Annotated in this window: 50 protein-coding genes; 13 read left to right on the top strand and 37 right to left on the bottom strand. The window is 63.7% G+C overall.

What is annotated here, in order from left to right; genetic code table 11:
• The first annotated feature begins 114 nt into the window (after nucleotides 1-114).
• The 5 genes from ACE03M_RS14570 to ACE03M_RS14550 all read left to right on the top strand — a co-directional run bounded on the left by ACE03M_RS14570 (nucleotide 115) and on the right by ACE03M_RS14550 (nucleotide 5,125).
• Nucleotides 115-828: an alpha/beta fold hydrolase gene (locus ACE03M_RS14570; RefSeq protein ID WP_485934892.1), complete on the top strand. Its 714-nt coding sequence runs from the start codon at nucleotides 115-117 to the stop codon at nucleotides 826-828.
• A gap of 380 nt (nucleotides 829-1,208) precedes the next feature.
• Complete coding sequence (locus tag ACE03M_RS14565) at nucleotides 1,209-2,519, top strand: quaternary amine ABC transporter ATP-binding protein (protein ID WP_485934730.1); 1,311 nt, start codon at nucleotides 1,209-1,211, stop codon at nucleotides 2,517-2,519.
• The gene (locus ACE03M_RS14560) at nucleotides 2,519-3,418 is read left to right on the top strand and encodes an ABC transporter permease (RefSeq protein WP_485934729.1); all 900 of its coding nucleotides are present in this window, start codon (nucleotides 2,519-2,521) and stop codon (nucleotides 3,416-3,418) included. Before ACE03M_RS14565 ends, ACE03M_RS14560 begins: the two co-directional genes overlap by 1 nt.
• A gap of 56 nt (nucleotides 3,419-3,474) precedes the next feature.
• Nucleotides 3,475-4,383 carry a glycine betaine ABC transporter substrate-binding protein gene (locus ACE03M_RS14555; RefSeq protein ID WP_143923899.1) on the top strand — a complete coding sequence of 303 codons (909 nt, stop codon included), beginning with the start codon at nucleotides 3,475-3,477 and terminating at the stop codon, nucleotides 4,381-4,383.
• Between the two features lie 181 nt (nucleotides 4,384-4,564).
• Nucleotides 4,565-5,125 (top strand): methylated-DNA--[protein]-cysteine S-methyltransferase, encoded by a 561-nt coding sequence (locus ACE03M_RS14550; RefSeq protein WP_485934727.1) that lies wholly within the window; start codon nucleotides 4,565-4,567, stop codon nucleotides 5,123-5,125.
• Nucleotides 5,126-5,131: 6 nt separating this feature from the next.
• Here ACE03M_RS14550 and ACE03M_RS14545 read toward each other — a convergent pair whose 3' ends face one another.
• The 17 genes from ACE03M_RS14545 to dcd form a co-directional block, all read right to left on the bottom strand.
• Nucleotides 5,132-6,451: a Dyp-type peroxidase gene (locus ACE03M_RS14545; protein ID WP_485934726.1), complete on the bottom strand. Its 1,320-nt coding sequence runs from the start codon at nucleotides 6,449-6,451 to the stop codon at nucleotides 5,132-5,134.
• Nucleotides 6,441-7,049, bottom strand: a complete 609-nt coding sequence (locus tag ACE03M_RS14540) for a copper chaperone PCu(A)C (RefSeq protein ID WP_485934725.1) — start codon at nucleotides 7,047-7,049, stop codon at nucleotides 6,441-6,443. The genes ACE03M_RS14545 and ACE03M_RS14540 overlap by 11 nt, the downstream gene beginning before the upstream one ends.
• 192 nt (nucleotides 7,050-7,241) lie before the next feature.
• Complete coding sequence (locus ACE03M_RS14535; protein ID WP_143923895.1) at nucleotides 7,242-7,889, bottom strand: hypothetical protein; 648 nt, start codon at nucleotides 7,887-7,889, stop codon at nucleotides 7,242-7,244.
• 172 nt (nucleotides 7,890-8,061) lie between these two features.
• Entirely contained in the window at nucleotides 8,062-8,688 is a 627-nt protein-coding gene (locus ACE03M_RS14530) for a hypothetical protein (protein WP_485934724.1), read from the bottom strand.
• A gap of 5 nt (nucleotides 8,689-8,693) precedes the next feature.
• Nucleotides 8,694-9,905, bottom strand: coding sequence for an N-acetylglucosamine-6-phosphate deacetylase (locus ACE03M_RS14525; RefSeq protein WP_485934722.1), 1,212 nt, complete (start codon nucleotides 9,903-9,905; stop codon nucleotides 8,694-8,696).
• Between the two features lie 17 nt (nucleotides 9,906-9,922).
• On the bottom strand, nucleotides 9,923-12,040 hold the full coding sequence (locus ACE03M_RS14520; RefSeq protein ID WP_143923892.1) for a S9 family peptidase: 2,118 nt from the start codon (nucleotides 12,038-12,040) through the stop codon (nucleotides 9,923-9,925).
• A 44-nt stretch (nucleotides 12,041-12,084) separates the two neighbouring features.
• Nucleotides 12,085-12,777 (bottom strand): hypothetical protein, encoded by a 693-nt coding sequence (locus ACE03M_RS14515; RefSeq protein ID WP_485934720.1) that lies wholly within the window; start codon nucleotides 12,775-12,777, stop codon nucleotides 12,085-12,087.
• Complete coding sequence (locus tag ACE03M_RS14510; protein ID WP_485934718.1) at nucleotides 12,777-14,279, bottom strand: ATP-binding protein; 1,503 nt, start codon at nucleotides 14,277-14,279, stop codon at nucleotides 12,777-12,779. Before ACE03M_RS14510 ends, ACE03M_RS14515 begins: the two co-directional genes overlap by 1 nt.
• The gene (locus ACE03M_RS14505; RefSeq protein ID WP_143923889.1) at nucleotides 14,276-15,028 is read right to left on the bottom strand and encodes a response regulator transcription factor; all 753 of its coding nucleotides are present in this window, start codon (nucleotides 15,026-15,028) and stop codon (nucleotides 14,276-14,278) included. Before ACE03M_RS14505 ends, ACE03M_RS14510 begins: the two co-directional genes overlap by 4 nt.
• Nucleotides 15,018-15,413 (bottom strand): monovalent cation/H(+) antiporter subunit G, encoded by a 396-nt coding sequence (mnhG, locus tag ACE03M_RS14500; RefSeq protein ID WP_143923888.1) that lies wholly within the window; start codon nucleotides 15,411-15,413, stop codon nucleotides 15,018-15,020. The genes ACE03M_RS14505 and mnhG overlap by 11 nt, the downstream gene beginning before the upstream one ends.
• Nucleotides 15,410-16,078 (bottom strand): MrpF/PhaF family protein, encoded by a 669-nt coding sequence (locus tag ACE03M_RS14495; protein ID WP_485934716.1) that lies wholly within the window; start codon nucleotides 16,076-16,078, stop codon nucleotides 15,410-15,412. The genes mnhG and ACE03M_RS14495 overlap by 4 nt, the downstream gene beginning before the upstream one ends.
• A complete protein-coding gene (locus ACE03M_RS14490; RefSeq protein WP_485934714.1) occupies nucleotides 16,075-16,644 on the bottom strand; it encodes a Na+/H+ antiporter subunit E in 570 nt (189 codons plus the stop codon). The genes ACE03M_RS14495 and ACE03M_RS14490 overlap by 4 nt, the downstream gene beginning before the upstream one ends.
• A gap of 17 nt (nucleotides 16,645-16,661) precedes the next feature.
• Complete coding sequence (locus ACE03M_RS14485) at nucleotides 16,662-18,245, bottom strand: Na+/H+ antiporter subunit D (RefSeq protein ID WP_143923885.1); 1,584 nt, start codon at nucleotides 18,243-18,245, stop codon at nucleotides 16,662-16,664.
• Entirely contained in the window at nucleotides 18,242-18,841 is a 600-nt protein-coding gene (locus tag ACE03M_RS14480) for a Na(+)/H(+) antiporter subunit C (protein ID WP_143923884.1), read from the bottom strand. The genes ACE03M_RS14485 and ACE03M_RS14480 overlap by 4 nt, the downstream gene beginning before the upstream one ends.
• Nucleotides 18,838-21,882: a Na+/H+ antiporter subunit A gene (locus ACE03M_RS14475; RefSeq protein ID WP_143923883.1), complete on the bottom strand. Its 3,045-nt coding sequence runs from the start codon at nucleotides 21,880-21,882 to the stop codon at nucleotides 18,838-18,840. The genes ACE03M_RS14480 and ACE03M_RS14475 overlap by 4 nt, the downstream gene beginning before the upstream one ends.
• Before the next feature lie 312 nt (nucleotides 21,883-22,194).
• Nucleotides 22,195-23,196, bottom strand: coding sequence for a hypothetical protein (locus tag ACE03M_RS14470; protein WP_485934711.1), 1,002 nt, complete (start codon nucleotides 23,194-23,196; stop codon nucleotides 22,195-22,197).
• Nucleotides 23,193-23,771, bottom strand: coding sequence for a dCTP deaminase (dcd, locus tag ACE03M_RS14465; RefSeq protein ID WP_485934710.1), 579 nt, complete (start codon nucleotides 23,769-23,771; stop codon nucleotides 23,193-23,195). Before dcd ends, ACE03M_RS14470 begins: the two co-directional genes overlap by 4 nt.
• Before the next feature lie 288 nt (nucleotides 23,772-24,059).
• Between dcd and ACE03M_RS14460 the strand changes: the two genes are divergently transcribed.
• The 3 genes from ACE03M_RS14460 (at nucleotide 24,060) to ACE03M_RS14450 (ending at nucleotide 27,568) form a co-directional block, all read left to right on the top strand.
• The gene (locus tag ACE03M_RS14460; protein WP_485934708.1) at nucleotides 24,060-25,430 is read left to right on the top strand and encodes an LPXTG cell wall anchor domain-containing protein; all 1,371 of its coding nucleotides are present in this window, start codon (nucleotides 24,060-24,062) and stop codon (nucleotides 25,428-25,430) included.
• Nucleotides 25,431-25,526: 96 nt separating this feature from the next.
• Complete coding sequence (locus ACE03M_RS14455; protein WP_485934706.1) at nucleotides 25,527-26,489, top strand: ABC transporter; 963 nt, start codon at nucleotides 25,527-25,529, stop codon at nucleotides 26,487-26,489.
• A 119-nt stretch (nucleotides 26,490-26,608) separates the two neighbouring features.
• Entirely contained in the window at nucleotides 26,609-27,568 is a 960-nt protein-coding gene (locus ACE03M_RS14450; RefSeq protein WP_485934705.1) for a hypothetical protein, read from the top strand.
• Between the two features lie 86 nt (nucleotides 27,569-27,654).
• Here the strand turns inward: ACE03M_RS14450 and ACE03M_RS14445 are convergent, their stop codons facing one another.
• The 3 genes from ACE03M_RS14445 to mmsB form a co-directional block, all read right to left on the bottom strand.
• On the bottom strand, nucleotides 27,655-29,598 hold the full coding sequence (locus tag ACE03M_RS14445) for an NHL domain-containing thioredoxin family protein (protein WP_485934704.1): 1,944 nt from the start codon (nucleotides 29,596-29,598) through the stop codon (nucleotides 27,655-27,657).
• A 120-nt stretch (nucleotides 29,599-29,718) separates the two neighbouring features.
• Complete coding sequence (locus tag ACE03M_RS14440; protein WP_485934703.1) at nucleotides 29,719-30,495, bottom strand: YggS family pyridoxal phosphate-dependent enzyme; 777 nt, start codon at nucleotides 30,493-30,495, stop codon at nucleotides 29,719-29,721.
• Nucleotides 30,496-30,786: 291 nt separating this feature from the next.
• Entirely contained in the window at nucleotides 30,787-31,743 is a 957-nt protein-coding gene (gene mmsB, locus ACE03M_RS14435; protein ID WP_395949948.1) for a 3-hydroxyisobutyrate dehydrogenase, read from the bottom strand.
• 90 nt (nucleotides 31,744-31,833) lie between these two features.
• On the opposite strand from mmsB, the gene ACE03M_RS14430 reads away from it, so the two are divergent.
• Entirely contained in the window at nucleotides 31,834-32,709 is an 876-nt protein-coding gene (locus ACE03M_RS14430) for a LysR family transcriptional regulator (RefSeq protein WP_143923874.1), read from the top strand.
• A 102-nt stretch (nucleotides 32,710-32,811) separates the two neighbouring features.
• Here ACE03M_RS14430 and ACE03M_RS14425 read toward each other — a convergent pair whose 3' ends face one another.
• From ACE03M_RS14425 to rpmB, 7 genes are all read right to left on the bottom strand, one after another.
• Nucleotides 32,812-33,558 carry a 3-hydroxybutyrate dehydrogenase gene (locus ACE03M_RS14425; RefSeq protein ID WP_143923873.1) on the bottom strand — a complete coding sequence of 249 codons (747 nt, stop codon included), beginning with the start codon at nucleotides 33,556-33,558 and terminating at the stop codon, nucleotides 32,812-32,814.
• Nucleotides 33,559-33,744: 186 nt separating this feature from the next.
• Nucleotides 33,745-35,097, bottom strand: coding sequence for an MFS transporter (locus ACE03M_RS14420; RefSeq protein ID WP_143923872.1), 1,353 nt, complete (start codon nucleotides 35,095-35,097; stop codon nucleotides 33,745-33,747).
• A 279-nt stretch (nucleotides 35,098-35,376) separates the two neighbouring features.
• Complete coding sequence (locus tag ACE03M_RS14415; protein ID WP_485934701.1) at nucleotides 35,377-37,455, bottom strand: bifunctional copper resistance protein CopD/cytochrome c oxidase assembly protein; 2,079 nt, start codon at nucleotides 37,453-37,455, stop codon at nucleotides 35,377-35,379.
• Nucleotides 37,456-37,611: 156 nt separating this feature from the next.
• The gene (locus ACE03M_RS14410) at nucleotides 37,612-37,899 is read right to left on the bottom strand and encodes an HU family DNA-binding protein (RefSeq protein ID WP_009882243.1); all 288 of its coding nucleotides are present in this window, start codon (nucleotides 37,897-37,899) and stop codon (nucleotides 37,612-37,614) included.
• A 69-nt stretch (nucleotides 37,900-37,968) separates the two neighbouring features.
• Nucleotides 37,969-38,274, bottom strand: a complete 306-nt coding sequence (gene rpsN, locus ACE03M_RS14405) for a 30S ribosomal protein S14 (RefSeq protein WP_009882241.1) — start codon at nucleotides 38,272-38,274, stop codon at nucleotides 37,969-37,971.
• A 6-nt stretch (nucleotides 38,275-38,280) separates the two neighbouring features.
• Complete coding sequence (gene rpmG / locus ACE03M_RS14400) at nucleotides 38,281-38,448, bottom strand: 50S ribosomal protein L33 (protein ID WP_143923870.1); 168 nt, start codon at nucleotides 38,446-38,448, stop codon at nucleotides 38,281-38,283.
• On the bottom strand, nucleotides 38,448-38,684 hold the full coding sequence (gene rpmB, locus ACE03M_RS14395; RefSeq protein WP_143923869.1) for a 50S ribosomal protein L28: 237 nt from the start codon (nucleotides 38,682-38,684) through the stop codon (nucleotides 38,448-38,450). The genes rpmG and rpmB overlap by 1 nt, the downstream gene beginning before the upstream one ends.
• Nucleotides 38,685-39,296: 612 nt before the next feature.
• Here rpmB and ACE03M_RS14390 point away from each other — a divergent pair.
• Complete coding sequence (locus tag ACE03M_RS14390) at nucleotides 39,297-40,280, top strand: protein kinase (protein ID WP_485934700.1); 984 nt, start codon at nucleotides 39,297-39,299, stop codon at nucleotides 40,278-40,280.
• A gap of 193 nt (nucleotides 40,281-40,473) precedes the next feature.
• Here the strand turns inward: ACE03M_RS14390 and ACE03M_RS14385 are convergent, their stop codons facing one another.
• The 6 genes from ACE03M_RS14385 to ACE03M_RS14360 form a co-directional block, all read right to left on the bottom strand.
• Nucleotides 40,474-41,958 (bottom strand): dihydrolipoamide acetyltransferase family protein, encoded by a 1,485-nt coding sequence (locus ACE03M_RS14385; protein ID WP_485934698.1) that lies wholly within the window; start codon nucleotides 41,956-41,958, stop codon nucleotides 40,474-40,476.
• A gap of 16 nt (nucleotides 41,959-41,974) precedes the next feature.
• Nucleotides 41,975-42,952 (bottom strand): alpha-ketoacid dehydrogenase subunit beta, encoded by a 978-nt coding sequence (locus ACE03M_RS14380; RefSeq protein WP_485934696.1) that lies wholly within the window; start codon nucleotides 42,950-42,952, stop codon nucleotides 41,975-41,977.
• Nucleotides 42,952-44,106 (bottom strand): pyruvate dehydrogenase (acetyl-transferring) E1 component subunit alpha, encoded by a 1,155-nt coding sequence (pdhA, locus tag ACE03M_RS14375; protein WP_198395733.1) that lies wholly within the window; start codon nucleotides 44,104-44,106, stop codon nucleotides 42,952-42,954. The genes ACE03M_RS14380 and pdhA overlap by 1 nt, the downstream gene beginning before the upstream one ends.
• A 411-nt stretch (nucleotides 44,107-44,517) precedes the next feature.
• Nucleotides 44,518-46,029, bottom strand: a complete 1,512-nt coding sequence (locus ACE03M_RS14370; protein ID WP_485934694.1) for a hypothetical protein — start codon at nucleotides 46,027-46,029, stop codon at nucleotides 44,518-44,520.
• Nucleotides 46,026-46,625, bottom strand: a complete 600-nt coding sequence (locus tag ACE03M_RS14365) for a hypothetical protein (RefSeq protein ID WP_485934692.1) — start codon at nucleotides 46,623-46,625, stop codon at nucleotides 46,026-46,028. Before ACE03M_RS14365 ends, ACE03M_RS14370 begins: the two co-directional genes overlap by 4 nt.
• Nucleotides 46,626-46,786: 161 nt before the next feature.
• Nucleotides 46,787-47,032 (bottom strand): hypothetical protein, encoded by a 246-nt coding sequence (locus ACE03M_RS14360; RefSeq protein WP_143923862.1) that lies wholly within the window; start codon nucleotides 47,030-47,032, stop codon nucleotides 46,787-46,789.
• A 237-nt stretch (nucleotides 47,033-47,269) separates the two neighbouring features.
• Here ACE03M_RS14360 and purB point away from each other — a divergent pair, with 237 nt between their 5' ends.
• Complete coding sequence (gene purB, locus ACE03M_RS14355; protein WP_485934690.1) at nucleotides 47,270-48,703, top strand: adenylosuccinate lyase; 1,434 nt, start codon at nucleotides 47,270-47,272, stop codon at nucleotides 48,701-48,703.
• 69 nt (nucleotides 48,704-48,772) lie between these two features.
• Nucleotides 48,773-49,705, top strand: a complete 933-nt coding sequence (locus ACE03M_RS14350) for an alpha/beta hydrolase family protein (protein WP_485934689.1) — start codon at nucleotides 48,773-48,775, stop codon at nucleotides 49,703-49,705.
• A 2-nt stretch (nucleotides 49,706-49,707) separates the two neighbouring features.
• Here ACE03M_RS14350 and ACE03M_RS14345 read toward each other — a convergent pair whose 3' ends face one another.
• From ACE03M_RS14345 to ACE03M_RS14335, 3 genes are all read right to left on the bottom strand, one after another.
• Nucleotides 49,708-51,117, bottom strand: a complete 1,410-nt coding sequence (locus ACE03M_RS14345; protein ID WP_485934687.1) for an MFS transporter — start codon at nucleotides 51,115-51,117, stop codon at nucleotides 49,708-49,710.
• A gap of 125 nt (nucleotides 51,118-51,242) precedes the next feature.
• Nucleotides 51,243-52,589 carry a D-arabinono-1,4-lactone oxidase gene (locus ACE03M_RS14340; protein WP_485934686.1) on the bottom strand — a complete coding sequence of 449 codons (1,347 nt, stop codon included), beginning with the start codon at nucleotides 52,587-52,589 and terminating at the stop codon, nucleotides 51,243-51,245.
• Nucleotides 52,590-52,600: 11 nt separating this feature from the next.
• Nucleotides 52,601-53,911, bottom strand: a complete 1,311-nt coding sequence (locus tag ACE03M_RS14335; RefSeq protein WP_485934684.1) for an amino acid deaminase/aldolase — start codon at nucleotides 53,909-53,911, stop codon at nucleotides 52,601-52,603.
• Between the two features lie 69 nt (nucleotides 53,912-53,980).
• On the opposite strand from ACE03M_RS14335, the gene ACE03M_RS14330 reads away from it, so the two are divergent.
• Nucleotides 53,981-55,570, top strand: coding sequence for a succinic semialdehyde dehydrogenase (locus ACE03M_RS14330; RefSeq protein ID WP_485934682.1), 1,590 nt, complete (start codon nucleotides 53,981-53,983; stop codon nucleotides 55,568-55,570).
• A gap of 36 nt (nucleotides 55,571-55,606) precedes the next feature.
• On the opposite strand, the gene ACE03M_RS14325 is transcribed toward ACE03M_RS14330, so the two are convergent.
• A complete protein-coding gene (locus tag ACE03M_RS14325) occupies nucleotides 55,607-57,580 on the bottom strand; it encodes a penicillin-binding transpeptidase domain-containing protein (protein ID WP_485934680.1) in 1,974 nt (657 codons plus the stop codon).
• Nucleotides 57,581-57,671: the final 91 nt, after the last annotated feature.

The raw sequence follows: 57,671 nt of genomic DNA, 5'->3' as shown, positions 1-57,671 counted from the left end.
GCCGGCGCACCAGCGAAGAGGAACACCACGTGGAGACCAGGGACCAGATGACCATCACCGCTCGAGACGGATTTCCGCTCGCGATCCAGGTCAGGCCCACCCGAGGCACCTGCCCTGCTCCTTCTCCAAGGGCAATCGAACTCTCACGCATGGTGGGACGAACTGCGTTCGGACTTCGAACCCCAGTTTCGCACCGTCACCTTCGACTACCGCGGCACCGGCGGCAGCCGCGGTGAACTGAGTGAACTCTCGACTGCAAGCTTCGCCGCCGACGCCGCCGAGGTTCTCGACCATGTGGGCGTCACTCGTGCTGCCGTCTACGGGACGTCGATGGGTGGGCGAGTCGCTCAGATGCTGGCTGTGGACTTCCCTGATCGCATCGACGCTCTGGTTCTGGGGTGCACGACACCCGGAGGGCCCAATTCCGTCAGACGGCCCCGAGAAGTGGGCCAGAACCTGGCACGTCTGCGCGGTCGTGAACACACCCAGTACCTGTTCTCACTGTTCTACACCCCGAACTGGACAGCGGCCCCGAGGTACAGCAAACTCCTCGGCGATGACACGATGACCGCCCAGGAGTCTGCGGCACATCTGCGCATCAGTGCCCGTCACAATGCGTGGGAGCGCCTGCCGGAGATCGCTGCACCGACGCTCATCGTCCACGGCGACGAGGACCTCATGAACCCCGTGGCCAACGCCCACCTGCTGCATGAGCGCATACCGAACTCCCGTATCCGCATCACCCCTGGAGGTCGGCATGGCTTCTTCGAAGAGTTCGCCGAGGTGGTCACTGCGGAGATCATCGGGTTCCTGAGCGCTGGTTCTTGAACTCCTCTCTCTGAATAGTCGCTGACTCAAGGCCGTATCTCCTCCGAGAGCGGACAACCTCGTTCACCATCAAAAATCCGCATTGTGTAACAAATCGAATAAGGCTATACCTATATGCCTCAAGAGCGGTTTGTAACAATCAAGTAACGCATTGGTCTACATAACCCCAGGTCAGAGCGGCCGTCAAGTTCGCCGCTCCGTGTTCTATCGACAAAACTACTACCGAAAATCCTGAACAAAACTACAATAGGGAGTGAGATATCCGTGTGCGGTGAGGCGAGTGAGCGATCGACCCAGTTCGGATCGACCACCACCGCATCGCAAAACGGGGGTGAAGCCTCTCGTTCTTGCGGAAGTTCAAGAATGTAAGGAGGAATCACGTGAGCGTAGTCAAAGCGTCAAACGTGTACAAGGTCTTCGGCAAGCGTCAGAAGGAAGTCGTCAAGCGTCTTCAAGAAGGTGCAGATCGCGACGAACTCACAAAGCTCGGCACAGCGGCGGTCATCGATGCCAGCTTTGAGGTCGAAGCGGGTGAGATCTTCGTCGTCATGGGACTCTCCGGTTCCGGCAAGTCCACTCTTATCCGCACACTCAACGGGCTGTGGGCTCCGACCACGGGGTCAGTCGAAGTCCTGGGCACAGACATCGCCAAGATCGATGCGGCAGCTTTGCGCAAGGTACGCAGCGAACACATCTCAATGGTCTTCCAACACTTCGCGCTGCTCCCGCACCGGACGGTTCGCGACAACGCCTCCTATGCACTTGAGATCCGAGGGACGGAGAAGGCCAAGCGCGACGAAGTCGCGGACCGTTGGCTTAAAGCCGTCGGCCTCGAAGGCTGGGGAGACAAGTACCCCGAGCAGCTCTCCGGCGGCATGCAGCAGCGTGTGGGTCTGGCACGAGCACTCGCTGCCGAAACCGACATCCTGCTCATGGACGAGGCGTTTTCTGCACTGGATCCGCTCATCCGGCGCGAGATGCAGGAGCAGCTCGTGGAGCTGCAGGGCGAGCTCAAGAAGACCATCATCTTCATCACCCACGATCTCAACGAGGCAATGTTCCTCGGTGATCGGATCGCAGTCATGCGCAACGGGCGCATCGTCCAAGTCGGCACACCAGAAGAGATCCTCACCGATCCCGCCAATGACTACGTCGCACAGTTCGTCCACGACGTCGATCGTGCCCGTGTCCTGACAGCGAGCAACGTGATGGAAAAGGCACGACAGGTCGTGACCAACCAGAACGGACCTCGTGTCGCTCTGCGCAACATGCGTGAGAGCAATGCTTCGGCGATCTACGTCACCGACCGCCACCGCAGATTCCTCGGTGTCGTCAGCGATCGTGACTGCATCGACCATCTCCGCAATGGCGGGAACACCCTGGACGAGATCATCCAACCGATGACGACATCAGCATCACCCGAGGATCTGCTCATCGAGCTGTTCCTCCCGTCATCGGAGACCCCTCTTCCTGTACCAGTGACGAATGACGAAGGGCATCTCGTCGGGGTCGTCCCTCGAGCGACCCTGCTCGCCGCTCTGGGCAGCCAGAACGGGGACGGAGAGCAGACCCACGATGACGCCAACCTGGAGTGGACTGCACCAGTGGACACCGGACTCATCGACCAGATCCTCGCCGAGACGGATGATGCGTCAGAAACCGAAGCGGCAAGTGGGAGGGGCGATCTCTAATGGAGAACATCAGAATCCCAGTAGGAGTCTGGGTCGACACTGTCTTCGACTGGCTCAAAGACAACGTCGCCTGGTTCTTTGACTTCATCACCTTCCTCTTCACCTTCCTCATCGATTCACTCACCAATGTGCTGGTTGATCTGCATCCTCTCGTCATCATGATTCTGCTCGCGCTCATCGGCTGGGTCCTGCGGTCCTGGCAGATGGCGCTGGGGACGCTGATCACGTTGTTCTTCATCGTGACGATGGATCAGTGGGTGCCCTCGATGCAGACACTGGCACTGGTCATCATTGCCGCGGTCATCGCAGTCATCATCGCAATCCCGGTCGGCATCCTGGCGGCCAGGAACGATACGGCCTCTGCCATGATCCGACCCGTGCTCGACTTCATGCAGACCATGCCCGCATTCGTCTACCTCATTCCCGCTGTCACCTTCTTCAGCATCGGTGTGGTGCCCGGCCTTGTTTCGACGGTCATCTTCGCCTTGCCTCCAGGTGTGAGATTCACCGAACTCGGAATTCGCGGAGTCGACTCGGAGACGGTCGAAGCCGGTCAGTCCTTCGGTGCAACACCGGGGCAGATCCTCAGGGGCGTCCAACTGCCGCTCGCTACGCCGACGATCATGGCCGGCATCAACCAGGTCATCATGCTTGCTCTGGCCATGGCCGTCATCGCCGGCTTCGTCGGGGCCGCCGGCTTGGGCAAGAACGTCGTCGAAGCGGTCGCCAGCCAGAACCTGCCACTCGGCGTCGAATCCGGACTCGGCGTGGTCATCATTGCGGTCTACCTCGACAGAGTGACAGCCGCCCTGGGCACTGCGAAGGACTTTCCGAACTCACTGATCGCTACATTCCGCAACCGGAGCGCAAAGAAGAAGGCCACTGCTGCACAGGCCTGACCATCCCCAGCCGTCACAGACACAACCTGTCGAATACAAGAGAAAAGGAACATACAATGAAGAATAGATTCCTCACCACGTTCATCGCCGGAGTCGCGGCCCTCGGCCTAGCCCTGACCGGCTGCTCGCAGGAAGCGGCTAAGGACGACGGCGGAAGCGGTGACAAGGGCGACATCAAACTCGGCTACGTCACCGGTTGGACCGATGGCCAGAGCGTCTCGCTGTTGCTCGAAGACCAGCTCGGAAAGCTCGGCTACAATGTCGAGACCGAAACCTTCAGCGACGCCGCAGTCCTCTACGCCGGCATCGCCAATGGCGACGTCGACATGTACCCTTCCTCGTGGCCCGAGGTCACGCACAAACAGTACATCGACAAATACGGCGACGATCTTTCTGATGTCGGTGCATACTACGACAACGCTGTGCTCACCATCGCGGTGCCGAAGTACATGAAGGACATCAACTCGATCGAGGATCTCAAAGGCAAGGGCAAGGACTTCGACGGAAAGATCATCGGCATCGAGCCCGGCGCCGGTCTGACCGCGGCCACGAAGAAGATGATCCCCGATTACGGTTTGGACAAGGAGTACGAGCTCGTCACCTCGTCGACAGCAGCCATGCTCACCGAGCTCGGCAATGCCACCGACGCCGAAGAGGACATCGTCGTCACACTGTGGCGCCCGTTCTGGGCGAATAACGCCTACCCGGTCAAGGACCTCGAGGATCCGAAGGGCGCGATGGGCGAGGCGGAGAAGCTGCACTTCACCGGCACCAAGTCATTCGCCGAAGACTTCCCAGAGGCCGCTGACTACATCGGCAAGATGAAGCTCGATGACAAGCAGTACGGTGACCTCGAGGATCTCGTCGTCAATGAGCACAAGGACGATGGCGAAGCAGCCATTGCCGAATGGCTGAAGAGCAACCCAGACGCCTACGAGGGCGAGATCGCCGACGAAGAGAAGTGATCCAAGTTCAGGGAATCAGATCATGATGCCCTGAACCCATTCGAAAGACCCTTCGGCTCGTTCACAAGAGCCGGAGGGTCTTTCGCAGATTGGTGAACGAACTCAGCGCCGTGACCTTCAACAGCGCCCTATGGCTCGGCCGTAATAGTGCGCTGGCTTTGCACCGACAGGGAGGAGATGTATGACGATGAGTTCGTACGAGTTCCATGCCGAGGATGATTCTTCTCAAGCTACGACGGGCACTCCCGTCGGCCCCATCACCGTCACCAGCAACGGGCGGTCCATCACCCGAGTCACTTGGCGAGAGTCGGACACAGAATCCGGTCAGCTCGACGACACCGGTCTGGGCACTGCTGGCCCCGACGCTGACCCTCTTCTCGTCGAAGCACTGCGACAGCTTCGCGCCTACTTCGACGGAACCTTGACCACCTTCGATCTGCCCCTGGACCTGGGGCAGATCTCGGCAACCGCGCGGACGGTGCTCACCACTCTCGACGAGACGGTTGGACCCGGCACCACCGTCACCTACGGCGAGCTTGCCCGGCGCAGCGGGACGGGAATCCCCGCACGGGCTATCGGCAGCATCATGGGCCTGAATCCACTCCCGCTGGTCATCGCCTGCCATCGAGTCGTGGCCAGCGATGGGCTGGGCGGCTACTCCGGCGGTCGTCGCGGCGAAGGGTTGGCCACCAAGCGTTGGCTGCTCGAGTTCGAAGATGCACTCCCCCGCCCGTTGTTCTGAACAGCTTCACCTCTCGAAGAGGCTCTGTCCGATGTACTCCCCCTCCTGGACGCCCGGCGGAATCGCCCACACCGTCGACCCGATCGGCGTGGTCCACTCATTGAGCAGATCCACCTCGGCGAGGCGGCGTTGGATCGGCAGGTACTGCCGGTCGATGTCGGCTTGGAACGATGCGAACAGCAGTCCGGCTTCCTCCCCCGCCCCCGTCTCGTAGTTGAACGTTCGCCGGTGGATCTGAGTCTCCGGGCCCAGCCCATCGCGAGCCCTGGCCACATGCGAAGCCGCCGAGATCTTCGTCAGGCCGCGCTTGTCGACCGCGGTGAAGTCGGGAGCATCGAACTCGTCAGTGCCCGACAGCGGTGCGCCTTGATCGAGGGTCCGTCCCGTCGCGAACTCGCGTGCCGGCCGGTCAGCCCTATCCCAGGTGTCCAAGTTCATCGCGATATCGCGCAGCACCAGGGTCGTTCCCCCGCGCATCCACTCAGGCAGATGTGCACCGAGGTTGTCCGGCGGTTCCCCGCGCGCGGAGTACACCGCATCTTCCCTGCCGGTGCCCTGTCCCCAGATGATGCGCGCGAAGTCTTCGGATCCGGGACCGGGGTTGGCTGTCCCATCTAACTGTCCGAAGAGGTTCCGTTGGGTCTTCCCCTCTGCTTTGCTGCCGTAGGAACGGCGGAACCCATCCCTCTGCCAGGCCACCTCGGCGAAGGTCCGGGAATCCTTCCACAGCATCCTTCGTGCATGTGCCAAGGCCAGCGGATCGTCACCGCAGATCTGCAGGAGCAGATCGCCTGTGCACAGGTCCGGTTCGAGATCATCGATCGGAAACTTCTCCAGTGGACCTAACCAGGTGGGCACGGAATTCTGCCCCGCCAGCGTCACAAGGCCGCGGCCGAATCCGAACGTGACCGTCAATCGCGCCGGATCGTGGGCGAGTTCGGGTTCGGAGTCGGCCAGTGGGGCGCCGCCCTGCGTCAGGGCGGCGGCATCTGCGGTGAGCAGTCGCAGCCAGCGGACCACCTCGGCGGCGTCGATTCCGGGTTTCAGCGTCAATGCGAGGAAGTGCGCGTGAGCCTGCGGAGGAGTCTCCACCCCGGACTGGTGAGGGGCGTAGAACGGTTCGGTGAGCGACCCGTTGGCTCCGCTGAGATCCCGGGACGGCGAGTCCTCGGCACGGCCGCCAGCACCGGATCGTCCCACACCGAAGCCTGCGACGGCGCCGACCACTCCCGTCCCTCCGGCGGCTGCCACCGATGCGATGAGGCGTCGGCGGCTGAACCCGTGAGAATCAGAAGAGGCATCTCTGGACTCGGGCTCAGTGGTCACCGTTGTCCCCGTGGTCCATCTCGTCGTGGTCCATGTCCGTACGGTCCATGTCATCGTGGTCGGCGCCGTCGCCTTCGCCATCGGCCTCGCCAGGGGCGTAGTTCTCCTGCGCACCCGAATAGTCCTTGGCGATGGCGGTCACCGGGAAGCTCTGCTGATCGGCGGTGACGAGCTCCAACGAGATCTCCTCGCCGGGTTTGATCGGCTTCGCCAACCCCATGACCATGATGTGATCGCCACCGGGCTTGAGGCTCAGGGACTTGCCCGCAGGGATCGTGAAGCCGCCTTTCTTCTCCTGCATCGACATTCCTCCCGAGTTGTCTTCGAGAGTCTCGTGGAGTTGGACCTGGTCGGCGTCATCGTACTTCGCGGAGACGAGGTTGATGTCTTTGTCGCTGTTGTTCTCGAGTTCTCCGAAGACAGCGGTCATGCCGTCGTCGGCGGCCTTGACCCAGGCGTTGTCGAGACTCAGGGAGTCGACGCTGATCTGGGAGCTGCTGGCTTCTTCGGGCTCGCTCGCCTGGCTCTGGTTGCAGGCACTGAGGCCGATCATGAAGGCAACGGCCATGGTGGCCATCAGGGTGGTGTTCTTTCGCATTTCGTCTGCACTTTCAGCTTGTCGGTGCAGCCGGGCACAGGTCGCGACTTGCGATCGGACGCCGACGCGATCGGGCGCAATCAGGCGCATGGACACGATCGGGCACACGGTACTGCTCGTCCGCGACGGTGCATGGCTGTCACCAATGATGTGTGAGTCGGCGGGGTCTCCGCCGATGGTGAGGTTCTGAGTTCAGACGAGAGCGGGCGGTCCGCGTCGGTAGTTCGGGCCGACGACGGCAGAGGTGATGGCCTGTGGCAGATGGAACTCGCCCTGGACGAATCGGGTCGGGAATTCGGCCAGTACACCGACCGCCTCGGCGAGTGACCGAAGTGCGGTGGCGACCGGTCCCAGCGCCAGCTGCAGGATGGTGAGGATGATGTCTTCGCCGCGCTTGAGGGCCACTGCGGTGACGATGACCGCGGCGATGTGAGCGAGCACCATGGGCAGGCTCGCGCTCGAGCCGTCACCGGCCATGTGCGACATCGGATGGGACATAGACCCAGCCTGGCCCACGTCGAGGGCACCGGTCCCGTGGTTCATGTGCTGGTGGCCCATGGCCATTCCGGTCGTCGTTGCACCGGTGGCAGCGGGTGCGGCGGTGAACCAACCCATCGACAGGTGCATGAGGATCTGGCCCAAGCCGAGCAGTGATCCCAATGCCAGATATCCGAGCCGACGACCAGCGAGGATCATTGCGGCCCATAAGGCGAAGACGAAGACGATCACGATGCCGACGACCGAGGTCGTGCCACCGGCGCCGACGTGCATAAGCACGGCCAGCAGAGTCGTCATGAGCGCGGCGAAGAGAGCACGAACCGACTTGTTCGATCCGGTCATGCCCCTCCTCTCCTTGGGTTGCTCGCACAGATGGCACCGTGGCTGAGCCTCAGAAGACTCAAATCTTCTACACAGTGTAGAACCAATATGGCCTACGGCGCCAGAGCGACCCTGTCACCACCGAAGAGGAGCAGGTCCTGAGCTGAGCTGCGTTGCTCGGTGCCGTCGGAATTCACATCCTCAGCCAGGTGTCAGCGGTCTTCTTGATCATGGCTCCGGCTTCTTTGGCCGAGTCCAGCCAGGTCACGGGTTGACCTTCGGGGTCGATCACCGCGTCGGAGAGGACGACGACGTCGAAGTTGCAGACGAGAGCGGCCATCGCGGAGGCACGAACCGATCCCGGCAGATCGCCGGCGCCGGTGTCGTCGGGAGCGTCTGCGTCATCCGCGCCATCCGTGCTGCCTGCACCATCCGGGGCCGCTGCGTCGACCGGGGCATCTGCCTCGTCGGGAGCATCTGCACCGTCCGGGGCATCTGCACCCTCGGAATTCGCGACTGTGCTCACGTCCCCACCGGCGATGACGATGCGGTCAATGCCCATGTCGTGGAGGCCGGGGGCCAGGTCTCGGATGCCGTCGAAGACGTCAGGCTTCTCCGAACGCAGCACGAGGTCTTCTTCGTCGGGCACGAAGATGGACAGTTCCTCATCGTCGACGTCGACGAGTTCGTCCTTCGTCGAGGCGAAGATGAGGACACCGCCGACGGTGCGAGTACGGCCGACGATGTCGACTAAGATCTCGGCGTTGTCGTCGGAGATGTAACTGGCGTCGTCGGTGTCGATGAGGAGCAGGGCATCCATGTCTCCTATCGTGCCATGTTCTCTGTTCGGATGCTCATGTCCGCGTTCAGCAGCAGGTGCTCGGAGGGCATTCCCACGCGCAGCAGACTGAGCTCGTCCTCGGCGATAACCCCCAGTGCCCGCAGCGGCACCAGGCTCGCGGCCCGGACCGCCTCAAGCGGGGTCATTCCCACCTCGGTAACGGCTCTCATCACCGCATCTTCCATGGTCAGAGTGGAGCCGGCAATGGACCCGGTCGAACCGTCCTCGCCCAGCAGTCGCGCCACGGAATCCTCCACCTGCACCGGCAGAGATCCGAGCATGTACCGCCCGTCGGCCATCCCTGTCGCAGCCATGGCATCGGTGATCAGCGCGATCCTGCCGGGCACCAGGCTCGTCAGCATCCTTGCAGGAGCGGTCGCCACGTGCACTCCGTCGTTGATGAGTTCGAGCGTGACGTGTCCTGCCTCGATCGCGGCGAGGATCGGACCGGGCGCCCGGTGGTGGATGCCGGACATCGCGTTGAACGTGTGGGTGAGGATGTTCGCGCCCGCGTCGAAGGCACGGCCCGCTTCCTCGTAGCCAGCTGCGGTGTGCCCGATGGCCACGCTCACCCCCGCCGAGGTGAACCGTGAGATCGCGTCGAGCGCACCAGGCAGTTCGGGGGCGATCGTGATCTGGGCCAGCGTTCCGTCTGCAGCCGTCAGGATCGATTCGACCGCCTCGGGGGTAGGGCACGTGAGAACTTCGGGTGCGTGGGCGCCCTTGAAGTCCGGGGACAGGAACGGACCTTCAGCATGCAATCCGAGTACGCCAGGCTTCTCCCTCACGAGCCTGGCTCCGGTCGTCAGGGAGTCGCAGAGACCCTCGATCGTGTCCGAGACGAAGGAGAGGGCGAGCGCCCGGGTTCCGTGCCGGCGGTGGACGGCGAGCACCTCGTCGAGTCCGTCATCCCCGTCCTCGGCGCTCGAGCCGCCGGCTCCATGGCAGTGGATGTCGACATAGCCGGGGACCAGGTACGCGCCTTCTGCATCGATGGTCCTCACTCTCGCCGAGGTGCTCAGGTCCTGCCAGCCCGAACCGCGGCCGCGTGCGATGACGACTCCCCCGGCCTCGGCAAGCCAGTCATCGGCCGTGTCCACGGTGAAACCAGCCGGATCGCCGTCGAGGATGATGGCATTGCGGATGATGGTGTCTGCGGGCGTCGTCGTGTTCGCCTGGTCGCTGTCTGTCGTCATCGGTCCGATTTCTGCCTTCACCCCAGAGTGCGGACGCGTTGGGCGTCGATGTCGAGGACGTGCCTGTCGAGGAACGCCAGGACCGTGCGGTACCAGACCTCGGCATTGCCGCGACCGGCCACCCAGTGTCCTTCGTCGGGGAAGTACAGAAAGCGATGCTGTGTCTGCCCCTCCGCGTCCAGCGGCGTCTTCGACCGGGACAGCAGGTCGTACCAGAGTTCCTGCCCCTGCCCGATGGGCACCCGGTAGTCCTTGTCACCGTGGATGACGAGCATCGGCACCTCGATCCGGTCGGCGAACAGGTGCGGCGAGTACGTCCCCGACTGCTTCCGCATGGCCACGTCCCAAGAGGCGTTGTCCGTGGTCCGTCCCATCGACGTCGTGTTCCACAGGGAGGCGTGCGTGATGATGCATCTGAACCGTTCGCTGGTGTGCCCGGCCACCCAGTTCGCCATGTACCCGCCGTAGGATCCGCCGGCCAGAGCGGTGCGCTCGGCATCGATGTCGGGGCGTTCTATGGCCGCATCCGTGAGCGCCAGGATATCTGTGAAGGGCGCCCCACCCAGTTCCTGCTGACCGCGGTCGATCATCGACTGGCCGTAGCCGGTGGAGATCGCCGGATCCGGCAGCAGCACCGCGTATCCGGCGGCCGCGAACGGTCCCGGGTTCCACCGATACGTCCAGGAGTTCCAGGACCCCCAGGGCCCGCCGTGCGCGAATACGACGAGTGGGAACGGACCTTCCCCGTCGGGCACAGCCAACCAGGCTCGCACCTCGGTGCCGTCGTCACCAACGGCGGCCACCTCGGTGAGGGTGCCTGCCCCGTCGATGACGTTCGCCGGGTTGGCGAGCTCGCTGATCTGACCCGAGATCAGGTCGATGGCGATGGGCAGTGGTGCGACATCGATCGCCGAGGCGGTCGCCACGACCGTGATTCCCTGCACCTGCAGTCCTGCAAAGGCATATTTCTGCCCCGGACCGCCCACCAGCCGCCGAGGCTGTTCGTCGTTGACATCACCGATGAAGACACTGCCGCGTCCGTGGTCGTCAGCAGTTGCCACGATCGTCGAATCGTCGGCCCAGACGGGTTCGAACCAGTGATCGGCTTCGGGCCAGACTGGCTCCACTGAGCCTGTGTCGAGGTTGAGGAGCATGAGCGTTGCGGACAGGTTCGTCTTCGACGTCCAGAACTGCTCGCGAGTGACCAGGGCGTGGGTTCCGTCGGGGCTGATCGCCTCGACGCCGAAACCGTGGTCGGCGGCGGCCTCGACCAGCAGGCGGGGTGCACTGTGTTTGTGCAGGTCGAGCTGCCAGATCTCGCTGGCCTCGAGCTGACCCGAGATCGGCTTCTCGACCTGGACGAGAACGAACTGTGCTTCCTCATCAACGGCCCAGTCGACGAGTCGTCCCGGCGGCAGAGGCAGGTAGCGAAAGGTGAGTCCGATGGAAGCGGCTGTGGTCGAGTCTTCGCTGCAGCTGGTGGCCTCGGCGGCCGGGGTGGTGGACGTGGCACCGTCAGACGTGGTGGTCTCGGATTCAGCAGCGCCCCGTGTGGCGTCGGGGGTGAGGTCATCGTCGAACTCGTCGGTGATCTCGGTCAGGTCTGCGACCGCGAGGGTCTCCTGTCCCGGGCCCAGGTCATGATCCCAATGGCGGATGGGGAAACCCGCGTGGAGGATTCCGCTGACCTTCGATTTCCTGCGTTCCTGACTGTATTCCTGGTGTTCGTCCTCGTTCGCGGCCCAGCTGTGGACGGGGAACTGCACGATCATGGAGTGGCCTTTGACCTCGATTCGGGAGAATCCGCCGTCGTGATCGGCGAGCTTGCGTGCTTCCCCGGTCTCCGGCAGGGCCCAGAGGCTGGGGCTTTCGGCATCTTTGCCGTCTTCGCCGGTGCGCTTGGCCGCGAAGTACACGGTGCCCGAGTCGCTGACGGCGGCCGGGCCGATGGACTGATCGCCGCGGGTGATTCGGCGCGGTCGTTCACCGCTGATATCTGCCAGGTGGGAGAGGTAGCTGTTGCCCTCGGCATTGAGGAAGGAATACTGGGCGATGACACGGCCGCTCTGGTTCGTCAGGAGACCTTGGAGTCGGCGGGCATCGAGGAGAGTAGTCACAGCGTCGTTGATCGTCATAGAACCATCCTAGGATCATCGCCGATGGTCGGGTCTGCAGATTTCTATTTGAATCTCGGCGCGGGAACCTTTTCGCCGTCGATGGTGACCGTGGGCAGCATCTGCTTGAACTCCTCTGCCGCGTCCGCGTCCGTTTCGAGAGCGCGCATCTCGACGCCGATGTCGACGAGGCGCCCATTTGTCTGGTATCCGATCCGGGTCCCGTACATGACTGTCGGCTCCTGGTTGATCGCGAAGATCTCCGTCGGGCCGAGCACACCTTGGTAGGACCAGTAGGATCCGGCCGCGAGGCTGCCCGTGCGCTGAGACAGCACCGAGGAGTCCGGCTCCGCGAACGTGTATTTCTTCTTCGCATCGACGATCGACTGTGGGGACTCGTCGTAGCCCTTGCTGCAGGTGATGAGGATCGTGTCGGCGTCGGCGACGGAGGTGCCGCGGGAGAAGGAGTGGAAATCGTCGTTGGCCGATCCCTGGGTCCAGTCATCTGTCATCGCGAGGCTGACGTCGACGGGGCATTCATCGCCGAGGTTGACCGAGACTTCCTCCATCCCCTCGGGGATTCCGTCGTCAGGGGGTGCCGTGGTGGGGTTCTCGCCGGCCTTCTCCTGCACTGCCACACGGACGGGACCGGAATCCCGTTCTGCGGTGCGGATCTGCAGAGCCGAGCAGCCGCTGAGGGCAAGGCTGAACAGTGCCGCTCCTGCCACGACTGTTCGCACCTTCGCAGCGTGGGCCATCACCGTTCTTCCCTCGACCGCAACTCACGGCGGCTCAGTGGCTGCTGTCCCGAATCAGGCTGCTGTGCTTGAGGCGGCTGCGCCGGAGGCTGCGGCGGTTGCTGCTGCCAGGCCTGCTGCGGTCCCGGCTGGCTGCCGAACTGCACCCCGGGTTGACTGCCGTAATACTGCTGCGGTCCAGGCTGACTTCCATAGGCCTGCTGCGGTCCTGATCGGCTCCCATCAGGCTGCTGCGGACCCGACTGCGGACCGCCGGTACCCTGTATCGGCCCCGACTGGGGTCCAGGTTGGGGCTCTGACTCCGGCGCTGCCTGTGGGTTCCCGGGTGAGCGGCCGACGCCTGGGCCGGGCTTGAACTGGGAGTGCTGACCAGAGTCCGGTGGGAAACCGCCGCTCAGGGATTCTCCGGTCGACCTGTGGACGAGGTTGCCGTCGACTCGCTCGAGGCGTCGCTTCGAGGTTCTTCGCGGTGTCCCCAGGATCCGTCCCTGAAGCTCCGCCTCGTTAGGCTGCCGGGGAGGCAGGAAGCCGGGAGTCTGCCCCGTGTCGGGAAGCTGCACCGGCTGGACCGGATGAGATCCGGCCGCGGCATGCCCGACCTGATCGGCCATCGGCGGCACCGTCACCTGCGCGGCGTCGCCGAGAACCGGCAACACCATACGCACCGAGGTGCCCACACCTTCTTGGCTGAACAGCTGCACCGAACCGCCGTGACGGGTCACAATCGCCCGTACCAGTGACAGTCCCATGCCGGAACCGGCCACTGCACGAACGCGCGAGCCACGTGAGAGTTCGTCCCACACCTGGTCCTGCTCGGTCAGCGGAATGCCGCTGCCGGTGTCGGCCACCTCGACGACGACCCAGCGGTGGCTGTCGATGATCTGCTCATTGGCACGCAGTTCGACGACTTCGGCCTGAGAGGAGTATTTGAGCGCATTGCCCAGCAGGTTGAGGATCGCTGTCAGCAGCAGATCTTCCTCACCGGCGACGTCGGGCAGACGCCAGGGGGCACGGGCGACCGTGGCCACGATCATGCGATCTTCGGCGCCTGGTGCTGTCGATGCATCTTCAACAGCCTGGTGGATGAGCCGATCGAGATCGACTCGGGCGTATTCGATGATGCGCGTCTCGACGTCGGCGAGTTTGCGCAGGTCGGCCAGGAGGCGAGCGACCCGGCGCGAGGAGATGTCGACCTGTTTGGCTGAGGATTCGACTTCGGTGATAGAGCCGCCCTCACGGACGACGTCGCGGATGCTCGCGGCCGAGGTGCGCAGCGCGGTCAGCGGATTCTTCAGCTCGTGATCCAGTCGGATGAGCATCCGGTTGCGTTTGGCCAGGGAGTCCTCACTCGCCGCTGTCTCGATCGACTCCTTCAGTGCTGTCTCACGTCTGCGCAGATACCTCCAGGCGAAGAAGGCGCCGACGGCCAAGCCTGCCAGCACGAGGAACAGCAGGAGCAGGAACAGCCAGATCTGGATCTCGAAGACCAGAAAGTTCGTCATGGGGACCTCTGACCATCTTCGCCTCGGACCTCACCGACGAATCTGTAGCCCCGCCCCTGAACGGTGGCGATCCACCGAGGTTCGGCGGCGTCCTCCCCGAGGACTCGGCGCAGTTCGGCCACACGGGAATCCACCGCACGTGTGCCCACGGCCTCTTCGAAGCCCCACAGGATCTCAAGCAGACGGGACCGTTCGATGAGTTCGTCCTTGTGGACCATGAGGTATTCCAGCAGGGTGAAGCCCTTGGGGGTGATGACGAGTTCACGATTGCCCATCCATGCGCGCCTGCCCACACGATCGACGCGCAGGCCGAAGCTCGAGACCAGCACGGGAGCAGTGGCCAGGGGCGGCCCGTCTGTACGGGTCCGACGCAGCACTGCGCGGATGCGCGCCACGAGCTCATGTGGGTCGAAGGGCTTGTTGAGGTAGTCGTCGGCTCCCTCTTCGAGTGCCATCGCCCGTTCGACGGCCTCTCCGACTTGGGTCAGCAGCAGAACCGGGACCCAGTTCTCCTCCTGGCGCAGTCGTCGCAGAACCTGTCTGCCATCGGCACCGGGCATGAGCACGTCGAGGACGCAGACATCGGGATTGTGCCGGTGGATCTCGTCGAGGGCCAACAGGCCATCGCTGGCGGCGAGCACCCGAAAGCCTGAGCGTTCGAGGAAGGGGACAACGGCGCCGAGGACATCGGGTTCGTCGTCGGCGACCAGCACCAAGGGCTGGGGATCGTGCTGAGTGTCAACCGTCATTGTGGTCCGTTCCGCTTCCTCTTCTGCGTTCCCACGCGGCTTCCCTGGCTTCTGCCCGATCGACCGCCTCGGCGAGCTCATCTCGGTACAGCATAGAACGACGCAGGTGCTTGGTGCGATAACCGGCGCGTCCGACCATGTGCGTGGCCACGGGAATCGTGACGAGCTGGAACGAGATGACGATCGCCAAGGTCGTCACCGTCGACCATGCCGGGTACTGGATCGCAATCGCGACAGCCACCGTCAGCAGCCCCAGGATCTGGGGCTTTGCACTCGCGTGCATGCGCGAGAGGAGATCGCCGAAGCGCAGCAGACCCAGCGCGGCAGCCAGCGACAGCACCCCACCGAGGAGGATGAGCACCGCAGAGATGATGTCGAGGATCATCGACGTCCCCCTTCGTCGTCATCCGGTTCAGGTCCGGTGCGCTCACCGTCGTCGGAGTCCTCGGGTCCCGAGTCGGGTCCCGTGCCCATACCCTCACCCTCAGCATCCGAGTCGGGATCGACGCTGGGTTCGGCGCTGGGGTCGGTTCCTTGGTAGAGTCCCACGGTCACAGGCTCTTCGTCTTCCTGCACGGTGATCGCATCGGGTCCGTCGGCGACATCGGAGATTCCGCGGGCCACGTCATCGGGCCACTCCTCACCGACTGGGGATTGTGCTTGCTGGCGGGCCCCGGTGTCACTGTGCCCCTCTGCGTCATCGGCTGATTCCTTGGGCATGTGCCAGTCCGAGCTGGAGAAGTCACTGAGTGAGCCCACCTCGGCGCCGGGGGTCATGGAATCGGACTTGGACACGTACCGGGAGACGCTGACGGAGCCCACGAATCCGAGCATCGCCAGCACGATGAGCACGGGCAGGAGATCCGTACGACCGGACAGGGCCATGAACCCGCCCAGACCGCACATGATAGAGGCCAGCACGACGTCGGTGGCGATCATGCGATCGAGGATCGAGGGTCCGCGAACGATGCGGTAGAGGGCGATGATCACCGATGTGGCCAGCAGCACCGAGGCTGCGACGATGAGGGTGTCGAGAACGATCTGGCTCATCGGGCACCTCCGCGTTCATCGGCCATCGGATCGGGGGTGACCTTCAGCGCAGCGAGGTCACGATGGGAGCCGAGGGCTTTGATGAGCAGCTCTTCGATATGGTAGACCAGCTCTTTGGCGGCGAGGACCTTCTCCTCGGAATCGCAGTCGAGGACGTGCAGATAGAGGACGCCCAGCGCCCGGTCGCTGTCGACGATGATCGATCCGGGGATGAGGCTGGCAGTGTCGGCTACGAGTGTCATCAGAAGGTCCGAACTCGTGCGCAGGTCGCAGGCGATGACCGATCCGGCGCCCACCGCGCGCGGCCGGAATGCGTACCAAGCCACCTCGACAGAGGCGATGATGAGCGAATAGAGGAACCACAGTCCGTAGCTGAGGGCGTGGATGATGTTGAACCTGCCGGAGAGCACCACCGGCGGCAGGTAGAACACGCGGGTCACGAGGAATGCGAGGATGATGCCCGTGATGATGTGCATGAGCGACACCGCATCCCAGAGCATCACCCACAGCAGGACGAGGAAGAACACCAGAACGAGCTGTTGGACGAAGCTCCTGCGCTTCGTCATCCGAGGCCGGTTGGGACTCACAGGCCATCACCCCCGAGCACATCGCTCACGTAGCCAACCGGCGTCTGCAGGTTCTCCGCAGCACGGTTCGCCATGCCCCACAGCGGGGCCGCGAAGACGGTGAGGACGATGGAGGCGATGACAACCACGGTGGTGGCGGCGAACATCGATCCCGGTACGCCGATCTGTGATTTCCAGGGCTTGCCCGCGAGCTTCGCCTTCTTGCGTTCGGCGAATTCTGTGACGAGCTCTTCGTTCGGCTCCTCCGCATCCGCAGGGTCTCGCCAGAAGGCCAGGTTGAAGGTACGCCCGATGACGTAGAGGGTCAGCAGGCTGGTCACCGTGCCGGCGACGATGAGGCTGACAGCGAGCCAGTCGTGGTCGGAGAAGCCGGCGGCGAAGAGAGCAACCTTGCCGATGAACCCGGAGAACGGCGGGATGCCGGAGAGGTTGAGGGCAGGGATGAAGAAGATGATCGACAGCGCCGGGGACAGCACCATGAGGCCACCCAGGGACCTGGTCGAGGTCGACCCACCTCGCATCTCCACCATTCCTATGGCCAGGAACAGCGCAGTCTGGACGATGATGTGGTGGACCGTGTAGTAGATAGCGGCAGAGAGGCCGACGGTGGTCCCCAGAGCCACACCGAAGAGCATGTAGCCGATGTGGGAGACGAGGGTGAAGGACACGATCCTCTTGATCTCCGACTGGGCGATCGCGCCTAAGATTCCGACCACCATCGTCAATGCTGCCGCTATCAGGAGAGGCACTCGCAGAGAGGACTCGGAGAACAGCAGCGTCTCGGTGCGGATGATCGCATAGATGCCGACCTTCGTCAGCAACCCCGCGAAAACAGCCGTGACCGGGGCCGGAGCGGTCGGATAGGAGTCGGGCAGCCAGAAGGACAGCGGGAAGATCGCGGCCTTGATGCCGAAGCCGAGGAGCAGGAGGACATGCAGGATCATCTGCACATCCGGCGGCAGTTCGCTCAGCCGCTCTGCCAACTGCGCCATGTTCACTGTTCCGGTCGCCGAGTAGATGACGCCGATCGCTGCCAGGAAGATGATCGAGGACACGAGCGAGACGACGACGTAGGTCACGCCCGCCCGGATCCGCTCGGCCGTGGCACCGAGTGTCAGCAGCACATAGGAGGCGACGAGGAACATCTCGAAGCCGACGTAGAGGTTGAAGAGGTCACCGGCGAGGAAGGCGTTGGCGACGCCCGCGCACAGCACCAGATAACTGGGGTTGAACACGGAGATCGGAGTCTCGTTCGAATCGTCGTTGGCGTCCTGGCTGAGCGCGTAGATGAGCACGCACAAGGTGACCAGGGAGGATACGACGAGCATGAGCGAGGAGAGCCTATCGGCGACGAGCACGATCCCTGCTGGCGGCTCCCACCCGCCGATCGCCACTACCTGCGGGCCGTGGGCGTCGACGCCGAAGAGCATGATGAGGGAGATGATCATGCCCGCGCTGAGGATCAGGATCGACACGATGTTCTGTGCCCGCGAGTGCTTCGACAGCACCAGCGCCAAGCCTGCACCGAGAAGGGGCAGGAGAACGGGCAGCGGCACAAGCACGGGGAGGAGATCCATCATTTCTTCTCCTCCGTCTCGGTTCCTTCGGAACCTCTGCCGTCCTGGTTCGCCGAGGTGGTCCCGGCCCTGCCCTTGCCCGCACCGTACTTCGCCCTGTCCGTGCTGACCTCGCCGACTTCACGTTCATGTGGCTTGCCGTCGTCGTCGAGGTCGATGGCGCCGGTGATCGGGCTTTCGGCCTCATCACCGAACTCGGTGTCGTCGTAGTCCGTGCTCGCTTCCGCCTCGGAGTCGATCATCTTCGTGATCGCCACCCGCAGGTCGGCGGTATCATCCTGCAGCGAATCGGCACGGACCAATCGCCAGGAGCGGTAGATCATGGCCAGCAGGAACGCTGTGACCGCGAACGTGATAACGATAGCCGTGAGGATGAGCGCCTGTGGCAGCGGATCCGACATGCCCTCCGTGGACAGGTTCTTCCCGTCAGTCAGCGGCGGGACTCCCCTGCCTGCGGTGAGGATGATGAGGACATTGACTCCGTTGCCCAGAAGGATGAAGCCCAGCAGCACGCGGGTCAGGGAGCGTTCGAGCATGAGGTAGATGCCACAGGCGAAGAGGAATCCCATGGCCAGCACCATGATGAAGGGCACAGTCATAGCCGTCCCCCTTCCGCGCCGTTGTCCACGTCGAGGTGGTTGACACGGTCGAGGATCGAGGAGACCGCGTCGTGCTCAGCCTCGGCGCTGAAGTTCTCCGAGAGGTTGTACGACTGGTTGAGTCGATTGGTCAACACCATCTCATCGCGCTCCTGGTGCAGGTCCACCTCGGCGCCCAAGGATCTGAGGATGTCGAGCATGAGGCCGACGACGATGAGGTAGACGCCGATGTCGAAGAACGTCGAGGTTCCGAACGACAGGTGCCCGAGCACCGGAATGTCGCCCTCGAGATAGACGGACTTGAACACGGTGTCGCCCCAGATCCACCCGCCGACGCCAGTGAGCACGGCCATGATCATTCCGGTTCCCAGCATGCCCGAGGGGGTGAAGCGGGCCGCCTCGGCGAGTTCGAATTTGCCTCCGGCGAGGTAGCGCACGACCAGTGCCAGACCGGCCACGAGACCTCCGGCGAAGCCGCCGCCGGGATCGTTGTGTCCGGCGAAGAGGAGGTAGAGGGAGAAGATGAGGACAGCGTGGAAGATCAGGCGGGCGGTCACCTCGAGGATGATGGATCGGTTGCGTGGGGCCAGTGTGCGTCCGGCAATGAGCCAGGAGACTCGCCGCTGTGTCACATCCTCGCGCTGAGTGTCGTGGAAGTTGCCGATCTCCTCGGCGACCGGCTGGAAGCGCACCCGCCCCTGCAGCTCGGTGCCGTCACGGCGGGAGACGAAACGGTGGAGGTGTCCTTCACGGCCGCGGACGAAGATCAGTCCGGCGATGCCGGTGCCGGCGGCGACGAGGACCGAGATCTCACCGAGGGTGTCCCAGACGCGGATGTCGACAAGAGTCACGTTGACGATGTTCTTGCCGTGGCCGAGTTCGTAGGCGAGCTGACCGAAGTCCACGGAGACTGGGTCGCTGATGCGCACACCGGCGGCGATGAGCACAACCACCATCATGGTCACGCCGACTGCGGCGCCGATGATGGCGCGCCAGGCCGGGGTGAAGCGTCCGGTGCTCTGACCGATCCGAGCCGGAAGGCGACGCAGGACGAGGACGAAGACGACGATGGTGATGGTCTCGACGAGTACCTGGGTCAGGGCCAGGTCCGGGGCTCCGACGAAGGCGAAGTAGGCGACCATCGCATAGCCCGAGATTCCGGTGACGACCACGGCGGTGAAACGCTTCTTAGCGCGGGTGGCTGCGACCGCGACGATGATGAGGACCGCTGCGACTATGAAGTCGAGCGGGGTGTCGAAGAGTTTGAAATCGATGTTCCAGGTGTCGTTCGAGATCACAGCCAGACCGATGCCTGCCACGAGGACGAGGTAGATCACGCTCTGGTAGAACGGCAGCGAACCGCGCTGGGTGCGTGAGGTGACCCACAGGGCCAGCCTCTCCATCCAGTTGATCAGCTTGCTGTAGAGGTCGTGGAAATCCAGCCCCGAAGGCAGCGTCGACTGGACCTTGGCAAACGAGTCGCGGAGGAAGAAGAGGCCCAGGCCGACAGCAATGGTGATCGCGGACAGGGCCAGCGCAGGTTCGAGCCCGTGCCATAGGGCCAGGTGGTAGTCGCCGTCGCCGGGGTCGATGACCGGCAGCATCGAGGTCCAGGCTCCGAAGTAGCCGTCGATGAGCCCGGCGGCCGGTCCCAACGCCACGGTGAGCACGGTGAGCATGACCGGGGAGATGATGAGCGTGATCTTCTCATCGCGGCGGGCGATGTCGTCGACGCCCGCTTTGCTCGAGAACGCGCCCCAGACGAATCGCGCCGAGTAGGCCACGGTGAGCATCGAGCCGATCATGACGCCGATCAGCGCAATGATCGATGCCTTGTCCCCAGAGCCCAGCAGAGTCGAATAGACCGCCTCCTTGGCCACAAATCCCAGCAGCGGCGGCAGGCCGGACATCGAAGCTGCGGCGATTGTGGCGCAGACGGCCACGACGGGGAAGGCCTTCCAGCCACCGGAGAGCTTCGTCAGGTCACGCGTTCCGGCACGGTGGTCGATGATGCCCACGCACAGGAACAGACAGGCCTTGAATAGGGCGTGTGCAATGAGCATCGCCAGCGCGGCCTTGGTGATGTCGGGTGTGCCGAAGGAGGCCATCGTCGTGAGGAACCCGAGCTGGGAGACCGTGCCGAAGGCGAGCAGAAGTTTGAGGTCGGTCTGCTTCAGGGCCTGCCAGCCGCCGATGAACATCGTGAGCAGTCCCAGGGTGAGCAGGGTCTCCGACCACCCCGGGAGTGCGTGGTAGCCCGGTGCCAGACGCAGGATGAGGTAGATCCCGGCCTTGACCATCGCCGCTGCGTGCAGGTAGGCGCTGACCGGGGTCGGTGCTGCCATGGCGCCGGGGAGCCAGAAGTGGAAGGGCAGCAGCGCGGATTTCGAGACCGCCCCGACGAGGATGAGGATCACGGCCGTGACGATGACGGGCCCGGTGTCCAGCCCGAGACTCGCGCGCTCCATGAGCGTCGAAATCTGACCTGTTCCGGTCGCGGCCATCAGCAGGATCATGCCCACGAGCATGGCAAGTCCGCCGGCCGTGGTGACGATGAGGGCCTGCAGCGCGGCCTGACGGGAGCGACGGCGGGATTGGCTGTGGCCGATGAGCAAGTAGGAGAAGACCGTGGTGCCTTCCCAGAACAGGTAGAGCATGAGGAGCTCATCGGCGATGACGAGTCCGTACATCATTCCGGCGAAGGCCATGAAGACTGCGGCGAACCGGGCCAGGCCGGGCTCATCGGGCGGGAAGTAGCGGGCACAGTAGACGAAGACGAGGGCACCGACGCCTGTGACCAGAAGACTCATGATCCAGGAGAGTTCGTCGAGGCGGAAGATCCCTTCGAGGCCGAGTGCCGGAAGCCAGTTCATGCTCTCGACCAAGGGCGAACCTGCAGACCCGAAGATGTCGGGGACCTTGGCCAGGCTGAAGATCAGCGCGGCGAACGGCACCAACGCAAGGAAGAAGAACCCGTTGCGACCGAGGCGCCTGACCAGTGGGTACGCAATGACAGCAGCCCCGAAAAAGGCTCCTGTCATGACTATCACCGGCGGACACCTCCGTCATTTATAAGATTTGCCAGAATGCAGTGCTCAACAGTATTTTCGCACGACACCCTACGTATCTCCCAATCAATGAGGCCGTTCGCGGCAGTCATTATGAACACATTCTGCTCAGCTTCCACGCCCATTCCACGCAGGTTCTGCGCGAATCCTGCTCGAATCAAACCGTTCACCGCCGGCGGAGTCGATTTTGCCGCGAACCGGGGGCCTAGTCAGCTTCGCAACGGCCTGGGGGCTAGTCAGCTTCGCAACGGCCTGGGGGCTGCGGGCTGGGAACTGGAACCTGCGTCAGCTGCGGAGCTGGCTGCTCGTGACGAGGAAGCCGGCCTCATCCAGGCCGGTGCCGTCACAGCCGATGAGCAGTTCTGCTCCGATGCTGTCGACGAGGCCGGCCACCTTGTTGCGCATTCGCCGGAAACGACGGGTCTGGCCCGGCTGGTAGCGCTTCGAGTCGGTATCCATCCAGTGCACGTGGTACTCGATCAGCGGCATCTGAAGATGCTTGCCGATGATCGGCGGCACCCAGTCAGATTCCGATACGCGAATCTCGATCATGCCGGCCTTCTCACTGATCTCCCCGAGAGGGACGAGGAGCGAATAGCCGTCGAGGATGACCGGCGCCGAGGGATCGAAGAGCGGATCGTCGATCGTGGCCTGGGCCAGGACAGCCTCGTCGGGTGTCGGCAGCGCCTGCTGGAAGGCATGCGGAGCGTGCTTGCGGACGAGCGACAGCGCCACGTCGGGCTCGAGCCAATAGGACGAGTAGAGGTAGAGGTCGATCTTCGCCTCCGGGTCGGGCACGATGACCCGAGTCGGCAGGCCCGCTTCGTCCGCCAGGCGGACACCGGTGTGCAAGCGTGATGCGACGCCCAGGATGAGGCTGAGCATCCGCTCCTCCTCCCGGTTGGGCAGCCCTTCCGGGAACGCCTCATGGAGTCCGTCCGCGTCGCTGAACCAGTCCGGCGGCGGGACCGGTTCGCGATCTCGGGGGCAGTCGATGACTACCGCGTGATGAGCCCAGTCGGGAACCTCGAGCGCGGCGATCGCGGCAGCATCGAGGTCGACTCCCTCACTCAGGCGTGAGTGTCGGCTCAGCTTCAGCTGACCTCTTTCATCCAGGCGGGGCGCGAGGTCGGGAAGCCTGTTGTGCACGAGCGCGAGCACATCGGAGACCTCGACCCCTTCGTCGAGGAGAAGCAGATGGAAGCCGCGCAGGTCCGCCGAGACATCCGTGTCGCTGACACGCTCGGCGGCCTCACGCTGCATCCGCAGCTCTCGGCGAGTGGTCACATGTCCCTCCGATAGAAGTTGAGGTGAGAACGGGAGGCCGTGGGGCCCTGCTGACCCTGATAGCGATTGCCGGTGACCTGCGAACCGTAGGGGTTGAGCGCAGCCGAGCTGAGGCGGAAGAAGCAGAGCTGACCGATCTTCATTCCCGGCCACAGGGTGATGGGCAGAGTTGCGACATTCGAAAGCTCGAGAGTCACATGACCGTTGAACCCGGGATCGATGAAGCCTGCCGTGGAGTGGGTCAGCAGCCCGAGGCGCCCCAGCGACGACTTGCCCTCCAGTCGCGCGGCCACATCGTCGGGCAGAGTGACGAGCTCGTGCGTTGAGGCGAGGACGAACTCGCCCGGGTGCAGCACGAACGGCTCCCCAGGTGTCGCCTCGACGAAGCGGGTGAGCTCGGGCTGATCGAGACTCGGGTCGATGACCGGGTATTTGTGGTTGTCGAACAGACGGAAGTAGCGATCCAGGCACACGTCAACGCTGGCCGGCTGGATCAGAGAAGGGTCATAGGGGTCGAGGGCGATGCGTCCGGAGTCGAGCTCGGCGCGAATGTCGCGATCGGAAAGGAGAGTCACGTAACCGATGGTAGTCGCCCAGGGCTCAGGAGTGCAGTGGGCAGCACTCACGCAAGGGGCGAAATTGCTCACAGACTCCGCGACACACCGGATTTTGGTAACGACTCCATAACGATCAGTGGTGTTTTTGCTGGTTTTCTCCCGTGTGTCTCCCCACAGCCGATCGTGAATGCCTTAGAGTTAGGAGCTGTACGAACCCGCGCACGATGGTGCCTTCCTCTTCTTAAGCCAAGGAATGCCGGGAGTCCATCGTCTTTCGTGGGTTGACAACGAACGAAAGGCATTACTGTGAAGACCTCGCGTCTTGTGCTTGCCCCCGCAGTAGCCGTTGCATTGACAGGTCTTGCTGGCGCTCCCGCGTTCGCAGCGACAGCGTCCGCTCCGGTGCCGGCAGGCCCGCTCTGTGCACATGAAGATGCACAGCAGTCAACCGACCCAGATTCCAAGGTTCCCGACAGCTCGGACCCGCAGGCGACACTGTCTGATGCGCAGGTCACCCGGGCCGATATCGCGGATCGCAAAAAGGGCATCGGATTCTCCGGTACCGGATTCACACCCGACAACAAGGCGACCGTCACAGTCGTCGGCACCGACGGGTCCAAATACTCGCCAGAGACCAAGCTGACCGTCGACGAGAAGGGCAAGGTGTCCGGCACCTACTTCTTCTCCGTCACAGATAACGCCAAGGTCCCCTCCGGCGAATACTCGCTCTACCTCACCGATGAGAAGACCGAGAAGGACTCCTCGAAGGTCTCCTTCGAGGTCGTAGCCAGTGACTCGGACATCGACGAGGACGCCAAGGGCTCCGATTGCTCACCTGCAACCGGAGCGGCCCCAGAGCCGTCCGAGACCGCGACCGATGAGCCATCCGAGACATCGACTCCGACCGAGACCAAGTCTGAAGAGCCGAGCGAAGAGCCCACGGAAACCAAGGAAGCCCAGCAGCCCGCTGCGCCTAAGCCGACCGAGACCGAGACGAAGACTCCGGAACCCACGGAGACCGAAACTCGGACTCCCGAGCCGACCGAGACGGAATCCGAAACTCCCGAGCCGACGGAGACCGACGCCAAGTCGGAGGCCCCTGCTCCCAACGAGGCCGAGTCTGAAGCTCCGAAGGCAGAACCGTCGGAGACGACCGCTCCGGCCAGCCCCGGCACCGAAGACGGTGAGAAGAAGGCCGCGGCAACCGCGACCCAGGCGCTCATCATCGATCCGACCGAGATCAGCTCCGAGGACTTCCTCAATGAGGGCATCAAGCTCGGCATCACCGGTGCACAGCCGGGTGAGAAGATCACGATCACGGTCGAGCATGCTCAGGGCAAGGTCGATCGCTACACGATGACCAAGGAAGCCGACTCCGAGGGCAAAGCGACCTTCGGCGTGCAGGCGAAGGTCAAGGCTGTGCTGGGAACGTACAACGTCACAGCCCAGGCCGACAGCTTCGACAAGGCACAGGGCGGCAGCTTCACCGTCGTCACCAACGGCACCTCGGTCGACGAGGGCGGGCAGAACGGCAGCGACAGCGGCAGTGACCTGCCCCGCACCGGTGCGGAGATGACCGGACTGGCGCTCGGAGTCGGACTCCTCGTCGTCGGTGCCGCAGCCGTCGTCATCACTCGTCGGCGGATGACCGCCTCCGACGATCCTGCGGAGTTCTAAGATCCGTTGAACAATGAATTGTCCCTAGCGGGGCTGCACCTCGGCAGACACCAGATCGATCTCGGTCGTCTCCGAGCAGGGACAATGCTCGGTCTCATGGGCAGCACGGACAGCACCACTGAGGTGGTGCTGTCCGTTGCTGCGCGCTCCGACGTCGCACCTCCGCCGCAGTTCCCGACCGGGCTCCGGTCGGGTCTCATACGTGTGCGCAGGTGGGTCAGAACATATCTTCGCGAAGCCAATGCCGGATCTGGGGAGGCGGCATTGGCTCTGGCGTGCACGGAGTTCGGGGTCAACCCTGATGTCCTGAGGCGCCGGTTGGGCGAACTTGATGCCGGTGAGCGTGCGAGACTCGGCCTGGCCGTGGCATGGGCGAGCGGCTTGCCGTGGCTGACCTTCATCGAGCCCTTCGCATCCGTCCCCGGACATGTGCGCGCCGGTCTGCGCGGTCGTCTGGCCGATCTGGCAGCAGCGCACGGCCGCGGGATCGTCTTCACCTCGAATACGCTGACCGACTTCACCGTCGCCGAGGCGGGGGTGGCCGATATCGAGAAAGGCGAGCTTGTCTCGTTCGGCACTGTGGAACAGGTCGTCACGGAGCCCAGGGGCTCCCTGCCGGCCGAACTCAGCAGGGTCAACGTCTACTCCGGGCTGGCGCGCAAGGGCTGGCTGTCGATCGGCCACTCTGCGGTGAAGGCTCGGACCGAACTCGACGGGAAGGTCTTCGTCACTCTCGGTTGGCGCAGTGCTCTCCTGTCATTGGACGAACACGACCCGGCGTTCACCTCGCCGACGGTGTTCGAAGCCGTCGTCATCGGACTGCGCGATCACGGTTCCTGCCTGCAGGCGAAGCTGTCGCCGGTGGACACCGAGATGGGACTCGCCCTCGATGTGGACCTGGCCGACCTTGCCGGCGTGTCCGGAAGCGAGAGCGGATTCGGCGTGCTCCACCCCAGCCTCGGCGACTCGATCGCTGCCCTGCGTGCCAACGTCAAGGTCGGCACCCACGTCTTCGTCGAGGTCGACACTCAGGCACTGCACGCGTACTCAGTGGAATAGACCCCACAGGCACGCGTCTGACTCCCCTTCCCGCGCGTCCTCGCCGTTCATAGAGCCGAGCGGCGGGCAATTGGCATTACACTGAAATTCCTTCATCCCCCACCGATTCAGGAGAAGCAATGCGAACGTCGCGCAAGCTTCTGATTTCGGCGCTCCTGGTCATCGTCCTCACCGTGGCAGCAGTTCCCCTCCTCAACCTGACTGTCTACACTCCTGCCCGCGCCGCTGAAGCCTATATTTCCGCGATCGAGGACGCCAACGCCGAGCGTGCGTTCTCCTATCTCGCCTCCCCCACCCCATCATCGACTCTGGCGCTCAATCATGATGTGCTCTCTGCCGCCCCTGACCTGCCGCGCGACGCTGAGGCGACGACGGTATCGATGGACGGCGACCATGCGAAGGTCTCGCTGAGCTATGTTCTGTCCTCGCAGACGCAGACCGTGGATCTGTCGATGGTGAAGCTGCCGGCCACTGCCGGACTGTTCGACCGGTGGGCGATCGAACAGGAGAAGTGGCCGACCCTCGACCTGCAAGTCGAAGGGTCGTCAACGGCCACGGTCAACGGCTACGGAGTCGCCGCCGGAGAGGTTCCCGTGCTGTTCCCGGCCACCTACCTCGTCGGCTTCGATGCGACCTACCTCAGGTCGAAACCCGAACGCGCCGAGGTGATCGCGCCGACCGACACCGCCCAGATCGCGCTCTCGCCCGAGCCCACGGCAAAGCTGGAGGAGTCTGTCGGTGAGCAGGTCAACGAGCATCTGGCGGAATGTGTGAAGTCGAAGACCCTCTACCCCTCAGACTGCGTGTTCGGCTATGAGACGGACAACGAGATCCTCGGCGATGTGAAGTGGTCGCTGGCTCGCGAACCAGAGGTCAGCCTGACCGCCTCGGGCAACGATCTCGAGCTCACCCCGTCCACGGTCGAGGTGCGCATCCAGGGACGCTATCGCGACATCGTCACGGCGGCCGAGCACGACTTCGACGAGACGCTCTCCTTCGACATGGGAGGCTCCGTCATCGTCAAGTCCTCGCAGGTCCGCTTCGATCCGCGCCGCCTCGGCGACGTGACCGTGAAATAATTCCTCCGACGCCGGCCGGCATCGGCTGCATGCCGCGCTTCGAGGGCAACGACGGCCGCCGACCTTCAGGCCCCGCGGCAGTCGAGTCAGGCCCCGCGGAGGTCAAGGGTGAGTTCGGCCGGAGCGGTGGCGACGAGGTCGACCGGAATGCCCCAGTCCTGCTGGTAGAGATGGCACGCGGCGTGCAGGGGGATCTCTCCGCCTGGTTCGCCGTCGCAGGCGGCGGCTCGTGCGGTCACGTGCAGGACCCCTGACTCGAGTTCGGGGTTGATGACGATGTCGCGCTTCAGTCCTTCTGCGCCACCGTCCCCGGAGACGATCAGCTCTGGTGGTGTCGACGAAACCTGCAGATACGTGGGGTCTCCCCACCGGTCATCAAGTTTCTGACCTGCTGGAACAGTGAAGCTCACGGACACTGCCACTGGGCCCGATGAGATCTCGGTTGAGGGGCGCTTGCTGGTCAGCGCACCCTCGTCGACTCGCTGGGCGTCCTTGGGCAGCTTCACTCTGGTCAGGGCGTGCGAGGCTGATTCGACGACGAGGAGTTCGGCCGGCGCGGAGCTGGCAGCTTCGAGGACGAAGATGTCGGATGGTTCGCGCAGGCCGCGGGCCAGGGTCGAGACCTCGTTCGTGGTGAAGTCATAGCGGCGGATCGCCCCGTTGTAGGTGTCGGCGATCGCGATCGATCCGTCCGGCAGGCTCCGCACTCCCAGAGGGTGCTGCAGTCTGGCCACTGCGGCGGGACCGTCACGGAAGCCGAAGTCGAAGAGTCCTTCACCGATGAGCGTGGTCACGGCTCCGGTGTTCGGGTCGAGACGTCGGACCGCCGAGGTCTCCGAGTCGGCGATGAGCACGTCGCCATCGGAGGTGAGATCGAGGCCCGATGTCTGCGCGAACCATGCGCTGTCCGCATCACCGTCGGCCAGGCCTTCGTTCATGGTGCCCGAGAGCAGTCGGATCGACCCGGCTTCGGGGTTGAACAACCAGATGGTGTGATTGCCCGCCATCGCCACAACAACCTCGGCGGTGGCAGGGACGTAGAGGACATCCCACGGTGAGGACAGCTTCACGTCGAGGGCGGGGCCGTCGTAGCGGCCGAGTTCGCCGTGGGTGCCGACCACGTTGTCGATCGCGCCGACCATGTGCTGTGCTCCGGTGCCGGCGATCGTCGTCACGGTTTCGGTCTCGAGGTTGATGCCGCGCAGGGTGTGGTTGACGGTGTCGGCGATGACGAGATGGTATCCGGCCTTCGCTGCCACGTCCCCGGGAAGGACGGTGATACCGCCGGGTTCGCTGAAGGACGCCTGGGAGAAATCGCCGTCGTCCGCGCCGCGTTCGCCGGTGCCGATGCGCCGGATGATGTCCTGGCCCGAAGCATCGTATTCGACGAGGCTGTGGTGGCCCGAATCAGCGACGAGGAGGTTGCCCGATGGCAGTGCGGTGACCTTGCCGGGGTAGAACAGCTCGGTCTCCGGTGCTGGCGGCGGCACGTAAGGTCCGTCGCCGGAGTGCAGTGTGCCCTTCGCCGAGTGCTCCTCGATGAGTCCTTCGATGATCTCACCGAGGCCGGCGCCGTGACCTTCGCCCGACAGGGTCGCGACCAGGTAGCCCTCTGGGTCGATGACGGCCAGCGTCGGCCAGGCACGGGCGGTGTATGCCTGCCATGTGACGAGGTCGGGATCGTCGAGGACGAGGTGTTCGACCTGGTAGCGTTCGACCGCCTGGTCGACGGCCTCGACGGTGCGTTCGAACTCGAACTTCGGCGAGTGGACGCCGATGATGACGAGCTCTTGTGCGTACTTCTCCTCGAGCGGACGCAGCTCGTCGAGCACGTGGAGGCAGTTGATGCAGCAGAAGGTCCAGAAATCGAGCAGGATCACCTTGCCGCGCAGATCAGCCAGGCTCAGCTCCTTGCCGCCGGAGTTCATCCACCTGCGGCCGATGAGTTCAGGTGCACGCACCTTGACCTGGTGGGACGGCGCGGCGGCAGGCGCCGCGGACGCTTGGGAATCCTGCGGACTGGTGTTCATAGCTCTATCTTCACAGATTCGCCGCCGCGGCGGGAGGCCCGGTGTCATCATGTGACCAATGCCCCAGTCCTCAAACGTGACGGTCACCTGCGGGCGTCTCAGGTGTGGTCGCGGCTTGCCTCAGGAGTAGTCGCGGGAGCCGAACACACTGGAACCGACGCGGACCATGGTCGCGCCCTCGGCGATTGCGAGCTCAAAGTCGTTGCTCATGCCCATGGACAACTCAGTGGCGTCGGGCGACATGACTCCCGAGGCGAGGAGTTTCTCGCTGAGGTCTCGCAGGTCAGCATAGCTGGGACGGATCTCGTCCGGTGTGCGTCCGGGCAGACCGATCGTCATCAGACCGCGCAGCCTCATCCGTGTGTGAGCTTGCAGCGCCGCGATGAGCGCCTCGGTCTCCTCGGGCGCGATCCCGGACTTCGAGTCTTCCCGGGAGGTGTTGACCTGCACGAAGAAATCCACAGTCTGGTCGAGGGCTTCGAGACGGTTGTTGATCTTCGTCGCCAATTCCAGATTGTCGACGGATTGGATGCAGTGCGCATGGCGCAGGGTGTGATTGACCTTGTTCTTCTGCAGAGGGCCGATGAGATGGGCCTCGTGATCGAGATCAGCGAGGTCATCAGCCTTGCCGACCAGCTCCTGGACCTTGTTCTCCCCGATGAGGGTGAACCCATGTTCGAGGGCCACTCGGATCTTCGCGGCCGGTTGGGTCTTGGTCGCGAGCAGAACCTTCACATCAGCACTCGTCCGACCGCTAGCCTCGGCGGCGGTTGCCGCACGTGTGGCCACCTCATCGAGGTTGACTCTGATGGAGGCGATGGCCTCCGGAGAAAGCGCTTCTGGAGTGTTCTGGGGTTCGGACGTGTTCTGCGGTTCAGGAGTGTCTGGGGAACTCATGCTTCCAGTCTTACACGTACCCGCTGAAGTTGCAGGTCGCCGGCGAAGCGGCGCGGAAGCCGCGGTTCGTATGCGAAGCGGCACGGAAGCCGCGCTTCGTGGGCACGGTGCCCTGGTGCACGGCAAACGGTTGGTAAGTTCTCCACGAAACTCGTTCGTGGATCGAAGAGAACTTACCAACCGTTGGTGCCTGTCCGGAGGGTCGAGGCTGTCAGCTGCCACGCTCGTCACTGCGGTTAGTTGCAGCGGCGCTCATCGCAGGGGTGTTGCATCAGATCCGCCCGCTTGTCCTTATTCGGGCAGCCCCTCGGCCTTGGCGTCGATGTTCTTGATCAGCGCCGAGGTGTCGAGCCCTTCGAGGCCCGCGTCGACGAGCTTCTGCAGCTGAGCGTGGACGAGCTGCGCTGCAGGCAGGTCGAGGCCCTGAGTCTCCGCTCCTGCGAGGGCGAGGCCGACGTCTTTGTGCATGAGAGCCGTGGCGAATCCGGGCTTGAACGAGTTGTTCGAAGCCGCTGTCTCTGTCACGCCAGGAACTGGGTACCAGGTGCGCAGCGGCCAGGAATCTCCGGAGGAGACCGTCGCGATGTCATAGAAGACCTTGGGATCGAGACCGAAGCGATCAGCGAGCACGGCCCCTTCGACGACGCCTTGCAGGCTGATCGAGAGCATCATGTTGTTGACGATCTTGGCGGCCTGACCGGCTGCTTCGCCACCGGCGTGGAACATGTTGCCGGCCATGGGTTCGATGAACGTCTTCGCCTCGGCCACGTCCTCCTCGGTGCCGCCGAGCATGAACGTCAGCGTGCCTGCCTCGGCACCGGTGACGCCGCCGGACACGGGACCGTCGACGAACCGGAATCCGGCCTTGGCTGCTTCTGCATGCAGTGCGCGGGCGGAATCGAAGTCGATCGTCGAAGAGTCCACCAGGAGCGTCTTGGTATCTGCGTGGGCCAACACGCCGTCGGCCTCAAGGTAGACGGCACGGGCATGCTCCCCCTTGGGCAGCATCGTGAACACGATATCGGCTCCGGCAACAGCCTCGGCGATGGACTTCACAGGATTCACCCCGTGCTTGGCTGCCTCTTCGACGGCGATCTCGACGAGATCGAAGCCATTCACAGTGTGACCGGCCTTGACCAGGTTCGCTGTCATCGGACGACCCATGTTTCCCAGGCCGACCCATCCAATTGTCGACATAAAATGCCTCCTCGCATCATGTTCTTCAGGTGGTGCAGTGTTCCCACTCACATTACGCCAGTCACTCGGCCTGCACCTGTCGCGCAGAATCACATATTCCGCACCAGATATGTGCGTGCACGCAGATAGGATGGAACCACTATGGTTTCATATGCACCAGGCGGATCCGGTTCGCAGATCTCTCCCGAAGATCTGCTGACGTTGCTTGCCGTGGCACGACTGGGCAAGTTCACGGCCGCTGCGCACAGCCTGGGCCTCAACCACACGACGGTCTCCCGACGCATCGCGGCCCTGGAGAAGGCCTATGGCGAGCGGATGCTCGTTGCCTCACCTGACGGCTGGGAGCTCAGCGCTGCCGGACGTCACCTGCTTCCCGTGGCCGAGGACATCGAGTCCGCCCTGGGACGCATCGACTCCCACGCCAGCTCCACTCTGTCGGGGACGATCCGTTTGGCCTGCCCGCAGGCCTTTGCCCTCGAATTCGCGGTCCCGGCCCTGACCCAGCTGCAGCGCAGCCATCCCGGTCTGCAGTTCGAACTCATCACGGCCACGCAGCGGGCCCGGCAGTACCGCTCGGGTGTCGATATCGAGGTCGTCGTCGGCAGGCCGGACGCACCACGCAGCGTCGCAAAGCATATCCGCGACTATCGGCTCCAGCTCTACGCCTCCCGTGAGTACCTGGGGTCCCACACGATGCCGACGACGCTTGATGATCTTGCCGAGCACCGGCTCATCTACTACATCGAGAACTCGCTCCAGGTCGATGACCTCGACGAGGCTGGCAATGCGCTGCCGCGCGGCAAGGGGTTCTTCCGCTCCACCTCGGTGCATGCGCACGTGCTCGCCACATCGAACGGAGTCGGGATCGGGATCCTGCCCGACTTCCTCGCCGTGGGCAACAGCCGCCTCGTACAGGTGCTGCCCGAGGAATTCTCGAAGCCGGTCTCCTACTGGGCCTCGGTCCGCCACGAATCCCTGCGCAACGCAGGAGTCCGCAGCGTCCTCGAGGTCCTCTGAGTCCGACCCGGACCGTCTCTCCATCAGGCCTCAGCCGGTGCTGTACGTCTGACCTCAGCCGGTGCTGTACGTCTGACCACAGCCGGCGCGATACCTCAGGCCTCAGGCGGCGGACCAGCCGCCGTCGACACTGTGTGCGCTGCCGTTGATGACGGCGGCAGCATCGCTGGCCAGGAACAGTGCCAGAGCGGCGATATCGCCTGGTTCAGCAAGCTTCGGCACGGCAGAATGCCCGAGGAAGACCTGTTCGAGGACCTCGTCCTCGGTGATGCCGTTCGTCTTCGCCTGATCGGCGATCTGGCCCTTGACCATCGGTGTCATCACATAGCCGGGATTGATCGCGTTGCAGGTCACACCATGTGGACCCGCTTCCAATGCGGTCGTCTTCGTCAATCCCATGAGCCCGTGCTTGGCCGCCACATAGGCGGATTTGTTCGCCGAGGCGCGCAGCCCGTGGATCGAGGAGAGGTTGATGACCCTGCCCCATCCTTTGGCGTACATCGCGGGCAGCGCTGCCTTGGTCAGCACGAACGGCGCTTCGAGCATGAGCGTGTTGATGAGTCGCCATTCCTCGAGCGGGAATTCCGTGATCGGGTGGATCCGCTGGATGCCGGCGTTGTTGACGAGGATGTCGACGTCAAGGTCGACTCCATCCAGCGCCGAGGTGTCCGCGAGGTTGACCGTCCACGCCTCTCCTCCGATGTCGCTGGCTACGGCTTCCGCGGATTCCGCGTTGACGTCGGCGACGATGACGTGTGCTCCGGCTGCGGCGAACGCTTCGCTCATCGCCTTGCCGAGGCCGGAGGCTCCCCCAGTGACCAGGGCGCGCTTCTTGTTGAGATCGACCATTGCAGTCCCTTCGATCGTGTCGCAATTCGGCTGTTTTGTCGGTTGTGTTGTCGACTGTTGTGTGCTCCGCTGTCATGCATTCGGGCGGTGCCGACGATCATCGGCACCGCCCGAATACCGAACTCACTGTTGTGCGCTCGAGTTCACGAACTCACTGTTGTGCGCTCGAGTGCTGAGGTGTGAGTATCAGCGCTTCACCGCGTGACGACGATCCTTGTCCACCTGGTCCAGTGAACGCAGATCGATGCCCTTCGTCTCCTTTGTGAACAGAAGCGCGACCATCGAGATGATGGCGGCAACCAGGAGGTAGAACGCGATCGGCACCGAGGAGTCGAACTTCTGCAGCAGCGCAGTGGCGATGATCGGAGCGAACGATCCGGCCACGATCGCCGTGACCTGGTATCCGGTCGAGACACCCGAGTTGCGCATGCGGGTAGGGAACATCTCCGACATGATCGCCGGCTGACCGGCATACATCAGAGCATGGAAGATGAGCCCCAGCAGCAAGGCGAGGAAGATCATCGCACCGCTGCCGGTGTCGTACATCGGGAAGGCGAAGAAGCCCCACGAAGCGGTGAGCACGATTCCGATGCCGTAGGGCAGCTTGCGCCCGACCTTGTCCGCCAGCGCCCCGACGAAGGGCACGAGCACAGCGTGGATCGCGTGGGCGCCGAGAAGGAGCCCGAGGATCTCTGCAGATTCGATCTTGACCGCGATCGCCAGATAAGTGATCGAGAAGGTCACCACGAGATAGTAGTGGATGTTCTCGACGAAGCGCAGCCCCATCGCGGCGAAGACCTCACGCGGGTAGCGCTTGAAGACGGCCTTGATTCCGTAGTCCACGCCCTCTTCGATCTCCTCAGCCTGGACCTGTTCGAAGATCGGAGCATCGGAGACGCGGGTGCGGATGTAGTAGCCGATGAGCACGATGACGGCCGAGAGCCAGAAGGCCACCCGCCAGCCCCAGGACAGGAAGTCCTCGTCGTTCAGTGTCGCGGTGAGAACGAAGAGAACGCCGGTCGCGAGCAGGTTACCCAGCGGCACACCCGACTGAGGGAATGACGACCAGAAACCGCGCTCCTTGTTCGGCGCATGCTCAGCGACAAGGAGGACCGCTCCGCCCCATTCGCCACCGACGGCGAAGCCCTGGATGAGGCGCAGGAGGACGAGCAGGACGGGCGCGAGGTACCCGATCTGGTCGAAGGTCGGCAGACAACCCATGAGGAATGTGGCCGCGCCGACGAGGATGATGGACAGCTGCAGCAGCTTCTTGCGACCGTACTTGTCCCCGAAGTGGCCGAAGATGATGCCGCCGAAGGGTCGCGCGACGAACCCGACCGCATACGTTGCGAAACCTGCCAGGATCGCGTTCAGAGGGTCGTCTGTCGGCGGGAACAGAATGTGAAAGACCAGCGTGGCCGCAGTTCCGTAGAGAAAGAACTCGTACCACTCCACGACTGTGCCGGCCATCGAGGCGGCGACGACCTTGCGCAGCTGTGCGCGGACCGTCTTCCTCTCGGCATTATTCGAAGAACTCATGACTCTCCTTAATTTCCACGATCCGCATCACCATTGAATGCGCGAATCGACTTGCTGTGACGCCCCAGTCCGGTGAGATGTGTACCTACAAGCCCCTGCTATGCGGCTACAGGTCCACTCCCCTGACACGGACTGCGCTACGCCCGGTTGAATATGATCCTTGCAACAGTCTGCGCCATAAAGGCGCGCCGTGGGCGCTGGAGTGGCTCGAATTCGGGAATTTCTCCTACACATTCCCGCACACGAGGTGTGCAGTCATCTGCCGCACCCGGTGTGCAGTCATCTGCTTCTCAGACCACTGTTCGCGTCGCGCTGGGCCATGTTGGCGAGCATGTCGTTGTAGGCGCGAAGTTCCGCGTCGTCGGTGCGCGCTTCGCTGCGGTCGATGCGCCTAGCCTCTCGATCCGAGGACTTCGACCATTGGAAGGCAACCATAATTGCAATGAACAGGGTGGGGAATTCGCCGATGCCCCAGGCGATTCCTCCGCCCGTCTGTTGGTCTTCGATCGCCGAATAGCCCCAGTCGGCGCCGATATTGCCGAACCAGTCGCCCTCAATGAGGACTTCGGAGCTCATGATCGAGATCCCGAAGAACGCGTGGAAGGCCATCGTGATGAGCAGCATGAGCAGGCGCAGCGGATATCCCGGGCGCTCCACGCCGGGATCGATGCCGATGAGGGCCTGCGCGAACAGATAGCCCGCGCCGAGGAAGTGGATGATCATCAGCTCGTGGCCGAGGTGCCATTCGAGCGCGTACTTCATCACGCCTGAGTAGTAGAAGATGACGAGGGAGCCGGCGAAATTCACGCTGGCGAAGATCGGGTTTGCGAAGAAGCGCATATACGGGGTGTGAACGAGCCAGAGCACCCACTCGCGGATCCCGCGCGAACCGTCCGTGCGAGCTTTCGTTCCACGCATGAGCATCGTGATGGGTGCGCCGAGAACCATCGGCAGGGGCACGACCATGATCAGGAGCATGTGCTGGATCATGTGTCCGGAGAACTGGATCTCACCGTAGACCCTGGCTCCTCCGGAGGTGACGTAGACGAGGAAGATCATGCCGAGCAGCCAGCAGATCAGGCGATGGACCGGCCAGGAATCACCTCGGCGCCGGAGATTGACGAAGCCGACGATGTAAGCCGTCGCCAGACCGACGGCCACGACGACCCACAGGGGGTCCAGGGACCATTCGGTGAAGTATCGGGCAAAGCTCGGCGGAGGAGGAAGCGGCTCGCCGGTGAGGATCTCAGCCGGGGACGGGTCCCCCACCGGCTCCTGTGAAACAGGGGGTTGGGACCGCGACAGAGCGACCGCGAGACCCATCGTGGCGCCGAAGATGACGAACTCGACGATGATGAGCCGCCAGAACTCCCTGGTCGCCGAGGCTGTTGTGCCCAGACGGCGGATGACGAACTGACGGTGCCAGAACCCGACGAGACCGAGCAGGATCGTCGCGAAGGCCTTCGCAACGATCACCTGCCCGTAGGGAGTCATGACGTCAGCGAGGCTGTGGACGCGCAACAGCGAGTTCACCACACCGGAGAAGGCAACGAGGGCGAAGGCGATGAGTGCGAATGAGGAATAGCGTTCGATCGTGCTGCGCAGTTGGTTGGAGCGGGCAAGGTCCGAGCCCAAGAGGGCGATGACGAAAAGGCCGCCCAGCCAGATGGTGACGCCCAGCAGGTGCAGACCGATGCTGTTGACGGCTTGGGTGTGTCCGGAGGCTTCAGCGGAGTGTCCCATCAGCGCCAGCGGGATCATCACGCCGACGCCGAGCACGCCTGCCACCGCGATGCCGAGATAGCTGCGTGTGCCGAAGCACAGGGTCGACGCGACGGCGATGAGGACGACGATGAGCGTCCAGAGCTGACCGAAGGCGATCTGAGTCAGGAACACGCCGAGCTGATTGGAGAAGTCCAGATAGGCCTGTGCGCCGACAGTGTCGGCGAAGGTGAGGACAAGGACAGCCACAGCAGAGATCGTCCAGACCACCGATGCCACCTCGGCGATCTTCAGGGTCTTCTCCCAGAGCGCATTGAATGGGATCTCCTCGGTGGCGCCCGCCTTCGCGCCTGCAGGACTCGTCGTCCTGTTCCGGCTTCGCCCCTGGGTGCGGGGCAGGATGAGGAGGGCGAACATCAGTGCGCCCAGAGTCAGTGCCATCGAAATGTTGAAGACGAATTTCGCTGCCGGAAGACCGAATCGCACGTAGGGGCCGGGGTCGTTGAGGAGTGTTGCCTCCGCTGCTCCGGTGAAGAGCATCGCGGCCATACCCACACCGAGTCCGCCGATGACGACCAGGGGAACGGCCGCGCGAGACGTGAATCGGGTGACCGATGCGAAGACTTGAGTGCTCACTGGTGGCAGACCGCCGCTTCATTCATGATTCAAGAGTATCGCCGGAGTCTGAGACCGAGCCAACTGCGAGGCCCGGACGTGGTCGAGATCTCGGCGAGCAGACACGAAATGACCCGGACCAAAAGGCCCGGGTCATTCCACACTGATGCGCGAGGCTCAGTTAGGGCTGCCAGCGGCAGCTTTCAGCTTCGAACCAGCGGACAGCTTCACGGAGTAGCCGGCCTTGATCTGGATTTCTTCACCGGTCTGCGGGTTGCGTCCCTTGCGAGCGGCACGTTCGGTGCGCTCGACGGACAGCCATCCGGGGATGGTGAGCTTTTCGCCCTTGCCGACGACATCTGAGAAGACATCGAAGACACCGTCAAGAACGTCCGAGACCTGCTTCTGGGTCAGTCCGGAATTCTCTGCAACTTCTGCTACGAGCTCACTGCGGTTCTTAGCCATAAAAGTGTCCTCCTTAGGACAAGTCGGTCGGTTACCGGTCCGTTTTTCCGATAACGAACTTCCTCGAGATTACCAGCTTGACTTCGTGATGCCGGGCAACTCGCCGTTATGTGCCATTTCGCGGAAGCGAACACGGGAGAGACCGAACTTGCGGAGGTAGCCGCGTGGACGGCCATCCACCTGGTCGCGGTTGCGCACACGCACTGGTGAGGCATCGCGAGGAAGCTTCTGCAGTCCGAGGCGTGCTTCTTCACGCTGCTCGTCGGTGCTGTCTGGGTGTGTCAGCTGGCGCTTGAGCGTCGCACGACGCTCCGCGTAGCGCTCAACAATGACGCGACGCTGCTTGTCGCGTGCGATCTTTGACTTCTTAGCCATTTGCGCTCAGCGCTCCTCTCGGAAATCGACGTGCTTGCGAACAACTGGATCGTACTTCTTGAGTACCATGCGATCCGGGTTGTTGCGGCGGTTCTTGCGGGTCACGTAGGTGAACCCGGAGCCAGCGGTCGACTTGAGCTTGATGATGGGACGAATGTCCTGTGCTTTAGCCATCAGAGTTTCACTCCCTTGGCAATGAGTTCGCCGACGACGGCGTCAATTCCGCGCACGTCGATCACCTTGATGCCCTTGGCGGACAGGTTAAGGGTGATGCTGCGACGCAGAGACGGAACGTAGTAGCGCTTTTTCTGAATATTCGGGTTGAAACGACGCTTGGTGGTTCGTTTCGAGTGGGACACGTTGTGTCCGAAACCAGGGACGGCCCCGGTTACTTGGCAGGTTGCTGCCATGACTCTCCTCCAGTTCACAAGTTACCGACTCTCGAAACAAGCAGGTCTGCGTGGGGTCCACGCTCGCTTGCGCCGATGTCGGAAGACATCAACAAATTTTCACGAATGCTGCTCGGCCGGACTGATGTCCGACCGCTGACCAGGCTGCTGCCTGGCATGAGGCGTTCGCAATGAAAATTGTGTACGCCAAAACAGGTTTGCCCGTTCGGGCGAGATGTCTCACCAGCGCTGAAGCCGTAGCCTGTGAGAGATTGGCCGAAGCTGGAGTGCAGCGGTGGGTGAGCACCATGTTGGGCTGAGCAGATCCATCAATGATCGAACTGCTATGACACAACAGATAACAATCTTAGAGAGAAACAGGCCTTCAGAGCAAATTCACTGAAACACTGTCGCAGAACCTCGTCGGACGTGCTGCCGCTGAGGGCTTCGGAACGCACTGCGCCCGGATTCGCGGGCCCAACGCCACTTCCCGCCTGACACTCATCCCGCACGCATGTTCGCGCGCGCCATCCAGCAGACAACGCATCCTGCTCTGGCTCGTGTTGAAGACGTGTCGATGACGTGCCAAGGTAAGAAGATGATTGCCACCACATCTGGCACTCAGGAGGACCGATGAGCGACGTTCCACCGAGGCCGCGAATCCGTCCAGCGACCAGTGATGACTGGCAGAAGGGCCAACCGGATCGCGCCAGTCCGACCCCGTCGCCGGGCCACGAGTCCACCCAGAGTGCTGCCGACTTCGACAACTCGACCTATTACGAATACCTCGAGAAGCACACTGGCGACGTACCCGTATCCAAAAGTCGCACGCGCAATGTCTTCGCCCCCGCAGGCGCTTCCCCGTTCCAGGAACAATCTCAGAACTCCCCCGGTGCATCACTGACAGAACAACGGGGTCAAACCGGTACGCCCGGGCAGACAGAAGACCCCGGCCACAAGTGCGAGCAGCCCGCACATTCGGCACGCGCCGAACACGGCTACGATGGTCCGGCGTCCGGGCAGATCCCGCTCCAGACGGCACCGGCCCCGAAGAAGGGCAACGGGGCCAAGATCACCGTCGTCATCATCGCCATCGTCATGATTCTCGCGCTCCTGGCCTTCTTCGGAGTGCGCTGGCTGGCACCGTCGACGGGAACGGTGCCGGTCGACTTCGGCGGCGATGAGACCGGGTCCGCCTCTCCCTCCCCTTCCGAGACCCTGGTGCAGCCGACAGCAAGCCCGCAGGAGGCGCTGTCGACCTACACGAAGGAGGGCACCGCGAAGGCCGATGACCTCGAGGGGCAGTGGGTCACACAGGTCAGTGCTAAAGACGTCGGCCTGGAGGCCGACGGTAAGACCTGGAGTGCACAGGACATCGTCGACGAGTTCGAGGCCAACCGCGTCAAGTACCCGGGCGCGATCCTCATCCACAGCGGCGACTGGGATTCCTACAAGGACGACAACTACTGGGTAACCGTCATCGACACCGCCTACAGCGATCCCGAACCCGCACTCGATCAGTGTCGCTCCTGGGGCTTGGACCGCAACCACTGCCTCGCGAAACGTCTGGTCACGGACGGAAGCCCCACCGACAACAGCGCCTACCTCGACAAGTAGGGTCGGTTCACCCTCACCGCGTCATCGCCAACGCGCCGGCGCCGGGGCGCAGCGCTGGAGTTTGGGCGCAATACCGAGACAACGACGGAGCTCCGAGACACCTATGTGCGCACAGGTGTCTCGGAGCCCCGTCGTTGTCTCGAAGTCAGGGCGACTGCGGCGGTGACCTCTGCTTGGGAAGTCTGAACCGGCCTCAGGCCAGCAGCAGCGTCGGATCCTCGAGTCCGCGACCGACGTCGGCGAGGAACTTCGAAATGATCTCGCCATCGACGACACGATGGTCAGCGCTCACCGACAGCGTCGTGATGTCACGCGGAACGATCTCGTCACCGACGACCCATGGCTTCTTCCTGATCTGCCCGAAGGCCAGGATCGCGGCCTCGCCGGGGTTGATGATCGGAGTACCCGCATCGACGCCGAAGACGCCGACGTTCGTGATAGTGATCGTTCCACCCGACTGGTCGGCCGGAGGCGTCTTGCCCGAACGAGCCAGCGCAGTCAGATCCTGGATGCCCTGAGCCAGGTCGCTCAGGCCCATCGCGTGTGCACCTTTGATGTTCGGCACGATCAGACCACGCGGAGTAGCTGCAGCGATGCCGAGGTTGACGTACTTCTTGACGACGATCTCTTCGCCCTCGAGGCACGAGTTGATCCGCGGGTTGCGAGCAACAGCCCAGGCCACAGCCTTAGCCACGAGCAGCAAGGGAGACACCTTGACGTCCTCGCCCAGGAACTTCGTGGACTTGAGCTTACGCACGAAGGCCATCGTCTCGGTCACGTCCACGTCGAGGAACTCGGTGACGTGGGGCATCGTGAACGCGGATTCGACCATGGCCTTGGCCATCATCTTCGCCACGCCCTTGAACGGGATCCGCTCTTCGAGTTCGTCAGCGGAGACGGCCCCCGCCGAGGCGGTTGCGGCCCCGACGCTCGAGCCTGCCGCTGCGGTGGCCGCCGGGCCGGTGCCGCTGGCCGCGGCCTTGACGTCGTCTCGGGTCACTTCACCGCGGGAACCGGTCGCAACGACCGCAGCCAGGTCGATGCCGAGATCCTTTGCGAGCTTGCGCACGGGAGGCTTGGCCAGTGGCTTGTTCGCCGAGGCTGTTGCTGGTGCCGTGGTATCAGCCGGCGCCGAGGCGGTTGCCGGTGCCTTGGTTTCAGCCGGTGCCGCTGCAGCTGGAGCAGCAGGAGCCGCTGGCACTGCAGGGGCCGGGGCCGCAGGTGATTGAGCTTCTGGTGCGGCGGCCGAGCTTGTCTGCGCCGGAACGCCTGCACCCTTGCGGGGACGGCGTTTCGACGACGCTGCTTTGGCACCGTAGCCGACCAGGGTGGCGCCGCCTTCGGCTTCACCTGCGCGTTCACTCGAGGCCTGTGCATCTCCGGCTGCAGGCGACGATGCTCCTGCGGAAGCGGAAGCGGAAGCGGAAGCGCCAGCAGGATCGCCGCCGCCGAAGCGGATAATCGGCGTTCCGACCTCGATGGTCTGGCCCTCATCGACCAGCAGAGCCTCGACCGGTCCGGCCTGTGGGCTCGGCAGTTCGACCAGAGACTTTGCCGTCTCGATCTCGACGAGGATCTGGTTGACGGTGACTGTGTCGCCGACGGCGACCTTCCACGACACGAGGTCGGCCTCTGTCAGACCCTCACCGACATCAGGAAGAGAAAATTCAAAAGACATATCAACTCTCCTTGAGTCAGTAGGCCAGTGCCTGGTCGACACCATCGAAGATGCGATCCAGGTCAGGCAGATAGTGCTCTTCCATCCGCGAGCCGGGGTACGGCGTGTGATAGCCACCGACTCGGATGACCGGAGCCTCGAGGTTGAAGAAGCAGCGCTCAGACAGGCGTGCAGCGATTTCGGAGCCGAGCCCCAGGAACTTCGGCGCCTCATGCGCTACGACGAGTCGACCGGTTTTCTGCACGGACTTCTCAATCGTTGCAAAGTCGATCGGGCTCAGGCTGCGCAGGTCGATGAGTTCGATGCTCTTACCTTCGTCGGCCGCGGCTGCGACGACGTCCTTGGCCGTGGGCATCAGCGGGCCGTAGGCCACCAGAGTGACATCGGTGCCTTCGGAGACGACACTGGCGTCGTGCATTCCCAGGCTGCCTCGGTTAGCGGTGTCGACGTCTCCGCGCAGCCAGTAGCGGCGCTTGGGTTCGAAGAACATCACCGGGTCGTCGCTCTTGATCGCTTCCTGCATCATCCAGTAGGCGTCGTGGGCGTTCGACGGTGAGACCAGGCGCAGTCCAGCGTGGTGGGCGAAGACCGTCTCCGGGCTCTCCGAGTGGTGTTCGGGTGAACCGATGCCGCCGCCGTAGGGCACACGGATGACGATCGGCATCCTCTCTTTGCCCAGGGTGCGGTTGTAGAGCTTAGCCACCTGGGTCACGATCTGGTCGTAGGCCGGGAAGATGAATGCATCGAACTGGATTTCGATGACCGGGCGATAGCCGCGCAGCGTCATGCCGATCGAGGTTCCCACGATTCCGGATTCGGCCAACGGCGCATCGATGACCCGCTGCGGACCGAAGTCCTTCTGCAGACCCTCGGTGACGCGGAAGACTCCGCCGAGCTTTCCGATGTCCTCACCGATGAGGACGACCTTCGGGTCGTCCTCCATGGCTTTGCGCATTCCGGCCGTGATGGCCTTTGACAGGGGAAGTTTCTCCATCAGGCCTCACCTGCATCGGCGAATGAGGCCTGGTATGCGAGGAATTCCGCACGTTCCTCATCGACGAGGGGGTGAGGTTCGGAAGTGACATGGGCGAACATCTCGACGGGATCGGGATCTTCCATTGTCATGCAGTTGTGGCGGATGCGCGCGGCGAGAGTATCGGCCTCGGCGTCCACCTCGGCGAAGAATTCGTCCGCGGTCTCCGTGTGGTTGTCGAGGTAGGCCTTGAGCCGTTTGAGCGGGTCGCGATCCTCCCAGATCTCTTCCTCTGCCCGATCGCGGTACTTCGTCGGGTCATCGGCCGTGGTGTGGGCACCGCGACGGTAGGTGAAGGCTTCGATGAGCATCGGGCCATTGCCGGCGCGAACTGAGTCCAGGCTGGCCCGGGCCACCGCGTACATCGCGATGATGTCGTTGCCGTCGACACGCAGGCCGGGAACGCCGAATCCCTCTCCGCGCTTGCACAGTGGTGCCGCGGACTGGACGTGGGTGGGTTCGGAGATTGCCCACTGGTTGTTCTGGCAGAAGAACAGCACTGGTGCGTGGAAGGCTCCAGCGAAGGTCAGCGCCTCTGAGACGTCGCCCTGCGAGGTGGCTCCGTCGCCGAAGCAGGCGATGGCGACAGTGTCGCGTTCCAGGTCACCGGTGCCGACATCGCCGTCCATGGACACGCCCATGGCGTAGCCGGTGGCGTGCAGTGTCTGCGAACCGATGACGATCGTGTACGTGTGGAAGCGGTGTTCCTGAGGGTCCCAGCCGCCGTGATCCTGGCCGCGGAACATGCCGAGGAGAGTTTCGGGTTCGACACCGCGAGTGTAGGCGAGGCCGTGTTCGCGATAGGTGGGGAAGACGAAGTCTTGGGGGCGAGCCGCCCGTCCCATTCCGATCTGGGCTGCTTCCTGACCGAACATCGGCGCCCAGAGGCCGAGCTGTCCTTGGCGCTGCAGGGCCGCACCCTCAGCATCGATGCGACGCACCAGGACCATATCCCGGTAGAAGCCGCGCAGATCCTCATCGGTGAGTTCTGCCGCGAAGGCGTCATATTCACCGGATTCGACGCGATTGCCGTCTTCGGTGAGCATCTGGATCATCCGAGGTTCCGACGACTGACTGTGGGCAGTCCCGGTTCCCACTGAAATGTTGGAGGTCATTCCAGTTCTCCTTTGTTCAAGGTCCAAGCGCACCGGAGGTGACCAGTGGCGGACGGTGTCCTGAGGACGGGACCTCTGGTGTGAGTTCTCGCCCTCGAGTGATGTGATTCACAGGTGATACCACGATACCGAATCCACCGACCGCATGCCACATCGGCAACGTGCGTCGAGCGCCAATTGTTATGGTCGGGTTCAGCCTAGGATGTGAATTTCGGGCGTGTGGTTCACGTCCAAAGGCTTCCATGTCGAATTGTCGATGGTCGCAGAGTTGCTCCAACGTCCGACAAACGCACGTCCGAGCACTTCAGAGCCTTACCGCGCCGAGGTGGGACTCCGGTTTCGCCGAGGTGTGGCTCCGGGTCCTGTGCCCGCTCTTCGTCGCCGCCGGCCCGATCCTAGCCAGCGGCGTGTTCATCTGCGTCTCCCCTGGTAGTCCCTTGTCTGCTTGAGATCCCCGGTGAAGAATCCTGAGTTCGTCGCGGTGAATCGGTTGAGACCGGCATGGCCGCCTGCGAGCATCAGCCCGATTGAGGCGGTGTAGGCGGCCGAAGAATGTGCTGCCCCGGCGGAGGAGAACAGTTCGTCGAGTTCGGCATCGGTCTTGCCCTTCAGGTTCGGAGCCTGGCGCAGCTGCTCGGGATCGTAGTTGACGGTGATCGTCGACCAATGGTCTTCGGCTGGATTCTCGTTGCCGTCGAGGTCGGGGACCAGATCCTGTTCGTGCTCGATCGAGAGAACGTCGATGCCCTCGTCAACCGGGAAGTCTGAAATCGGTGCGCCCACGGTCACCAGCGCGGTGACGTTCACATCGGCCAAGAACGCCGGGTCGGCGGCCAGGGAACCGGCAGTGATTCCACCCTGCGAATACCCCACCAGCATGACCTCGGCATCAGAGCCGATATTCGCATCGGCAATGGCCTGGCGGACCATCTCCGCCATGACGGTGTCATTGCCGGCCATCGCCTGCACGTTCGTCGTGAGATCGGTGGTGTTCTGCCCGGGCTCGGGCGACCAGTCGGTCGTTGCGGGAACGTAGACGATATAGCGGGTAGTGCCGTCGGGCGAGACGATCTCTTCGATCCGCACCTGCCCGGAGTCGACGCCGCGGTGGCGGTCTGCCTCTCGGCCGTAGAGGTCCTCGAGGTCGCGCGGCGGTTTGTCATCGGCCGGGGTGATTCCCTTGGCCCTCCACACCTCCACGTCCGAGGGCAGGAGCAGTCCGAACATGTTCGCACCTCCCAGGATCCATGCCGTCATCGACGACGAGTCATGTGGCCACAGCGCGTGGTCCCCCTCGACGGCCAGCACCATCGGCGGCAACCCCATGAAGCCGACGACGATTCCAGGCAGCACGTGTTCGATGATGGCCCCGGAGACATCGGAGTTCTCGAACACAAGGGCCACGAAGGCTTCCTTGGCCGCCGCCTTCGTCTGCGCCAGGTCGATGCCGAAATGTTTGGCCACGACATCGTCGAGGCCTGTTGCGTCGAGTAATTTCACTCCCAGGTAGATCGGTGCCCCGATCGCGATGCCGATAGGGATGGATACGGGCAGAGTGATCGCGATGACGCGACCGGTGACGTATCCGAAGTAGTCAAGGAGCCCACCGAATGTGTCGCTGATGCCCTTCTCTGCCTGCCTGTAGGCGAGGGCTGCGGCTCTGACGGCGAGGACGGTGGCTTCGAGTTCGATGAGCACGCGCGCCGACTGGTGAAGGTAGACGATCCGAGCGGCGTCGAGATTGAGCGCCGTGAGCGGAGCGGGAACCTGCGTCAGGAGCGTGGCAAGGTCGAAGTCGACCAGTGATCCTTCCGCGGTCAGATCACCGATGGTGCCGCAGATGCGCTGCAGATCGTCTCCGCTGGAATCTGCCCGGTCATCGATCTTCAGCTGCGAGCCGCCAGCCGTTCGGGTCGCGATCACGGCCGGTGGCCGGTCGTCGTCTGGAGCCGAGTCAGAATCGCCGCAAGCAGGACTCGCACAGCATTGGCTTCGAGGCTGTTCTCGGCCCCCACGGTGATCGTGTCACCATCGCGCTCGAGCGTCGGTCGGGCCCAGGTACCGTCAACCCGGTGCAGGACCTCCATGCCGGCGACTTTGGCCTCGCTCAGATAAGTCAGGGTGAGCACGCAGTCCTTCTCAACCAGAGAGCACAGCTCCTCGGTGACCCGACCGAGTTCGGAAGGCTCAAGGCGTCTGAGGAGTTCGAAGCCTTCGAACTCCTCGAATCCCTGGCCATGCAGCACCAGAATGGCCAGGCAGATGTCATCACACAAAGACACCTCTAGATGGGCAGTCTCATCCCCGGAGCTGATGACGATGGTCATTCGGGAACGGGTGAGATTGAGCTCGGCCGTGAACCCGGTCAGCCAGGCAGTGAGCACATCGGGCCCACGCTTTGAGTCCCTGCCTGCGGATTCCCCCAGCATCACCGTTTCCGTGATTCCCCTTCCGTCAACCGGAATCACGCCCGTTGCCCTCACCCCCGCCGAGGTGGTTTCGGATTCCGTACGTGGCATCAGCTCATGGGGCCAGAGAGTTCTCAGTCGCTCGGGAAGCCCGATGATCCGTGCGATGTCGACAGCACACCACGTGCTGCCCGACCCCGCGGCCGACCTGCTCGACCTGCTCGACCCGGCAGCAGACCTGCCCACCCGTGCCGCTGCCTTCGCCCCGCCTCTCATATCTGGATCCGACCTCCCACTGAGACGACCTGCAGATGCAGGTCGTAGGCTTCGGCGAGCTTGTCGGCCCTCTCTGCGAGAGTGCTGATCGAGTCCGAACATGTCAGCAGACGATCAGCGAGCATCCGCCCTGCCGGGGAGTCCCACCCTTCTACCTGCCGACAGGTCTGCGCCAGACTGCGCAGCTCGTCTGCTCGCCGCCTCCACCCGTCCCTGTTGAGTGCCAGCTCATCGGTGATCACTGCCCGTCCTCCCCTCCCAATTGGTGTCGGCTTTCACCGTACGAATCGGCATCTTCCACCGGAAGCGCCTCAGTTCGTCCTGTGGAAACCGGTCGGCGCTCCACAGGGTTCCGGCGTCGAAGTCACGCGCGAATCCACAGTGACAGGAGCACGAGTCGCACTGCGGATCTCGGACCTGCGCACGACCGCCTGGTGGTCGGTTCCGCGTCCCTGCCCGGCTCATGAGAAAATGGGGCCATGCCGACCGTTTCGCTTGCTGACATCTCGCCCGCCATTGCTCTCGGACCACTCGATGGCCGTTACCGCAAAGACACCGCTGACCTCGTCGATCACCTCTCCGAGGCGGCCCTGAACCGCAACCGGATCACCGTCGAGGTCGAGTGGTTCATCCACCTCGCGCAGAACTCCGTGATCGAGGGGGTGCGTCGCCTCACCGACGATGAGGTCACCGGGTTGCGTGCCTTCGCACAGAATTTCGATGCCGAGACGATCGCCACCCTCGCCGCCCATGAGGCCGTCACGGTTCACGACGTCAAGGCCGTCGAGTACACAATCAAAGAAGCGCTAGTCGACCTCGGCGCCGAGGACCTCAGCGAGCTCGTCCACTTCTGCTGCACCTCGGAGGACATCAACAACCTGTCTTGGGCTCTCGGCATCAAGGGCGCCACCGTCGATGTGTGGCTGCCCCGCGCGAAGGCGCTCATCGACTCATTGGCAGATACCGCCTCGGCGCTGGCCGAGGTCCCGATGCTCTCCCACACCCACGGCCAGCCGGCGACGCCGACGACGATGGGCAAGGAGCTCGCGGTGTTCATCCACCGCCTGCGCCGCCAGTACGAGCGGATCGAAGCGAACGAGTTCCTCGGCAAGATCAACGGCGCAACCGGCACCTACTCGGCCCACCTGGCCGCCGTGCCCGGCGCGGATTGGCCGAAGCTGGCCAAGACCTTCGTCGAAGGCAGCCTGGGACTGACGTTCAACCCGCTGACCACACAGATCGAATCCCACGACTGGGATGCGGAGCTCTTCGCCGATATCGCACGGTTCAACCGAATCGCCCATAACCTGGCGACGGACATGTGGACCTACATCTCGATGAATTACTTCAAGCAGATCCCCGTCGCCGGCTCCACCGGATCCTCGACGATGCCGCACAAGGTCAACCCGATCCGCTTTGAGAACGCCGAAGCGAACCTCGAGCTCTCCTGCGCGCTGCTCGACTCGCTCGCGTCGACCCTGGTGACCTCGCGGATGCAGCGAGACCTCACGGACTCGACCTCGCAGCGCAACATCGGCGTGGCCTACGGACACTCGGTGCTGGCGCTGAACAACCTGGTCAAAGGCCTCGAACGGCTCGCGATCAACGAAGAGGCCCTGGCCGCCGACCTCGATTCCAACTGGGAGGTCCTCGGAGAGGCAATCCAGTCGGTCATGCGCGCCGCCGGGCTGCAGGGCGTACCTGGAATGGACAGCCCCTACGAGAAGCTCAAGGAGCTCACCCGGGGCAAGCGCATCGATCAGGCCGATCTGCAGTCCTTCGTCGCGGGTCTCGGACTGCCCGAGGCAGAGACCGAACTGCTGACCGCGCTGACTCCAGCCACCTACGTCGGTGTCGCCGCGCAGCTGGCCGAATCAGAGGTCGCCGACTGGAAGGCCCGCACACAGGGTTGATAACGGTGCACGGAACTCACTGTTACCGAACGGTAGATAATAAGGTCGATCTTCACTAACCTTGTGCTCATGACGAGCACAATGATGAGTTCCGTGCGTATCCCGGTCACGCGCGGCCCGCACACCGATGCCGCCGGTGACAGAGGTCCCGACGGAAGCGAATCCGACCGGCAGAGTCACATCGTCGGCACGCTGCTGATGCCTCAGGAACCCCCGGTCGGGCTCCTCACGATCCATTCCGCCACGGCGACGCCGGCCCGCTTCTACACGAATTTCGCCGACTATGCGGTCACACGCGGTCTGGCCGTGCTCACCTACGATGTGCGAGGCGTTGCGGCCTCTGGTCCGGCACGGGAGCACACCCGGCTGCGGATGCGCGATTGGATGCTGCAGGACGCGAATGCCGTCTCCGCCTGGGCCGCGAGCGAATTCCCTGAACTGCCGAAGGTCGCTCTCGGGCACAGCCTCGGCGGTCATGCCCTGCTGCTGGGAAACGCCGCCGAAGACCTGCACGGAATCGTCACCGTGGGCACCTCACGAGCGGCACTGCGCGATATCAACCCACTGGCCGAACGGCTGAGGGTCGGTCTCATCCTCCGGGTACTCGGCCCCCTGATCAGTCCTCTCGTCGGCTACGCACCCGGCAGACGTCTCGGCCTCGGCGAAGACATCCCCACCGCAGCAATGCTCGAATGGGGCCGGTGGGTGCGCATGTCCGAATACTTCTTCGACGATCCGACCCTGGGAGCCTCCACTCGGATGGCCCGCCTGCGCACCCCGGTGCTCGCAATCGGGACCAGCGACGACAACTGGGCATCACCGGCACAGGTCGACGCACTCCTCGACCATGCCCGCCTCGCCGAGGTGGAACGACGTACCTTCACACCGCAGGAACTCGAGGTCTCCCGAATCGGTCATCACGGCCTGCTGAGACGCTCGGTCGCCGAAAGAGCCTGGCCCGAGATCATCTCCTGGCTGCTGGCGCGACTCCCCCAGAACTGACCTCACACCGGGACGAGGTCTCTGTCGCGGTCGACCTCCGCCAAAGGCCTGCCCGCCATGTTGCGCGCCAGGAACAGCGTCGGAACGCCTGCCACCACGACGATGACGGTTGCATAGATCGCCGGAGCCAGCGTCAGACCGGTGGAGGACATCAGTGCGGTCGCAATCAGCGGCGAGAGTCCGCCGAAGAGGACCGTAGCTACGTTGTAGCCGATGGCCATTCCCGAGAAGCGGCTGGTGCCGGTGAACTGCTCGGGGACCATGGCAGCCGCCACCGCGCTCCAGCCGGCTGCTGGCACGGCAAGGAATGCCACGCCGAAGATCGCGACCCCGGAGTTCCCGTCGGCCAGCAGCGCGTACGCCGGGATGGTGGTGAGAATGAAGACGGTCATCAGCACGGCCAAAGTCCTCTTCCGCCCGAACCGGTCCGAGGCGATGCCGAAGAACGGGGTGATGACGATCGCGACGACGGCGGCGATCGTGCCCAGTGCCAGGGACCCGGAGTTCTCCACCTGCGAGACCTCCTCGATATAGGTCGGCACGTAGGTGATGTTGAGGAAGTAGCTGACCGAACCGATCGAGGAGATGAGGAACGCGACGAGGATTGCACGGGGCTGCTGGATGAGGGCGATGAGCAGCGGGGAGCGACCACGCGAGACGACGGGATCGTCACCCTTAGTCTGCAGCTGCTTCGCCTGCAGCTGCTTCGCCTTCTCCGCCGCCTGCAGCCGTTTGAAGGTGTCGGTCTCCTCCATCATCCGACGCAGCGGGATCATCAGTGCAGCGAGCAGCGCACCGAGGATGAACAGGACTCGCCAACCCCAGGAGCTCATCGCCTCGGCCGAAAGGGTGCTTGCCAGCAGTGCTCCCGACCCAACCGCGAGCAGAGCCCCGACCTCACTGTTGGCCGCCGCCCAGCTGGCTGCGAGCCCGCGGCGCTTGCTGCCGGCCGACTCCATCAGGAAGACCATAATGCCGGTGTATTCGGCACCGACGGAGAATCCGGACAGGCAGCGGAAGAACACCATGCCGACGCCTGCCCAGATGCCGATCGTGTCGTACCCTGGCATGACGGCGATCCCGAGCATCGCGACGGCCATGAGCACAGCGGAGACAACCAGTGCGGACTTACGGCCGACTCTGTCACCGAGATGACCGAAGACCATGGCGCCGAGCGGCCGGAACAGGAACCCGGCGGCTCCGACGCCAAGGGTGAGCAGCAGCGAGTCAGGCCGATCGCCGAAGAACTCTTTGGTCAGGATGGTCGCGACGTAGAAGAAGATCGAGAAGTCGTACCACTCGACGATGGTGCCGAAGGCCGCAACCATCATCGATCGACGACGCCCTTTATCCTTCTCCGGACTGTTGGAGGCTGCGGGGTCCGACTGGGCCTGCGATTCGAAATCTGACATCGAGGATTCCATTTCTTAGGGAATGCTGCGGCACTCTCCCAATGACTCCGGATAGGGCAAGCCATCGAGACTTTCCTGCTACCTTACTGCTGGTGAGCGCCTGTAGTCAGGTGAAACGGAAATTCTCAGCTCGCGCGCGAGACCGGCCCGAACAGGGAGTCGGTGAATCGGTTTCCGAACATCGCCTGCGGATCCAGCCGACTCCGCAGCTCACAAAAGTCCTCGAAACGTGGATAGAGCTGACGCAGATCGCCGGCGCCCAGACTGTGGATTTTGCCCCAGTGCGGGCGGCCTCCATGACTCCTGCAGATCCCTTCGACAACACGGAAGTACTCGGCGAAGTCTTCCTTCACGAACCGGTGCACGGCGATGTACATCGTCTCTCGCCCGTAGGCCGTCGACAGCGGAACGTCATCGGCCGCCGCCGATCGGACCTCGATCGGGAATGAGATCGTCCACCCTCTCGACTCGATGGCGGCTCGGATCTCCCGGATCACCTCGGCGCCGGATGCGAAGGGGACCGCGTACTCCATCTCATTGAACCGCACCCGCCGAGGTGTCACGAAGACGTCGTATCCCGGTGCCCGGTACGTCCTGTCCGAGACAGCGGATTGGGCGAGCCGATTGATGTGCGGCACCAGTTTGGGCACTGCGGCGCCGAGCTCGACGGCAAGACGCAGGGCACCGTTCTCCACAACCTCCTTGTCGAGGAGGTTGAGTATCCGGTTGCGCACCCCTGCCTCGGCGAGGTGGCCCGGGCCGATCTCACCCAGACCGACTCTGGTGTTCGTCTTGGTCAGAGCGGTGTCGGTGTGCGGGAACCAGTAGAACTCGAAATGGTCGGCCGCACGCATCCGCGACTCAAGGTCGGCCAGCAGTTCGTCGACATCCGTCACGAGCTCCTCGGCGATGAGGTCAAAGGCCGGCACGCACTGCAGCTCGATCTCCGTGACGATGCCCAGCACGCCGAGCCCGACGCGGGCCAGGTCGAAGATCTCCGGCTCACTCGTTGCGGACAGGTTGCGGACGGCACCGTCGGGACCCATCAGCGAGAGACCGGTGACGGTTCCGGCGAAGCCGGTGAAACCGAGCCCGGTCCCGTGGGTGCTCGTCGAGATCGCTCCGGCGAGCGCCTGCGGGTTGACGTCGCCCTGGTTGGCCAGGGCAAGTCCGAACGGTGCGAGCAGGGCCGGGATATCGCGCAGCCGGGTGCCGGCGTGGAAGCGGACCCGCCGGCTCGCCTCGTCGACGGTGACGATTCCGCTGAGATGGTCGAGGTTGATCATGACGTCGTCACCTGCGGCGACGGGGGTGAATGAGTGCCCGGCACCGACGGGTCGGATACGGTGACCGGCGGCGGCCGCGGATGTCAGGACCTCGGCCAGCGCCCCCACCGAGGTGGGGCGCACGAAGGTGTGCGGATAAGCGTGGACGTGGCCGGACCAGTTCCGGAACAGCCTTCGAGCACTCATCACGCGCCCGCTCACAGCGCCCACCCCTGTCCGCGGTAGGTCGACCAGGTGTCGATGACCTGCGAACCGGAGACGACGAGGAATTCGTTGAAGTGCTCGGCGAGCTCACCGGCCTTCGCATGCCGGAACCAGACCAGGTCGCCGATGCGAAGGTCCTCGGTGCCGGGACCGGTGAGCGGGGTCTGGACTTCGCCCGCGCCCTCGAGGCCCGCATAGTCAAGTCCCTGCGGCCAGGCGATCGTCGGAACACGGTCCTCCCCTGGCACGCCGGAGGCGATGAAACCACCCTTGAACACCGTGACCCAGCCGGGTCCTGGCCGGCGCACAACGGGGGTGGCGAAGTACGCGGCCGGCTCGTGGTGGAAGTGGGTGTAGCCGTCGAAGAGTCCCGGGGAGAAGAGCCCTGAACCAGCGGCCAGTTCCGTCAGCGTGCCTTCGGCCGCACTGGATTCGAAGGACCCGGTGCCGCCGCCATTGACGAATTCGAGCTCGGTCAGTTCACGCACTGCGTCGATGACGCCTGAGCGCCTCACCCTCAGCTCTGCGATCGAGCGCTTCTGCATGGCGCGCACCATCACCTGTCTGGCCGTTGCCCCGGCGTCAGCGGTCCCGGCGATCTGCCCTTCATAGGACATCAGCCCGACGAGGTCGGCGCCGGGTCGAGCGATGACATGTTCGGCAAGATCGACGGCAGAGGCCGAATCTCGGATCGGCGAGCGCCTGGCCCCGATGTGGATCCGACTGCCGAGCACCCCCTCGCCGAGGCGGTAGGCCGCATCGATATCGAGGCACACGCGCACTGTCTGTGCTGCACTTTCGGCCGCCACGTCGCTGCTGGCCGCGCTGCTGCCGGCCACCTCAGCGTCGCCGGCCACCTCAGCGTCGCCCGCTGCCGCAGCCTTGGCACCTGCAGCCACGTCGTCGCCAGCAGCCGCAGCCGCACGGGCACTGTCGATGATGTCGAGGTGGGTGGGGCAGTCGATCATCAGGGTGATGTTCTGCGTGGCCCCCGCCTCGGCGAACATCTGTGTGAGGCTGCGCCGGTCCACTGTGGGATAGCCGACGAGGATGTCACGGACTCCGCGGGCATGCAGGACCAGCGCCTCCGGCAGGGAATAGGCCAAGACACCCGAGTAGCCCTGATGGGCGAGCGCACGGTCGATCGCAGCGGGAGTGCGCAGTGACTTCGTGGCGACGCGGATCGGCAGGCCCTGAGCGCGTTGGGCCAAGGCGGTGACATTCGCGTCGAACGCCTCCAGATCGATCACGGCGACGGGGGCCTCGACCCCGCTCAGGGCGTGACGCAGTTCACGTGAGACCATGAAGATACTGTAGCGTAAGTTAGTGGTTCCACAGGCCGCATTCCACCCATTCGCTGACGACACGGAGGCATGATGTACACGGACGCCACCAGCACCACCCCCTCGGACAGAATCACCCATGTCACGGATCGGCTCCGCGAATTCCTCGACAGCGATCCTTACGCCGAGGCGTCGGGCAGCGGCGATCCCATAGTCAGCCCAGACCCGTTCACCGGCCTCGAACTCCCCCGCTTCTCCATCAACACGCCGGCTGACATCGAACGGGCCTACGCCACCGCGCGCATCGCCGGTGAGGCCTGGGCCGCAAGGTCCCCCGAGCACCGCGCCCGGGTGCTGCTGCGCCTGCATTCTGCATTGCGTCGGCACGAGGATCTCCTCCTCGACATCATCCAATACGAAACCGGCAAGGCCCGCATCCACGCCTACGACGAGATTCTCGACACCTACAATGTGTGCCGTCATTACGGCGTGACCGCTCCCGCCCGTCTGCGCCCGGAGCGTCGCCGCGGTGCCGTTCCCGTCCTCACCCGCACCGAGGTCACCCGCACTCCCCTGGGCGTCGTCGGGTTCATCACCCCCTGGAACTATCCGCTGACTTTGGGCGCGACCGACCTGCTTGCGGCACTGGCCGCCGGCAATGCGGTGGTGCACAAACCCGACAGCCAGACAACCCTGACGGCCATTATCATGCGTCGTCTGGCCATAGCCTGCGGCCTGCCCGCGGAGGCCTGGCAGCTGGTTCCCGGACCCAGCAAAGAGGTGGGCCCTGCCCTGATGGCCGGTGCCGATGGGATCTCCTTCACCGGCTCGACCGCTGCAGGACGCTCCATTGCCGCCGAGGCTGCTCGACGTCTGCTTCCGACAGCCCTCGAACTGGGCGGAAAGAACCCGATGCTCATCCTCTCCGATGCCGATCTTCCCTCGGCCGTCGATGGAGCGGTGCGCGGGTGCTTCTCCTCGGCCGGACAGCTGTGCCTGTCCATCGAGCGCATCTATGTCCATGAGGATCTCTACCCCGAGTTCTGTGCCCATTTCGCCGAGGCGACCCGGAACCTCGAGCTCAGTGCCGACTACGCGTATGGGCCCGGAATGGGGTCTTTGGCTGGACCGAAACAGCTTGCCCGGGTCAGCGAGCACGTCGAACAGGCACGAGCCAGCGGAGCTCGGATCATCGCAGGAGGCCACCCGGTCCCGGAGCTGGGCCCGTACTTCTACCTGCCGACCGTACTCACCGAGGTCACCGAGGACGCCGAGCTGTATGCTGAGGAGACCTTCGGGCCTGTCGTCGCCGTGTATCCGGTCGCCAGTGACGCGGAGGCGATCGAACGGGCCAACGCTTCCGAATACGGCCTCAATGCCAGCGTCTACTCCCAGTCCCGCGGGATCGAAACAGCTCGGCAGCTCGAATCCGGGATGGTCAATGTCAATGAGGCATACGTAGCCGCCTGGGGGTCGATCGATTCCCCTGCCGGCGGCGTCAAGGCTTCAGGAATGGGCCATCGGCATGGCGTTGAGGGTCTCTACCAGTTCACGCACACGCACAGCATCGCCGAGCAGAATCTGGTTCCCATCGCCCCATTCGGCCCGATCGATCAGTCCCGGTTTGCTCGCACGCTGACGACGGCCTTCGAGGTCATGCGTGCCCTGCGGATGAAGTGAGATTCTTCCGCCTCGCGGGCAGGGTGAGGGCCTTCCTCAGTTGAGCTCTGTGAAGAACTGCTTCGCTACCGGCACAGCCGCCTCGGCGCCGAATCCGCCGTCCTCGACGAGGACGGCCACGGCCACGTCGCCCTGATACCCAGCGAACCAGGAGTGGGTGCGCGGAGGGGTCTCGCCACCGTATTCGGCGGTGCCGGTCTTGCCGTGGACCGGTTCGCCGGGGACGTCCTGCAGCGCATCGGCGGTCCCGTCGGTCACTGCGCGGCGCATGAGCTTCTGCATCGTCGTGGCGGCATCGGCGTCGATCGCCTGTCCGCTCTCGGTCTCACTGCCCCTGCCATCCTCGCTTTCACCAGAGACGACGAGGAGCGGATCGACCGTGTCTCCTGCGGCCACGGAGGCGGCCATCACCGCCACTGCAAGAGGGCTGGAGTTGACCTTGCCCTGGCCGATCATCTGCGCCGCGTGCGTCACCGCGTCATCTTCGCTGGGAACGGTCGCCATCTTCGCCTCGATTCCGAGATCGATGTCGTCCATGCCCAGGCTCGACGCCGCATTCGCCACATCCGAGGCTGAGACCTTCTCCGCGGCATCGACGAATGCGGTGTTGCAGGATTCGGCGAAGTCATCTTCGAAGGCCACCTCGCCCAGGACATGGTCTTCGGCGTTCTTGAAGCTCTTTCCATCAACCGTCGTGGTCTTCGGACAGTCGAGGGTCGTCTTCGCATCGACTCCTGACTCCAGGAGGGCGAGGCCCGAGGCGACCTTGAACACCGAGCCAGGCGCGTACTGCCCAGTCAGTGCCCGGTCCCAGGCGGCACCTTCGGGATCCTGGTTGGCCACAGCGATGATGTGACCGTCGCTGGGCCGGATCGCAACGAGAGCCGTGGGCTTCTTGCCCGTCGCGGCCGCTTTGTCTGCCGCCTCCTGCACGCCGACATTGAGTGTCGTGGTGATGTCCTCGCCGTCATGGTAAGGGAATTCGTGGACCAGCACAGGCTCGGCGGCCTTGCCCACGTCGGCATCGCTGCCCTCGCTGGTGCCTTCGTCGCCGCCGTCCTTCTCGTCGTCGGCGTCGGAGATGTAGATCGCTTCGCCGCCTGGCCCGCTCAGGTCTTCGTCGAAGGCCTTCTGCAGTCCGCTTTTGCCCACGACGGACTCGCCGGTGAGCCTTCCATCCGAGGCCTCGACCTCCTCGGCGCTGGCGGCTCCGGCCGTTCCCAGCGTCGGACCCGCGAAGCCCTTCTTCCTGCTCAGCGGCTGGGTGTGCGAGTTGAAGACGGTGCCGGGAAGGGAGTGAATCGTGTCCTTGACCTGTCTGTAATCGCTCTCGCGCAAGGTGATGACGGGAACGAACTGCTCAGGTTCGGCCTTGTCGATGCGCTCCTTGAGCGCCTTGACATCGATGTCGAGTTCGTCCTGAAGCGTGGTGAGCGTGTCCTGACCGCCGTTGCTGTTGACGCCCCCGGCTTCGTCGAGTTTGGCCGGGTGGATGCCGATATCGACGACGGGCCCCTCGGCCATCAGCTCTTCGCCGTCCTCACCGAGGATCGCGCCGCGTGCGCCGGGAGTCTTCTGCGAGACGAGGACTCGGCCGTCGTCGAGGTCCGGGTGAAGCACCGTGGGGGTGAGCTCGGCCGACCAGAGCAGCCCCCTTTTGCGCAGAGGAAGCTCGGAGGCGTATTCCCAGGGCTCTCCATCCTGGTTCGTCCATGTCCACTTCAGTTTCGCGACCACATCGTCACCACGCTGCTCGGTGCCGGTGAGCTCGACCGAGCGCTTCTTCATGCTCTGAGCGACAGTTCCGAGGACCAGTTCGTGCAGCTTCTTCGCCGTCTTCTCATCCGACCAGATACTCGAATCGATGGTCCCGCTGTTGAGGTCGGCGGTGGCGTCTTCGGCTGCCGTCTCTGCCTTGAGCGGCAATGTGAAGAAGGCGAAGGCGCCGGCACCGGCCAGCAGCACGAGGACGATTGCGATGGCCAGCCAGGTTGTGGACTTCTTTGTCATAGGTCAATCATCGATGCAGTCACTCGGGAAGTCCACTTGCCGGGGCGCGTGCGGGTGGGTGAACGTGCGGGTGGGTGAACGTGCGGGTGGG

It is taken from the genome of Brevibacterium sp. AGC70 (genome assembly GCF_057334195.1).
This window is presented reverse-complemented; position numbering and strand designations above follow the sequence as displayed.

Bases quoted from the DNA above. Each gene is read 5' to 3' on its own strand.
- ACE03M_RS14440 (WP_485934703.1), bottom strand. From the start codon at position 30,495: ATGAGTTCCCCAGACACTCCTGAACCGCAGAACACGTCCGAACCCCAG.
- ACE03M_RS14475 (WP_143923883.1), bottom strand. From the start codon at position 21,882: ATGACAGGAGCCTTTTTCGGGGCTGCTGTCATTGCGTACCCACTGGTC.
- ACE03M_RS14480 (WP_143923884.1), bottom strand. From the start codon at position 18,841: ATGACTGTGCCCTTCATCATGGTGCTGGCCATGGGATTCCTCTTCGCC.
- ACE03M_RS14430 (WP_143923874.1), top strand. From the start codon at position 31,834: ATGGTTTCATATGCACCAGGCGGATCCGGTTCGCAGATCTCTCCCGAA.
- ACE03M_RS14420 (WP_143923872.1), bottom strand. From the start codon at position 35,097: ATGAGTTCTTCGAATAATGCCGAGAGGAAGACGGTCCGCGCACAGCTG.
- ACE03M_RS14490 (WP_485934714.1), bottom strand. From the start codon at position 16,644: ATGACGAAGCGCAGGAGCTTCGTCCAACAGCTCGTTCTGGTGTTCTTC.
- ACE03M_RS14455 (WP_485934706.1), top strand. From the start codon at position 25,527: ATGGGCAGCACGGACAGCACCACTGAGGTGGTGCTGTCCGTTGCTGCG.
- ACE03M_RS14390 (WP_485934700.1), top strand. From the start codon at position 39,297: ATGAGCGACGTTCCACCGAGGCCGCGAATCCGTCCAGCGACCAGTGAT.
- rpmG (WP_143923870.1), bottom strand. From the start codon at position 38,448: ATGGCTAAAGCACAGGACATTCGTCCCATCATCAAGCTCAAGTCGACC.
- ACE03M_RS14350 (WP_485934689.1), top strand. From the start codon at position 48,773: ATGACGAGCACAATGATGAGTTCCGTGCGTATCCCGGTCACGCGCGGC.
- ACE03M_RS14525 (WP_485934722.1), bottom strand. From the start codon at position 9,905: ATGACGACAGACAGCGACCAGGCGAACACGACGACGCCCGCAGACACC.
- ACE03M_RS14335 (WP_485934684.1), bottom strand. From the start codon at position 53,911: ATGGTCTCACGTGAACTGCGTCACGCCCTGAGCGGGGTCGAGGCCCCC.
- ACE03M_RS14385 (WP_485934698.1), bottom strand. From the start codon at position 41,958: ATGTCTTTTGAATTTTCTCTTCCTGATGTCGGTGAGGGTCTGACAGAG.
- ACE03M_RS14485 (WP_143923885.1), bottom strand. From the start codon at position 18,245: ATGATGGATCTCCTCCCCGTGCTTGTGCCGCTGCCCGTTCTCCTGCCC.
- ACE03M_RS14555 (WP_143923899.1), top strand. From the start codon at position 3,475: ATGAAGAATAGATTCCTCACCACGTTCATCGCCGGAGTCGCGGCCCTC.
- rpsN (WP_009882241.1), bottom strand. From the start codon at position 38,274: ATGGCTAAGAAGTCAAAGATCGCACGCGACAAGCAGCGTCGCGTCATT.
- ACE03M_RS14330 (WP_485934682.1), top strand. From the start codon at position 53,981: ATGATGTACACGGACGCCACCAGCACCACCCCCTCGGACAGAATCACC.
- ACE03M_RS14535 (WP_143923895.1), bottom strand. From the start codon at position 7,889: ATGACCGGATCGAACAAGTCGGTTCGTGCTCTCTTCGCCGCGCTCATG.
- ACE03M_RS14550 (WP_485934727.1), top strand. From the start codon at position 4,565: ATGACGATGAGTTCGTACGAGTTCCATGCCGAGGATGATTCTTCTCAA.
- ACE03M_RS14530 (WP_485934724.1), bottom strand. From the start codon at position 8,688: ATGGATGCCCTGCTCCTCATCGACACCGACGACGCCAGTTACATCTCC.
- ACE03M_RS14345 (WP_485934687.1), bottom strand. From the start codon at position 51,117: ATGTCAGATTTCGAATCGCAGGCCCAGTCGGACCCCGCAGCCTCCAAC.
- ACE03M_RS14410 (WP_009882243.1), bottom strand. From the start codon at position 37,899: ATGGCTAAGAACCGCAGTGAGCTCGTAGCAGAAGTTGCAGAGAATTCC.
- ACE03M_RS14340 (WP_485934686.1), bottom strand. From the start codon at position 52,589: ATGAGTGCTCGAAGGCTGTTCCGGAACTGGTCCGGCCACGTCCACGCT.
- ACE03M_RS14560 (WP_485934729.1), top strand. From the start codon at position 2,519: ATGGAGAACATCAGAATCCCAGTAGGAGTCTGGGTCGACACTGTCTTC.
- ACE03M_RS14495 (WP_485934716.1), bottom strand. From the start codon at position 16,078: ATGAGCCAGATCGTTCTCGACACCCTCATCGTCGCAGCCTCGGTGCTG.
- ACE03M_RS14365 (WP_485934692.1), bottom strand. From the start codon at position 46,625: ATGCCACGTACGGAATCCGAAACCACCTCGGCGGGGGTGAGGGCAACG.
- ACE03M_RS14505 (WP_143923889.1), bottom strand. From the start codon at position 15,028: ATGACGGTTGACACTCAGCACGATCCCCAGCCCTTGGTGCTGGTCGCC.
- mnhG (WP_143923888.1), bottom strand. From the start codon at position 15,413: ATGATCCTCGACATCATCTCTGCGGTGCTCATCCTCCTCGGTGGGGTG.
- ACE03M_RS14445 (WP_485934704.1), bottom strand. From the start codon at position 29,598: ATGAACACCAGTCCGCAGGATTCCCAAGCGTCCGCGGCGCCTGCCGCC.
- ACE03M_RS14515 (WP_485934720.1), bottom strand. From the start codon at position 12,777: ATGGCCCACGCTGCGAAGGTGCGAACAGTCGTGGCAGGAGCGGCACTG.
- ACE03M_RS14425 (WP_143923873.1), bottom strand. From the start codon at position 33,558: ATGGTCGATCTCAACAAGAAGCGCGCCCTGGTCACTGGGGGAGCCTCC.
- ACE03M_RS14510 (WP_485934718.1), bottom strand. From the start codon at position 14,279: ATGACGAACTTTCTGGTCTTCGAGATCCAGATCTGGCTGTTCCTGCTC.
- ACE03M_RS14540 (WP_485934725.1), bottom strand. From the start codon at position 7,049: ATGCGAAAGAACACCACCCTGATGGCCACCATGGCCGTTGCCTTCATG.
- ACE03M_RS14450 (WP_485934705.1), top strand. From the start codon at position 26,609: ATGCGAACGTCGCGCAAGCTTCTGATTTCGGCGCTCCTGGTCATCGTC.
- ACE03M_RS14520 (WP_143923892.1), bottom strand. From the start codon at position 12,040: ATGACGATCAACGACGCTGTGACTACTCTCCTCGATGCCCGCCGACTC.
- purB (WP_485934690.1), top strand. From the start codon at position 47,270: ATGCCGACCGTTTCGCTTGCTGACATCTCGCCCGCCATTGCTCTCGGA.
- ACE03M_RS14325 (WP_485934680.1), bottom strand. From the start codon at position 57,580: ATGACAAAGAAGTCCACAACCTGGCTGGCCATCGCAATCGTCCTCGTG.
- ACE03M_RS14380 (WP_485934696.1), bottom strand. From the start codon at position 42,952: ATGGAGAAACTTCCCCTGTCAAAGGCCATCACGGCCGGAATGCGCAAA.
- pdhA (WP_198395733.1), bottom strand. From the start codon at position 44,106: ATGACCTCCAACATTTCAGTGGGAACCGGGACTGCCCACAGTCAGTCG.
- rpmB (WP_143923869.1), bottom strand. From the start codon at position 38,684: ATGGCAGCAACCTGCCAAGTAACCGGGGCCGTCCCTGGTTTCGGACAC.